The 57,369-nt window shown below is 57.1% G+C and carries 48 protein-coding genes and 2 pseudogenes (2 of these 50 only partly in view); 26 read left to right on the top strand and 24 right to left on the bottom strand.

Annotated elements, in window-relative coordinates:
* Window positions 1–8, bottom strand: partial view of an EAL domain-containing response regulator gene (locus tag P3G59_RS07525; protein WP_277761070.1) — the beginning only. 1,213 nt of this gene lie to the left of the window's left edge; only the first 8 of its 1,221 coding nucleotides appear in the window; its start codon is at window positions 6–8; its stop codon lies off the left edge, out of view.
* Window positions 9–277: 269 nt separating this feature from the next.
* Window positions 278–466, bottom strand: a pseudogene (locus tag P3G59_RS07530) (IS5/IS1182 family transposase); the annotation flags it as partial.
* Window positions 467–1,233: 767 nt separating this feature from the next.
* Between P3G59_RS07530 and P3G59_RS07535 the strand changes: the two are divergent.
* On the top strand, window positions 1,234–1,623 hold the full coding sequence (locus P3G59_RS07535) for a helix-turn-helix domain-containing protein (RefSeq protein ID WP_277761071.1): 390 nt from the start codon (window positions 1,234–1,236) through the stop codon (window positions 1,621–1,623).
* Between the two features lie 1,219 nt (window positions 1,624–2,842).
* Here P3G59_RS07535 and P3G59_RS07540 read toward each other — a convergent pair.
* The 5 genes from P3G59_RS07540 to P3G59_RS07560 form a co-directional block, all read right to left on the bottom strand.
* On the bottom strand, window positions 2,843–3,217 hold the full coding sequence (locus tag P3G59_RS07540; protein WP_277761072.1) for a hypothetical protein: 375 nt from the start codon (window positions 3,215–3,217) through the stop codon (window positions 2,843–2,845).
* Window positions 3,218–3,540: 323 nt separating this feature from the next.
* Window positions 3,541–3,921 carry a DUF4354 family protein gene (locus tag P3G59_RS07545; RefSeq protein WP_277761073.1) on the bottom strand — a complete coding sequence of 127 codons (381 nt, stop codon included), beginning with the start codon at window positions 3,919–3,921 and terminating at the stop codon, window positions 3,541–3,543.
* Window positions 3,922–4,487: 566 nt separating this feature from the next.
* Window positions 4,488–5,258, bottom strand: coding sequence for a DUF1460 domain-containing protein (locus P3G59_RS07550; protein ID WP_277761074.1), 771 nt, complete (start codon window positions 5,256–5,258; stop codon window positions 4,488–4,490).
* 202 nt (window positions 5,259–5,460) lie between these two features.
* On the bottom strand, window positions 5,461–5,988 hold the full coding sequence (locus P3G59_RS07555) for a hypothetical protein (RefSeq protein ID WP_277761075.1): 528 nt from the start codon (window positions 5,986–5,988) through the stop codon (window positions 5,461–5,463).
* Window positions 5,989–6,509: 521 nt separating this feature from the next.
* Window positions 6,510–7,109, bottom strand: coding sequence for a hypothetical protein (locus P3G59_RS07560; RefSeq protein WP_277761076.1), 600 nt, complete (start codon window positions 7,107–7,109; stop codon window positions 6,510–6,512).
* Window positions 7,110–7,877: 768 nt separating this feature from the next.
* Here P3G59_RS07560 and P3G59_RS07565 point away from each other — a divergent pair.
* The 6 genes from P3G59_RS07565 to P3G59_RS07590 all read left to right on the top strand — a co-directional run bounded on the left by P3G59_RS07565 (window position 7,878) and on the right by P3G59_RS07590 (window position 18,213).
* Window positions 7,878–12,755, top strand: coding sequence for an Ig-like domain-containing protein (locus P3G59_RS07565; protein WP_277761077.1), 4,878 nt, complete (start codon window positions 7,878–7,880; stop codon window positions 12,753–12,755).
* Window positions 12,756–13,057: 302 nt separating this feature from the next.
* Window positions 13,058–14,314: a TolC family outer membrane protein gene (locus tag P3G59_RS07570; RefSeq protein WP_277761078.1), complete on the top strand. Its 1,257-nt coding sequence runs from the start codon at window positions 13,058–13,060 to the stop codon at window positions 14,312–14,314.
* Window positions 14,311–16,476, top strand: coding sequence for a type I secretion system permease/ATPase (locus tag P3G59_RS07575; protein WP_277761079.1), 2,166 nt, complete (start codon window positions 14,311–14,313; stop codon window positions 16,474–16,476). The genes P3G59_RS07570 and P3G59_RS07575 overlap by 4 nt, the downstream gene beginning before the upstream one ends.
* A gap of 61 nt (window positions 16,477–16,537) precedes the next feature.
* Window positions 16,538–17,692, top strand: coding sequence for an HlyD family type I secretion periplasmic adaptor subunit (locus tag P3G59_RS07580; RefSeq protein WP_277762120.1), 1,155 nt, complete (start codon window positions 16,538–16,540; stop codon window positions 17,690–17,692).
* Window positions 17,693–17,858: 166 nt separating this feature from the next.
* Window positions 17,859–17,990, top strand: coding sequence for an SDR family NAD(P)-dependent oxidoreductase (locus tag P3G59_RS07585; protein WP_277761080.1), 132 nt, complete (start codon window positions 17,859–17,861; stop codon window positions 17,988–17,990).
* Window positions 17,980–18,213, top strand: a complete 234-nt coding sequence (locus P3G59_RS07590; RefSeq protein WP_277761081.1) for an SDR family oxidoreductase — start codon at window positions 17,980–17,982, stop codon at window positions 18,211–18,213. The genes P3G59_RS07585 and P3G59_RS07590 overlap by 11 nt, the downstream gene beginning before the upstream one ends.
* A 324-nt stretch (window positions 18,214–18,537) precedes the next feature.
* On the opposite strand, the gene P3G59_RS07595 is transcribed toward P3G59_RS07590, so the two are convergent.
* From P3G59_RS07595 to P3G59_RS07610, 4 genes are all read right to left on the bottom strand, one after another.
* On the bottom strand, window positions 18,538–19,197 hold the full coding sequence (locus tag P3G59_RS07595; RefSeq protein ID WP_347276970.1) for a helicase-related protein: 660 nt from the start codon (window positions 19,195–19,197) through the stop codon (window positions 18,538–18,540).
* Between the two features lie 469 nt (window positions 19,198–19,666).
* On the bottom strand, window positions 19,667–20,032 hold the full coding sequence (locus tag P3G59_RS07600) for a YajD family HNH nuclease (RefSeq protein ID WP_277761082.1): 366 nt from the start codon (window positions 20,030–20,032) through the stop codon (window positions 19,667–19,669).
* 111 nt (window positions 20,033–20,143) lie between these two features.
* Window positions 20,144–20,416 carry a YajD family HNH nuclease gene (locus tag P3G59_RS07605; protein ID WP_277761083.1) on the bottom strand — a complete coding sequence of 91 codons (273 nt, stop codon included), beginning with the start codon at window positions 20,414–20,416 and terminating at the stop codon, window positions 20,144–20,146.
* A 48-nt stretch (window positions 20,417–20,464) separates the two neighbouring features.
* Entirely contained in the window at window positions 20,465–21,151 is a 687-nt protein-coding gene (locus P3G59_RS07610; protein WP_250603557.1) for a hypothetical protein, read from the bottom strand.
* Between the two features lie 80 nt (window positions 21,152–21,231).
* Here P3G59_RS07610 and P3G59_RS07615 point away from each other — a divergent pair, with 80 nt between their 5' ends.
* A complete protein-coding gene (locus tag P3G59_RS07615; protein ID WP_277761084.1) occupies window positions 21,232–21,516 on the top strand; it encodes a hypothetical protein in 285 nt (94 codons plus the stop codon).
* On the opposite strand, the gene P3G59_RS07620 is transcribed toward P3G59_RS07615, so the two are convergent.
* Together P3G59_RS07620 and P3G59_RS07625 are read right to left on the bottom strand one after the other, a co-directional pair.
* Window positions 21,513–21,986 (bottom strand): cyclic nucleotide-binding domain-containing protein, encoded by a 474-nt coding sequence (locus P3G59_RS07620; RefSeq protein ID WP_016771227.1) that lies wholly within the window; start codon window positions 21,984–21,986, stop codon window positions 21,513–21,515. The two genes, P3G59_RS07615 and P3G59_RS07620, sit on opposite strands and share 4 nt — an antisense overlap.
* A 200-nt stretch (window positions 21,987–22,186) precedes the next feature.
* The gene (locus P3G59_RS07625) at window positions 22,187–24,241 is read right to left on the bottom strand and encodes a S9 family peptidase (RefSeq protein WP_277761085.1); all 2,055 of its coding nucleotides are present in this window, start codon (window positions 24,239–24,241) and stop codon (window positions 22,187–22,189) included.
* 226 nt (window positions 24,242–24,467) lie between these two features.
* Between P3G59_RS07625 and P3G59_RS07630 the strand changes: the two genes are divergently transcribed.
* Genes P3G59_RS07630 through P3G59_RS07640 form a run of 3 tightly spaced genes read left to right on the top strand, consistent with a single transcriptional unit; the run spans window position 24,468 to window position 26,312 of the window.
* Window positions 24,468–24,965: an MFS transporter gene (locus P3G59_RS07630; RefSeq protein WP_277761086.1), complete on the top strand. Its 498-nt coding sequence runs from the start codon at window positions 24,468–24,470 to the stop codon at window positions 24,963–24,965.
* A 15-nt stretch (window positions 24,966–24,980) separates the two neighbouring features.
* Complete coding sequence (locus tag P3G59_RS07635; RefSeq protein ID WP_007911322.1) at window positions 24,981–25,757, top strand: class II glutamine amidotransferase; 777 nt, start codon at window positions 24,981–24,983, stop codon at window positions 25,755–25,757.
* 12 nt (window positions 25,758–25,769) lie between these two features.
* The gene (locus tag P3G59_RS07640) at window positions 25,770–26,312 is read left to right on the top strand and encodes a DUF2937 family protein (RefSeq protein ID WP_277761087.1); all 543 of its coding nucleotides are present in this window, start codon (window positions 25,770–25,772) and stop codon (window positions 26,310–26,312) included.
* 123 nt (window positions 26,313–26,435) lie between these two features.
* Here the strand turns inward: P3G59_RS07640 and P3G59_RS07645 are convergent, their stop codons facing one another.
* Window positions 26,436–27,350: a LysR family transcriptional regulator gene (locus P3G59_RS07645; protein WP_277761088.1), complete on the bottom strand. Its 915-nt coding sequence runs from the start codon at window positions 27,348–27,350 to the stop codon at window positions 26,436–26,438.
* A gap of 159 nt (window positions 27,351–27,509) precedes the next feature.
* On the opposite strand from P3G59_RS07645, the gene P3G59_RS07650 reads away from it, so the two are divergent.
* The 5 genes from P3G59_RS07650 to P3G59_RS07670 all read left to right on the top strand — a co-directional run bounded on the left by P3G59_RS07650 (window position 27,510) and on the right by P3G59_RS07670 (window position 31,909).
* A complete protein-coding gene (locus P3G59_RS07650) occupies window positions 27,510–28,796 on the top strand; it encodes an MFS transporter (protein WP_277761089.1) in 1,287 nt (428 codons plus the stop codon).
* 78 nt (window positions 28,797–28,874) lie between these two features.
* Window positions 28,875–29,627, top strand: coding sequence for a 5-oxoprolinase subunit PxpA (locus P3G59_RS07655; protein ID WP_277761090.1), 753 nt, complete (start codon window positions 28,875–28,877; stop codon window positions 29,625–29,627).
* Window positions 29,624–30,328, top strand: coding sequence for a 5-oxoprolinase subunit PxpB (gene pxpB, locus P3G59_RS07660; protein ID WP_277761091.1), 705 nt, complete (start codon window positions 29,624–29,626; stop codon window positions 30,326–30,328). The genes P3G59_RS07655 and pxpB overlap by 4 nt, the downstream gene beginning before the upstream one ends.
* Entirely contained in the window at window positions 30,325–31,242 is a 918-nt protein-coding gene (locus P3G59_RS07665) for a biotin-dependent carboxyltransferase family protein (protein ID WP_277761092.1), read from the top strand. The genes pxpB and P3G59_RS07665 overlap by 4 nt, the downstream gene beginning before the upstream one ends.
* Before the next feature lie 118 nt (window positions 31,243–31,360).
* A complete protein-coding gene (locus tag P3G59_RS07670) occupies window positions 31,361–31,909 on the top strand; it encodes a hypothetical protein (RefSeq protein WP_277761093.1) in 549 nt (182 codons plus the stop codon).
* A 64-nt stretch (window positions 31,910–31,973) separates the two neighbouring features.
* Here P3G59_RS07670 and P3G59_RS07675 read toward each other — a convergent pair whose 3' ends face one another.
* A complete protein-coding gene (locus P3G59_RS07675) occupies window positions 31,974–33,152 on the bottom strand; it encodes a VWA domain-containing protein (protein WP_016771218.1) in 1,179 nt (392 codons plus the stop codon).
* 12 nt (window positions 33,153–33,164) lie between these two features.
* Window positions 33,165–34,010: a MoxR family ATPase gene (locus P3G59_RS07680; RefSeq protein WP_007911294.1), complete on the bottom strand. Its 846-nt coding sequence runs from the start codon at window positions 34,008–34,010 to the stop codon at window positions 33,165–33,167.
* A gap of 200 nt (window positions 34,011–34,210) precedes the next feature.
* On the opposite strand from P3G59_RS07680, the pseudogene P3G59_RS07685 reads away from it, so the two are divergent.
* Window positions 34,211–34,318, top strand: a pseudogene (locus P3G59_RS07685) (DUF4160 domain-containing protein); the annotation flags it as partial.
* 111 nt (window positions 34,319–34,429) lie between these two features.
* Here P3G59_RS07685 and P3G59_RS07690 read toward each other — a convergent pair.
* Entirely contained in the window at window positions 34,430–35,506 is a 1,077-nt protein-coding gene (locus P3G59_RS07690) for a DUF748 domain-containing protein (RefSeq protein WP_277761094.1), read from the bottom strand.
* A gap of 126 nt (window positions 35,507–35,632) precedes the next feature.
* Between P3G59_RS07690 and cysK the strand changes: the two genes are divergently transcribed.
* Window positions 35,633–36,607, top strand: a complete 975-nt coding sequence (gene cysK, locus P3G59_RS07695) for a cysteine synthase A (RefSeq protein ID WP_277761095.1) — start codon at window positions 35,633–35,635, stop codon at window positions 36,605–36,607.
* A 185-nt stretch (window positions 36,608–36,792) separates the two neighbouring features.
* A complete protein-coding gene (locus P3G59_RS07700) occupies window positions 36,793–37,731 on the top strand; it encodes an aspartyl/asparaginyl beta-hydroxylase domain-containing protein (RefSeq protein ID WP_277761096.1) in 939 nt (312 codons plus the stop codon).
* Window positions 37,732–37,787: 56 nt separating this feature from the next.
* Here the strand turns inward: P3G59_RS07700 and P3G59_RS07705 are convergent, their stop codons facing one another.
* Window positions 37,788–37,946, bottom strand: a complete 159-nt coding sequence (locus P3G59_RS07705; RefSeq protein WP_277761097.1) for a hypothetical protein — start codon at window positions 37,944–37,946, stop codon at window positions 37,788–37,790.
* A 604-nt stretch (window positions 37,947–38,550) separates the two neighbouring features.
* Between P3G59_RS07705 and P3G59_RS07710 the strand changes: the two genes are divergently transcribed.
* Window positions 38,551–39,414, top strand: a complete 864-nt coding sequence (locus P3G59_RS07710) for a DMT family transporter (protein WP_277761098.1) — start codon at window positions 38,551–38,553, stop codon at window positions 39,412–39,414.
* A gap of 76 nt (window positions 39,415–39,490) precedes the next feature.
* Here the strand turns inward: P3G59_RS07710 and P3G59_RS07715 are convergent, their stop codons facing one another.
* Together P3G59_RS07715 and P3G59_RS07720 are read right to left on the bottom strand one after the other, a co-directional pair.
* Entirely contained in the window at window positions 39,491–40,399 is a 909-nt protein-coding gene (locus tag P3G59_RS07715; RefSeq protein WP_277761099.1) for a DMT family transporter, read from the bottom strand.
* Window positions 40,400–40,484: 85 nt separating this feature from the next.
* Window positions 40,485–42,110: a methyl-accepting chemotaxis protein gene (locus P3G59_RS07720; protein ID WP_277761100.1), complete on the bottom strand. Its 1,626-nt coding sequence runs from the start codon at window positions 42,108–42,110 to the stop codon at window positions 40,485–40,487.
* 396 nt (window positions 42,111–42,506) lie between these two features.
* On the opposite strand from P3G59_RS07720, the gene aceK reads away from it, so the two are divergent.
* The 5 genes from aceK to P3G59_RS07745 all read left to right on the top strand — a co-directional run bounded on the left by aceK (window position 42,507) and on the right by P3G59_RS07745 (window position 50,843).
* Entirely contained in the window at window positions 42,507–44,228 is a 1,722-nt protein-coding gene (gene aceK, locus P3G59_RS07725; RefSeq protein ID WP_277761101.1) for a bifunctional isocitrate dehydrogenase kinase/phosphatase, read from the top strand.
* A 262-nt stretch (window positions 44,229–44,490) separates the two neighbouring features.
* Complete coding sequence (gene hrpA / locus P3G59_RS07730) at window positions 44,491–48,402, top strand: ATP-dependent RNA helicase HrpA (protein ID WP_277761102.1); 3,912 nt, start codon at window positions 44,491–44,493, stop codon at window positions 48,400–48,402.
* Between the two features lie 328 nt (window positions 48,403–48,730).
* Complete coding sequence (locus P3G59_RS07735; protein WP_277761103.1) at window positions 48,731–49,852, top strand: beta-ketoacyl-ACP synthase III; 1,122 nt, start codon at window positions 48,731–48,733, stop codon at window positions 49,850–49,852.
* 146 nt (window positions 49,853–49,998) lie between these two features.
* Window positions 49,999–50,610, top strand: coding sequence for an RNA polymerase sigma factor (locus tag P3G59_RS07740; protein ID WP_277761104.1), 612 nt, complete (start codon window positions 49,999–50,001; stop codon window positions 50,608–50,610).
* Window positions 50,604–50,843, top strand: a complete 240-nt coding sequence (locus tag P3G59_RS07745; protein ID WP_277761105.1) for a zf-HC2 domain-containing protein — start codon at window positions 50,604–50,606, stop codon at window positions 50,841–50,843. Before P3G59_RS07740 ends, P3G59_RS07745 begins: the two co-directional genes overlap by 7 nt.
* A 250-nt stretch (window positions 50,844–51,093) precedes the next feature.
* On the opposite strand, the gene P3G59_RS07750 is transcribed toward P3G59_RS07745, so the two are convergent.
* Window positions 51,094–52,416: a putative porin gene (locus P3G59_RS07750; RefSeq protein WP_007914428.1), complete on the bottom strand. Its 1,323-nt coding sequence runs from the start codon at window positions 52,414–52,416 to the stop codon at window positions 51,094–51,096.
* 282 nt (window positions 52,417–52,698) lie between these two features.
* Between P3G59_RS07750 and P3G59_RS07755 the strand changes: the two genes are divergently transcribed.
* A complete protein-coding gene (locus P3G59_RS07755) occupies window positions 52,699–53,823 on the top strand; it encodes a GNAT family N-acetyltransferase (protein WP_277761106.1) in 1,125 nt (374 codons plus the stop codon).
* Between the two features lie 125 nt (window positions 53,824–53,948).
* Here the strand turns inward: P3G59_RS07755 and aqpZ are convergent, their stop codons facing one another.
* From aqpZ to P3G59_RS07770, 3 genes are all read right to left on the bottom strand, one after another.
* Window positions 53,949–54,644 (bottom strand): aquaporin Z, encoded by a 696-nt coding sequence (gene aqpZ / locus P3G59_RS07760; protein ID WP_277761107.1) that lies wholly within the window; start codon window positions 54,642–54,644, stop codon window positions 53,949–53,951.
* A 309-nt stretch (window positions 54,645–54,953) separates the two neighbouring features.
* Window positions 54,954–56,786: an ABC transporter ATP-binding protein gene (locus P3G59_RS07765; RefSeq protein WP_127926239.1), complete on the bottom strand. Its 1,833-nt coding sequence runs from the start codon at window positions 56,784–56,786 to the stop codon at window positions 54,954–54,956.
* 88 nt (window positions 56,787–56,874) lie between these two features.
* Window positions 56,875–57,369, bottom strand: the 3' portion of a protein-coding gene (locus tag P3G59_RS07770; protein WP_122608913.1) for a peptidylprolyl isomerase. 69 nt of this gene lie beyond the right edge of the window; only the last 495 of its 564 coding nucleotides appear in the window; the start codon falls outside the window, past its right edge — the gene reads right to left on this strand; it ends in the stop codon at window positions 56,875–56,877.

The following is a 57,369-nucleotide window of genomic DNA, read 5'->3' on the forward strand; positions in this document are numbered from 1 at the left end:
ATAGACATGACTTTGCCTGTGAACAGAGTGAATCATATGAAGAATATTCCTGCTGTTTTGTACGAAAATTCCCACAGACCAACATAAAAACGGTGACTTTGCTCCTGGCTGTGTGCACCTTTAAAAAGCGCGTTGCCAATCCACATTGCTGCTAAGGATGCGTCGATCAACTGGCCGCATGGCGGCGGCACGTCGAGACTTTCCCACAAGCGCTGCTATTTGCCAAAAAGTTATGGGTGCATCGTGTCATGAGGGCGTTTTCGACCAGCCTCCCGTGTTACTCGCACAAATCATCCATACCCATCGGCTGTTTTTCGAGCCTTTTCCACAGGTTTGACAGGGCGGCCAGCGTGCTCAACTGGGCGCTGTTTTTCATCAACCCACGAAAGAGTACTTTCACATTATCAAGCTGGCGCTTGATCACTCGGAATGGATGCTCAGCCTTCACCCGCGTCTGCGCATTGGCTGAAGACAGGCCGCCATCGATTCCAGCAAGTACAGATCCGGGTTTGTTAAAGCGGTCGCGGCCTGCCACTAGACCACATCTGTCAGAAGGCCCATGTTGCTCAACGCTACGCTGGTTCTACCGCAGGCGCATCTGCGTATTTTGTTGTTCTCCCGGGCACTGAGCGAGCGAAACAAGGCTCGATGGCTGCGAGTTCCAGCCCCCCCCCCCCAGATTTTTCCTGAGTAAAAAAAAGGAAATTTCCTACTCTAATCACTCTCAGTCTGTGGGGATAATAAATTTTTGAACTAACCAGCAATCTATAAGAACGCCCCAATGAAAATCACAACAGCGTTTCGCTAGCCATGGTTGCACCGGAGTATGTCTCAATCATTCGGTCCGAGATGAAAGGGAAACAATGCCAAAAGTGACATCGGCCGCAAGCAAAGTAAAACCATTCATCTGCATATATATATATATAGGTCGATCAGCGCAGTGCCTAGCGGTGTCCGCGCACTGATTGTTATTAATTATCCACCCGCTCTATTCTCATTCCGATGCTGTCGACAAACCTATATTCATGGATACTCGAAAAATCAAGCTTGCGGATGCTGGATTAATAAACAAGCGACCCTGGCCGAGCACGCTAACTATTAGCGCACTGGTCGAGCCTACAACATTAATGCTTTTATCGTCTGTATGAATTAAAGCGCTTAGCAACAAGTGCCCAAATTAAATTTCTAACTCGGTTTTCAAAACCTTGCTTCAGGTGTATCAGGATCCTCCCTATGAAATTTGTGTCACCGCTTTCCGACACCGACCGTCAGATCTTGAACGATGTCTACACGCGGAGTGATAAGCCGTCATTGCGCCGTCGTGTTCATGCCATCCTGCTCAGCGACAGTGGGTACGCGATCAAGCAGATCAGCGCCATTCTTACGGTCAACCAAAAGACGGTATCAATCTGGTTTAACGTCTGGAGAGTGGGCGGATTGAGCGGCCTCTCCGACAGGCCTCATAGCGGTCGGCCTACTATCTACAATGAGAAAGACTTAGTGTTACTGAAAGTGCTGGCGGCGGAGACACCTCGCCATATTAAAGTCATCCATGCACGCTTGCTGCAGGAAACGGAGAAAACCTCCAGCACCAAGACGATTAGCAGGGCTCTAAAAAAATAGAAAGGATAGCTTTAAACGAGCCTCGCGCTTCAAAATCCGCACCTTTGAAGGAACTGCATTCACGGCAATTAATATCGTAGGTCGCTAAAAGATCGCAAAGCTGAAATCGCTCAGGAAACTCACACGTTGTGAAGTTGAATTTTTTATGCGCAACCCACTCGGTTAAGTATTGTCACTGAAGGCTAGATTACATGATCGCCCGCTAGTGCGGATAACCAATCGACTAACTACATGACTAGGGTTCCGGACTTCATTGTTCTAAATTCTGTGGGGGAGGGGCGTAGCACATGTTTATTGGTGTGTTCTAATGGAGGCTAGGTCTAACGGAGAGGTGGTTCTTGAAAAACTAAAAATAGCGACCGCTTTCATGTTACTAAAAATCCTAATAATGTTCGGGAGAAGGTAGTGGGTAAAGTAAAATCACAAGCCAGTGATATGATTTTTAAGTTGTATAGCATCTCACTGTTTGAAATTGACGAAGAGAGTTAAGTGTTTGGCTTCGAGCTTGACGCTACAATTACCTAGGTATATGCAACATAAACACCGGCCCACTGCAGATGGTTTTACATTTGTTGAAATCGAAGTAGCATTAATAAAATATTCAAAGATTCACCTCTCACAGCATAAATGGGCAATGAACGCATTTACAATGCTGCTTCGCAGTAATGAGGACTTTCTTGGTCGAGTAAGATTGCCTTTCGTCGCCCCTGGCTCTAGAGATGTGGGGCGCATGGAGGCTCAAAGGAGGCTGCCCCTGCTTGGGGGTAGGCCTCCGTACTGTTAATGCGGCGGGTCAGTTTTGCACGGTGCGCTCGGTCCGGTTGACCGCGGCCGCCACGTCCTCGGCCAACTCGTCCCCCGGCTGCAAACATAGCCTCATAAGCCTGTTGCACGGCGTCGTGCAATTGCTGCAAGGCCAAGTGTGTTATTTCGACGGTGTTGGTCTTGGTCTGCGCCGTAATGGCGTAATTCCAAGTTCTGCGCGCAGCTTGATCGGCATCACTTGCAGGTTTGAGGGTGTCACTGTCGATCATGGCAAGGCGGGGGTTTCTTTTTGTTTGTTATTGGTAGCCCAGTCTTCCACGGCAGCGTCGCATGGGCTCCAGTCTCTTGGCGCTCGACGGTGCAATGTTGGAGCGTGTCAACTCAAGCGGCACCTACGGGGATGCGCTACCAGTAAGACAAAAAAATTGGCGCGGCAAGAGTCTTTCTTAGGAGACTACTTTTCCGTTATAGCTCGGCCGTTTTGCGTATTGACCACATTTTTGTAATGCTTGGTGAGTACTCCACGGTTGTCGAACTCGAAAAAGGTAGTTTCGATATATTCCTTTTTGGTGGATTGAAATCCAGGGAAGAATTTAAACTCGTAGCTCCAGATTTCAGTGCCCGCAACCTCAGATTTTTTACTTGGTTGCCCAATAACGCCAATAACGTCGTCTTTTGTGGTTATTTTGTCAGTGAATGTAGACATTTGATCAATACTGACGTACTCACCTGTTGCGTAATCGAATGGAGGGGGAAGTTTCTTAATTATTTGTGCACAGCCAGATACAGTGATAAACAAAGCAACGATAATGAAAGTTTTCTTGAGCATGGGTAGATTCCCTTTAAGTACGGACTTAAACGGACGCCAGAACAGCATCCTTATACGTCCTCGACCTCGGTTTTTAGGCCAGGGCTTCGGCTGATCACGCCTGTCCAAGTCTAAGCCTTCAGCGCTTCCTAAGCTTGGCAAGGCGCCACTTCTCCATAGGCGTAGGCGCAACAATTCACCTGGGCCATTGTGATATCGCATTACTCACCGCAGACAAGATTCTCCGCATCGGAATTACCTTCGCCTCTCTCATTAAGTGGTGATCAAGAAAGTGAAAGGTTTAAATCTCGCTCCCTTGATTTAATCGGAGGTAGGGCGGCGTATCACTTGCAGTCAAGTAGAACCTTTACTACAGATGCGCTATAAATGCCTTCATCTTCAGATAAGAACTCATAGAAGCCCTTGACGCTCTTTCCAGGCTTTAAAAGCCCTTTAGTCATATTTTCGTCAGTGGCGTCGAGTCTATAGCTGTTGCCTTTTGCGTCATATGCCTTATAGCAGACGCTGCCCAGATCAATTTCTTTTTTGCCACCATTGAATAGTAACGCATCAAACGATTTAATGTGAGCTGTTTTCTCGCTAGTCCACACTGCTCCCATACTTTTCTGGGTTAAGAAAAGCATTACGGAGTCTAGAGGGGACTCGGCATTAGCTCCATAACTGAAAGCACATAGTAGCGATGCACAAAAAACTCTATATTTCATTTTATTGCCTCGGTAGAAATTCAAGGGGCTGAACTAGGTCCCTAAGGGGTTGAATACGCTGGTATTTTTATGGTCTGAGGGTGAAGATTTATGTAGGAATTTTCCTACCGTTGTGTGGAGTGTTGTGGTGTTCGATGCGCGAGGGCTAAATATGACTCCCTAGGGGTCATGTTCTACAGATCTTTGCCTTGAGTGTTGTCCTAGCTTCGCTGAGGGCCGGGAAGCCAGGTCAAGCAGCCGACCCATCTCCACCCCTTTGAGCTTCAACTCTTTACGCGCGGTCCTAATGAAGACGGTCTCAGGTGGACGCGCTTAGCCCTCATTCGGTTTCTGGGCGACGGGGTCAGCACCAAAGGGGGGCTAGATGTGGTCGAAAGCCCCCGTGTACAAAGCGAAAGTCCACAACCTACACATCAAGGAGGGAGGCTACCAAGATTGCCAAACACTTTAATATTGGTTGATTGAGGTCTATCGATTGCCGGATTTTGATATACCTACGTTTACACTGAACAGTGCAGCCGACCTTTATATAGGGTTACCTATGTAAACTTTAGGTTGGATTGTTTTTATTTTGTTCTGAAAATAATAATGCCTGGGGTTTTTGCGATGTATTCAATGAAAGGCGCATCTACAACTTTTTTGTTTGCAATTTGTGAGGAGGCATTCCGAAAAACAGGGCCTTTGTCGGTCATTATAAAGAAGCCTACATGGGGCACATCTAGCCCGGAAAGTTGGGTGTAGATGCCAATTGAATCGCCAGTTCGTAAGCGACTTACAATTTTCTCGTTGACCAGGTTGCTTGGGATGTAAGTGATGTTGCGTTTGACCGTTGGTAGCCCAGGAAGATAGGCTCCGTCATCGGCCTTTCTGTTTAGGTTTTTTTCGACGCTTACCGCGTCGGTGCTTATCTGAGCGGTAATGTCATCCGCCAAGCTCTGCGATTTGCTGTCAGCCCAATCAGTGAAGAGATGTTTACGACTCAAAAAGCTTATATTGCCGTCAACATAGCGAGTCTGAATCAAATGTTTCACAAACTCAGGTTGCGACGTTGATTTTCGTAAGGCTTCTATATAATCCAAATAAGTAAAACAATCCAGTCCTCTAAAGTCGATTACTAACTTCTCAGGTGTGTTTTCTGCGCCAATCAACATATTTGCTTGGTACGGTGTTCCTAAAAACTTTGCTGAGATGAAGTCGATCGTCTGACCCGTGTCAAGGTGCATATTGTTTGAGTGGTCGTTAAGCAATGATTCAAGTTTCTTGGATGTATAATAATCTAAGTTTGTTTTGGCTGGCTGCTGGGTGTTGATCTGAGTAGCGGAAGTATAAGTTTCCATGCCCCTATTCGAAGAGGTGCACCCGATTGCTAGTGCGGATGTTAAAATCAGAAGATAGCGTGTTAGCATAATATTTCCCATGTTTTTAAACTGGTGAGGCCAATATGCGTTCATTTTGAACCTTCACGCTCTGCGAGTGTGAAGGTGTCAAAAAAGTTGGCTTCAACAGTGGGGAGGTAAGTAAACAAGTGCGCGTATGGAGTTAGGCAATGGTGATGTTGTCACTGGAAATATCATTTAGCCCTACCCCTACCAGCGTTACCGAGTTATTGCCAAAAGACAGCAACGTGTCGTTGCCCGATACCGAGGCATGTGCCAGATAATCGTAGTCCTTCCCAACGCCTGTGACGCCCTGAAAAACCAGTTTGCTTTTTGCTGAATAGCCCTCGATCCTGTCATTTCCAAACGCGCCGTAAAACAGGAAGGTATCGCTGCCACCACCGGAGACCATCACGTCATCGCCGGCGCCTCCGACAAATACATCGTCTCCTTTACCGCCAATTAAATGGTCGTTGCCATCTTGGCCGAACAACCAGTCGCCGAATGGGCTGGCCTTAAGCACATTGTTACTCGCATCGCCTTTAATGGACGATGCATACTGGGTCAGACCTACACTGCTCTCCAGTCCATAGGCTGTAACCTTGTGAGTAAGGGGGCTGTTAGCCCACGACACGCTCAGCCACTTGGAGGTCGGCTCTTCACTAACGATTGAACCAATATCACGAGTCATACTGATTCCGTTATATTGATCACGGATATAAAGAGTGCCGTTACCATCGTTGGCAAAACTGTAGTTGGCCAGGCTGCCTTTCTATTGAAACGTATTATTTCCACTTCCCCCCCCCCAATATTACGTTGTAGCCACCGTCGTCTTTGAAGGTGTCGTCTCCGGCTCTACCCTCCAGGTAATCATTGTCACCCCCGCCTTTAATCAGGTCATTGCTGTCTGTGCCAATTATGAAGGTACATGCCAACATGTTTTTCAGCGAATCGATTAAGGTCTTCGACCCAGGTTTTAGCCCGTATATCGCTCGACAAGTTGGATACGATCATCGTTGAGTTTTGATTGGTAAGGTTGTAGAACTCTGAACCTGCTACGCGATTCAATCCGTCGGCATAGGCGTTCGAAGGCGTGAGCAGTCAAAGAGCCAGCGTTTAAAATACTTTGTGAGGCCAAGTAGGGAGAGATAGCAGATGTCACTGGATTGGCATGAAATTCATTAAACCAAGATACAGCTAATCCGTAACGTTCTAATGTTGGGAAGAGCTAGCTGATATTTTTTCGGGTGCTAAGGAGTAATGGTCATTAAAGTTCACGATATTGTTTGTAGCCATTACCTGCGGCTTATCGTGAACACCCAGCGTGAGGTTCTTGCTATATGAGCTGCCATCCAATGCTCTGAACACGGGATCATTTTCATAACCGATATTAACTACCTGATTTCCTAGGCTTTGAGTCGGAGAGGCTAGCGCTACGTAGTTGGAGTTTTTGTAGAATCCATCCCAGTGATCAGCGCTCAATGCTGCCAAACTATTGACCCCCGTGCCTCCTTGGCTATGCCCGGTAACCGTTACATCGCTGCCACTCAAGCCTTTAGATTGGGCGTAGAGTGCAACTTTGTGGAGTAGATCATCGAATCCATCTTTTACGTAGTTTTTGGGATAATCCTTTAGAAAGGCTGTGGCAACATTACTGAGGTGATCGCCAACGTGATCCGTGAGCGTTCCGCCAACGCCTGTCCCCCGAAACGAAATGCCGATTGAGACTAGCTTGCCCCCCCTCATACTTTCCCAGCACCACAGCGTCTGCTGTGTAAGGAAATTTGCTGCCAGTAAAAATTCCTTGCGCATCTATCGGCCCTTGATAATCCAACTGTTGCGCGTTGAGCGTAGCCCAGCCACTTGTTGCCAAAGGTTTTCCGGTGGGTGAATTGATGTATTGAATCAAGGCAATCGCATCGGTATATAGCGCTTTGGACGCTTCGCCGGTGATTTTCTTGTAGTCAAATATAGCCATGTTTTCTCTCCTGAAATCATGTGCATTTGTAGTGCTAAGGGGCCGAGCGCCCGCGACGCAACAGGTATGTGTCAACAATCAGAAAGCTAAGAGCGGATGGGCGTATTCGGTCCCTTAACAGGACTGACAACTCCGCGGGCTTGCCCGAATATGAACATCAAACTTCGCGCCACGGAAAACAATAGGAAATTTCCTACAGGTGGCTTCGGTAAGTATTTGGGGGGTAAAGCTGTGCGGTGACTGCCGGGTAACGAAATAAATGCCGTTTGCAGCGCTTTGCTTTCTGGGGGGGCGGAGGTTGGAAGGCTTCTCAGCTGATCAGTTCCGCTCGATAGTCACGTCAAAAAAACGGGCCAGCGTTGGCTGGCTCGTCATCGATCGTCATGGTTTTTCTCTCCTTTTTTCTGAAACGCCTGCTCGAGTCAGCCCTGATGCTCCTAGGAAATATCCTACATATTGGTCAGGAATTTCTCACGAATATATGCACGGTAAATGTTCGAACACGACATGTGTGACCGGACGTTATTGGTTTGGCTGCTCGGCCTTCGAAGCTTTTTGAAGGCCGCTCAGCCGGGTTTCTCATATTTGGAGCGAAAGCAGGTATGGCGCAGGTTAGTTTGATAGATATCAAATCTGGAAAATTGGTAGAGCAGGCAACGGGCAGTTCCACCACCGTTGGCAGCCCCAGTATCGTAAAGATTTCGTTGAATCCTGAAACGCTGAAGTCTGCTTCCCGGGCTGGCAACGATTTGGTCATCGTATTGAAGTCCGGTGAGCAGGTCGTGCTCAAAGGCTTTTTTATTGTGGCGGCTGACGGTCTGCACAATGAGTTGGTGCTGGAAAACGAAGGGAAGTTCTGGCACGCGACTTATGAACCAAGCCAAGCATCACTCACTTTAAAAGAAATCTCTAATGTAGATGAGCTGCTCGTGGAGGACGGGGACAACACCTTCATGTGGCTCCTTGGTGCTCTTGGGCTTGGCGGCGTAGTGGCGCTGGCAAGTGGCGGTGGCGGTGGCGGTGGCGGTCACGGTGCCGGTGGAAACGGTAGCGGCAACGGCAACGGTGGAAACGGTACCGCCAGTGCTAGCAAACCGGCTGCGCCGGTGGTCAGTTTTAATGCCCAGACCAACAAGCTTATCGTCCAGGGGCGACCTGGCGCTGTCTTTGAGGTCAAGGGGGAGGGTGGTCAGGTACTTGCCTCGGGCACGCTGGATAATGACGGACTTGCGCAGGTCGAGCTATCTGCGAGTGCCAGTCATCAAACTATCACTACGACTCAGACGGCGAATGGCCTTCAGTCTGATCCTTCCGTAGCACTCACCCTGCCGCTGATGAAGCCGACGCTGGGCACGGTAGATCCCGAGACTGGGGAATTACTGGTCACCGGCGTACCGGGGGGGACCGCGCAGGTGGTAGACCGCGACGGAAACCCAATTGGCGAGCCAGTGCGCCTTGACCCGAACGGCCAGGGCACCTTGACGGTGCCGGGCAACACCAGCGGCCAGCAGGTCGGTGTTGTGGTCACGGTAGAGGGCGAGAAGTCTCCGCCCGCCAACGTTAAGGTGCCTGTGTTGGTTCCGCAGGTGGGCGTTGTGGATCCAGTCACCGGCGAGTTGGTGGTTACCGGCCCACCGGGTGGGACCGCGCAGGTGGTCGACCGCGACGGAAACCCAATTGGCGAGCCAGTGCGTCTTGACCCGAACGGCCAGGGCACCTTGACGGTGCCGGGCAACACCAGCGGCCAGCAGGTCGGTGTTGTGGTCACGGTAGAGGGCGAGAAGTCTCCGCCCGCCAACGTTAAGGTGCCGCTGTTGGTTCCGCAGGTGGGCGTTGTGGATCCAGCCACCGGCGAGTTGGTGGTCACCGGCCCACCGGGTGGGACCGCTCAGGTGGTCGACCGCGACGGAAACCCAATTGGCGAGCCAGTGCGCCTTGACCCGAACGGCCAGGGCACTTTGACGGTGCCGGGCAACACCAGCGGCCAGCAGGTCGGTGTTGTGGTCACGGTAGAGGGCGAGAAGTCTCCGACCACCAACGTTCAAGTGCCGCTGTTGGCTCCGCAGTTGGGTCCTGTGGATCCAGTCACCGGCAATGTGGTGGTCACCGGCAAGGCAGGTGCGACCGCGCAGGTGGTAGACAAGGACGGAAACCCAATTGGCGAGCCAGTGCGCCTTGACCCGAACGGACAGGGCACCTTGACGGTGCCGGGCAACACCAGCGGCGAGAAGGTCGGTGTTGTGATCACGGACGGCGACAAGCAGTCTCCGACCACCAACGTTCAAGTGCCGCTGTTTGTGCCGGTGTTCGGCGTGGTCGATGCGGTCACCGGGCAGGTGAGCGTAGAAGGTAAGCCCAACGGTATTGTGCAAATCAACAACCCGGATGGCACAATCGTTCGTGTACCTTTGGATGCAGATGGCAAGGGCAGTGTGGTATTGCCTTCCGGCACGAGCGGTGAAAACCTCAAGGCGACGGTCAGTCTGGGCAGCCTGGAGTCGGCGCCCGTCACCCTGCAGGTGCCTGTGCTGGCGCCGCGTAACGCGGTGATCAATAACACCGGCAGCGCGGTAACGGTCGAGGGCAAGCCGGGCGAAATCATCAAGGTCACGGATGCCAATGGCAAGGAATTGGGCAGTGGCGTGGTCAGCAAGGCCGGTTCTGTCGAGATTGCCTTGAGCACCCCTCAGAAGACCGGCGCCATCTTGGGCGTGACGGCCTACAACGCGGAGAAGGCATCACCAACCGTTTCTGTCGTTGCACCGTTTATCGATGCGGACCTGCCATTGCCACCTACCGACCTGAGTATCAACCCCAGCGGCACTCGCGTGTTGGGCAAGGTCAAGCCAGATGAAACGGTCAAGATCGTCAATGTGGATACCCAACAGGAACTGGGCACGTTCACACCCGGGCCCGATGGTTTGTTTTCGGCCAATATTCCGGCGCAGACGGGCGGTGCAAAGCTAGCCATCAGTGCGGTCAAGGGTGACAAGGTCTCGGCGCCAGCGCAGTTGCTGGTACCCCTGAGCCCGGAGGACACGATTGCCAAGCCGTTCGATGTCAGTGTGGACGTCACCGGCACCAAGGTGAAGGGCAAGGGCACGCCCAATACCATCGTGCTGATCAAGGCGACGGACGATACCACCGTGATTGCCAAGGGCTTGGTCGGGCCGGACGGCAACTTCGAGGTCACTATCCCCGTGCAGCCGGGCGGGCAACTGTTGAATGTCGCGTTGCAGGCCAATGGCAAGGTGTCTGAGTCTGAATCGGTCATAACGCCGTATATTGCCTCCAATACGCCAACCGAGGTGCTGATCGACGAAGCCGGCACCCATGTGACAGGCAAGGGCGTCACGGGCGAGACCATCCGCGTCAAGGATGCCCAGGGCAAAGTGATCGGTTCTGGAGTTGTCCAGGTGGATGGCACCTTTGTGGTCAATATCCCGAAACAGCCGAGCGATAGCACTCTGGCAGTGACGGCACAAGGGCAGGGCGTGGAGTCCGCACCGGCCTATGTGAAAACTCCAGCCACCGAGGTCGAGCGACCGCCACAACCGGAAGCTCACCTGGATACAGCCGGCACCCAGATCAGCGGCAAGACCCTGCCGGGTGCGAGCATATCGGTCAAGGACGCCAGTGGCCAATTGCTGGCCGGGCCAATAGTGGCTAGCGAGGACGGTACTTTCGCCGCAACCATTGCCAAGCAGCCTGCGGGCAGCAAGATAACGGTGGTAGCTGAGCTGGGGGGCAAAGAGTCGCTGCCAACCGAACTGATTGCACCTCAGGTGCCAGGCGAGCCAATTCCGGCCCCGCTGAGCGCGATGATCAGTGCCGATGGCAAACTCGTTTCCGGCAAGGCCACACCCAATACCAAGGTGGTGGTGAAAAATGCCGCGGGCGAGACCCTGGGCGAACAACCCGTCGATGCCGATGGCAACTATGCAGTGCCTATAAAAGCACAGATGGGCGGGGCAGTGTTGCAGGTGACTTCAGCGTCCCTGGATAACCAGTCCACCTCTACAGGTTCAGTGTCGGTAACGGCGCCTTATCAATTGGTGGCGGAACACAATGAAGTCACCGTCAGCCAGTTTATTGATCCAAACATCGCCAACCTGGAGCAGAGCAAATCCGCTACTTTCGTCACAGTGGGCACCTCGTTCCTTAACTGGGGTGCCAATTTCGTTAGTAATGGCCTGTTCGGCTTTCAGATTATGCCGACATCGAACAGTTTACAGTTCGTTGTCAGTGACAATGAAAAGGTCCAGATTAATATCTTTATCTCGGCACCGTTCAACATTGATCTGGTTAACTACAACAGCATGACGCTGGAGAAACTCATCGATGGCAAATGGGTTAACGTGAGCAGCAGTACCGGAGGCGGGCTGCTCAACGTGTCGGTCTTGCCGATCATTGCGGACAAGTCGGGTATTTCCCTGACCTATGAAATGCCGGGTGAGTACAGGGTAACGGCCAATAACCTCGCCGGTGTGGGGGTCGGGGCTCAAACCGTTACCACCGAAGTTGTTCATACCTCGTTCGTTGGTGGTTTTGCCAACAGTGCGATAAAGAGTGACCTGATTCTGCCTGCAGGCGCAACGTTGTTAAAGGTCAACGGCACGACGCTGGCCAGTGAAGTGCGCACGGTGGTCAAAGGCCAGTTTGGTGACCTGACCATCAGCGCCGATGGTCAAGCGACCTACAGGCAGAACAGCAATTCCACCCCTTCGGACCAGACCGAGACGTTCACGTACGAAGCCAGGACTGCTGGGGGAGCCATCCTCAAGTCAAGCTTCCACATTGATATCAAGGCTTATTCCGTTTCGGGTGATCTGGTCAGCAGTGAAGAGGCCAGCATCGTCAGCGTCGATGGCAAATCGGTGTCTTCGATCAATCAGGAAACCATTGTCGGCAAATACGGTGATCTCAAAATCGCGGCAAACGGTGAGTACACCTACACGCCAAAGCTCAGCCTGACGGGGCTGAATGAAATCGAGACCTTCTCGTATCAGGTACGGCACACGAACGGCGAGACAGTGACCTCCACCCTTGCGGTGAAGATTGCCGACTCCAAGCTCGTCGCCGAGCTCAACGAGGTGCCGACCAGTGTGGCCCCCGCGGCTGATCTAGCGGGGCAACTCGCGCAGCCGGAAAGCCAGGTTGATAGAGACGTCGACAGCGACACTGCACTGCCGTCGTTCAACTTGGGCCAAGGGCCAAACTTGGACGTCAACAAGGTGGTCAGCCTGCAAGCCAAGGACGATCCGGCCAAGCCCGCGTTGACGGTGACCTTGAACGATATCTTGCAAGCCGATGGCACGTTGTCGAACTCGAAGTCGACGTCTGCCTCAACCTTGGACTTGCCGGATTCGTGGAAGCCCGATGGCGTCAAGGCGTCGTTGGATGGCCATGAGTATGTGCATTACATCGATGGAACCTCGAAGAAAGACCTCTGGGTTGAGAGCGGTGTTTCCGTCGTTTAAGTCGCAATGACAGAGCCCTGGGCTGTATGGCCCAGGGTTATTTTTCCTGAGTGTCAATTATGTTCCGGATATTCCATCCCCGGCGTGATATTGCCTGCCTGACGATAGCCTTATCGTTTGGTTCGGGCGGTGTGGTCGGGCAGGTCAATGCACCCTCTGTGCATGGCCAACCCCAAGTTCAGGTTGCGCCTACCGTGCAACCGATCAAGAACAGTCAAGTGCAAGAAACGCTCCCCGCGCCATCTTTGGTTTCATTGATTGAAGCCGGGCAGTTTCTTCCACCTTCCGCTCCCCAACTGAGCGTGAGTAACTTAGCCACTGCGGGCACCGCGGCGCTGGATATGCATGCGGCCGTGCGCCAGGCCTTAACCTCGTACCCGGATATCCTGCGGGCCCGGGAAGGGGTCAATGAACAAGTGCAGCGGGTAGAAGTGGCGCAGGCCGGCTATTACCCCAGGATCAGCGGCGGCGTGCGCACCGGCTACCAAAGTGGTGTGCCTGGCAGTCACAGCGCCCAGGTCTTTGACGTCAGTGCCTCGCAGATGCTGTATGACTTCGGCAAGGTGTCCAGCGCCGTCGAGGCCAGCCAGGCTGGTGTTACCGAGCGTGAGGCAGACGTGCGCCTGAGTGTCGAGCAGGTTGCCATGAATACCGCACTGGCCTTTCTTGATGGTCAGTATTACCAGCGGTTGATCGCGATTACCCAGGACCAGATCGACAGCCTGGAAAAAGTCTCCGACCTGGCGCGCCAGCGTCTCGACATGGGCGCCAGTACCCGCTCGGACTATGTGCAAGCCGTGTCGCGTATCGAAGCCGCCAAGGTCACCGGGTTCCAGCATCAAGCCAACCTGGCGCGGGCATTTGCCACGTTGTCGAACCTGACCGCGCAACCCTCGGTCGAGGGCGTTTCAGACCATTTTCCGCGAGAGCTGGAGCAGTCGTGCCAGCCGGTCGACGCCAACATGCAGGACAACCCCGAGGTACAGGCCACCCAGGCGCGGGTGGTTCGCGCCCAGGCCGAAGTGGCCTCGGCCAAGGCGGCCGCACTGCCGACGCTGTCCCTGGAGCCGACATTCAGCCATCAGTTGGATGGCAGCACTGGCACAGGCCAGGACCGCAACCGCTACAGCGTGTTTCTCAACGCAAGCATGCCGATCTATCAAGGTAACGCGATCCAGGCCGGCAAAGCGGCCAGCGAGCGAGCCCTGGCATCCTCCCAGGCCGGCCTCGATACCGCCCGTTTGCGCGCGCGTCAGGAAATGCAGCAGTCGCAAAGCCAGGTGCTGAAGTTGCATGCCAGCCTGGGTGCCCAAACCGTGCGCGAAAGCACGATCAATGAAACTCGCGTGCTCTACCGCCAGCAATACCTTGAGTTGGGCACCCGGCCCTTGCTGGACTTGCTCAATGCTGAGCAAGAGGCTTATTTGTCGCGGGTCGAGCAGCAGACCACGCTCAATAGCCTGCGCCGGTTACAGATCAATTGCCTGTATAGCGCAGGCCATCTCAGTCAGTCGTTTGGTGCTGCCAACGACGCCACCTACCGTGAGCGTTTGCCATGAGCCGCCGTGTCCAAGAGCCACTGCAAGCCAACCCGTCAGCTGTTTCCCCGCCCTGGCTGGAAATGTTGTTGCTTGTTGCTGGCCATTACAACCTGAGCTTCTCGCCTGAGGATGCTCGGCTGGCAGCCGCCTGGCAGGACAGTGTACATTCCGATGACCAACTGTATGCCATTGCCAAACATTTGGGACTGTCGGTCAAGATTGATGATGAGTTACAGGCCGAAGACCTGACTCAATGGCGTTTGCCCTTGTTGGTGCAATTGGCCGACGGCCAGTTGGCGCTGATCGAAGGCTTGCGTGCCGAGGATCTGCTGCAAGTCCGGCTCAGCGGCGACCATGGCCTGGCCACGGTGTTGTCGCGCCAGGAGCTACTGGAGCAATGCCGCCGTGTCATTCTGCTGCGCCCGGTGGGTAATCGCGCCGACGTCCGAGTGGACGACTACATCAAACCGTATGACAAAAACTGGTTCAAGGGCATCGTCCTGCAGGACTTGAAGTCCTATCGCTATGTACTGTTCGCCTCATTGGTTGCCAACCTGATGGGGTTGGCCGGCGTGCTGTTTTCCATGCAGACCTATGACCGAGTGATTCCTGCCGGCTCCATGCCGACCCTGTATGTCCTGTTTATCGGGGTCCTGCTGGCGGCCGGTATTGATTTCACTATCCGCAATGCCCGTTCCCATGTCACCGACTTGCTGGGCAAGCGTGCGGACACGCGTCTGTCGGACAAGGTCTTTGGCCATGCCATCCGGTTGCGCAACTCGGCCCGTCCGCGTTCCACCGGTACCTTCATTTCCCAGATTCGCGAGCTGGAACAGATTCGCGAACTGATCACCTCCAGCACTATTACTGCGTTGGCGGACCTGCCGTTCTTCCTGCTGTTCCTCGGCGTATTCTGGCTGCTGGTCGGCCCGCTGGTACTGGTGCCGCTGTGCGCGCTGGTGTTGATGGTTACACCGGGCCTGTTGTGCCAGGCCAAGCTGGGGCGCCTGGCCAACGAAGCGTTGCGTGAGTCGAGCCTGCGCAACGCCTTGCTGGTGGAAACCATCCAGGGCATGGAGGATGTCAAGGCGCTGCAAGCCGAGCAGAAATTCCAGCTGAGCTGGAACCATTACAACGCTACCACCGCATCGGCAAACCTGCGGCTCAAGGCATTGACCCATCGTTTGCAGTATTGGTCGCAATCGATGCAGACCCTGGTGTTTGCCGTGGTGATTTTCTTTGGCGCGCCGATGGTGATGGCGGGCGACCTGACCACCGGTTCGCTGGTGGCGGCCTCGATCCTCGGCTCGCGCATGATGGCGCCGATGGCCCAGTTGACTCAGGTGATCATTCGCTGGCAGCAGGCCAAGACCGCCCTGGAAGGCTTGGACAAACTGATGCGGTTGCCCACCGACCATCCCGAACACAGCCACAAAGTCCACCGCTCTCACCTGTACGGCGACTATGTGCTGGACCAGGCGGTGTTCGCCTATGGCGGCGACAGCCCGGTGCTGCAAGTCAGCCAACTGAAAATCCGTGCCGGCGAACGAATTGCCGTGTTGGGCCGCAACGGCGCAGGCAAGTCCACGCTACTGCAGGCGCTGGTCGGGGGCGTGGACTCACGCTCTGGCCTGGTCAGCCTGGATGGCGTGGCGTTGCAACACCTGGACCCGGCAGACGTGCGCCGGGATGTAGCCTTGTTGACCCAGGACTCGCACCTGTTCCACGGCACCATCCGCGAGAACCTGAAACTGGGCGCGCCGTTGGCCGCTGATCAGGAAGTGCTCTCGGCACTGGCCCTGACCGGCGCCGCTGCGTTTATCAAAAAGCTGCCGACGGGCCTGGATCATTTGATTCTGGAAGGGGGGCTTGGGCTCTCCGGTGGCCAGAAACAATCGCTGTTGCTGGCTCGCCTGTTGTTGCGCCAACCCAACGTGCTGTTGCTGGACGAGCCGACCTCTTCACTGGATGAAGGGGCAGAGCGCCTGTTTCTGGAAAATCTCGACCAATGGGCGCAGGGCAAGACCTTGCTGATTGCCACCCATCGCCCTGCGTTGTTAGAGCTGGTCGAGCGAATCATCGTCGTCGATGACGGCAAAATCGTGCTGGATGAACCCAAGGAGGAAGCGATCCGCCGACTCAGCGCCACTCATTCTAATGGAGCATCTCAGCATGGCTGATGTTCACGAAAAACTGGCGCGGTTGCGTGCCTATATACGCAATAAAAAAACGCTGGAGGCCATGGACCCGGCCGATGACGCGGCGCTGCATCATTCGACGCGGACCATCGGCAGCCTGGTGTTGATCGTGCTGATCCTGGGCACCTGGGCGTGGCTGGGCCGGCTCGACGAAGTGTCCAAGGGTGACGGGAAGGTGATCCCCAGCTCTCATGAGCAAGTCATTCAATCGCTGGAAGGCGGCATCCTGGCGGCGCTCAAAGTTGCTGAAGGCGACCTGGTGGAGCAGGGGCAAGTGTTAGCCCAGCTTGACCCGACGAAGTCCGAATCGAATGTCGAGGAGAGCGCTGCGCGCTATCGGGCTGTCCTGGCCAGTGCCACACGGTTGCAGGCGGAGGTGGACGGTAAACCACTGAGCTTTCCTGACGAATTGCAGGGCTACCCCGAGCTGATCAAGCGCGAAACCAGGCTGTATCAGGAGCGTATCAGCCGGCTCAAGGAATCCCTGGCCGGGGTGAACGATTCGCTCAGGTTGGTCGACCGAGAGCTGACAATCACCCAATCACTGGCCAAGACCGGCGCTGCCAGCAACGTCGAAGTGATCCGCCTGCAGCGTCAGCGTAGCGAGCTGCAACTCAAGACTACCGAACTGCGCTCTTCCTATCAGGTGCAGGCGGGAGAAGAGCTGGCCAAGGCGCGTTCCGAGGTCAGCTCGTTGAGTTCGGTGATTCGTGGGCGGGAAGATTCATTGACGCGCCTGACCGTACTGTCGCCTGTTCGAGGCATCGTCAAGGGCATCGAGGTGACGACCATCGGCGGTGTCATTTCGCCTAACGGCAAGTTGATGCAGATTGTGCCGCTGGATGATCAACTGCTCATGGAGACGCGCATTTCACCCAGGGATATCGCCTTCATCCATCCAGACCAGACGGCCAAGGTGAAACTCACCGCGTATGACTATTCGATCTATGGCGGGCTGGACGGCAAGGTGGTGACGATTTCTCCAGACACCATCCAGGATAAGGTCAAGCCGGAGAACTACTACTACCGAGTGTTCATCCAAACAGACTCCAACGTGCTCACCAACAAAGCCGGTCAGCGCTTTGCCATTGTGCCGGGGATGATCGCAACGGTGGACATCAAGACCGGCTCCAAGACCGTGCTGGACTATCTGGTCAAACCGTTCAACAAAGCCCAGGAGGCCATGCGGGAACGCTGAGTTGATATTCAGTAACCGCCCGGCCAGTACCCTCTCCTGACAGCCCTCCAAATTAGCCAAGATAGTCGACACCATTTTTTAGTGGACACTATCTTGGATATCCGAAGTGCTGGAATATCCCTGGTGGGTTTTTCTGGCGTTCTTACATTTAAAGCGAGGAGCAGATATGAGTACAAATCCTTTCGAATATGCAGGCAAAACTGTGTTGATCACCGGTGCCGCGACCGGTATCGGTCGAGCCACTGCGCTTGCCTTTGCGAGCAACGGCGCCAACGTGGTCGTAGGCGATGTCGATTAACGCGCCATTGACACTTGTCAAATTGATTGAAGAACAAGGAGGGGGCGCTATGTTCATTGAAACCGACGTCTCCAAAGCCGCTTCCGTCGAAGCCTTGGTGATGTCCGACGTAAAGCGTTTCGGCAAGATTGATGCGGCGTTCAACAATACCGGGGTTTTGCCGCCCACCGCACCCTTGGCCGAACAAAGTGAAACTGACTTTGATAGGTGCATAAGGATCTGAGAGGGTTTGCTAGAAGGATTTTGTTGCTTGAAGTACCATGATTTTCGGGGATACGGACTCAAGGCAATACTGGTCGGACATGCCACTAGAATGAGCATCGCTCAGTTCCAATGCAGTTCTGCCCATTATATATTTTTGCAAAAAAGGCTCCTGATGATTTCTGACTCACTAATGCCTTACGCGCCTAATGTCGGTCAGTATTCTGAATACACCTCGTGATTAACCTTATCTATTATTTGTGAGGTTGATTTTTTAAGCTTGCCGACAGTTAGTTTGATACACGTTTTATTGGTCTAAATCGCGTTAATTTCTAATCTTCGTGCGTTAAAAACAAGCGAGCACTTGCTGTCTATAATGTTGGGAAAAGCTTAGATGATAGTTTGCTACGGTTGCGTCCCCTCCTAGAGAAATGATGTTCGCGGAGTCAGCTCCAATAAGCTGCCTATCGTCCCTTTTAATACCGTCATTTCGACCGTCATCATTGCATGCAATACCATTTATACCTAGTCTTGAGCCATAAGTAGAAGCTGAAGATTGCACTTCATCCAACACCGCTAGGTCATCGGGTAGATCTTCTGCAATCCGCTCCGCAAAGCCTTGCAACGTCGATTCCGCTAGCATAAACAGCCACGCTTGATCATCAGATTCACCCGTTCGCCGAAGTACTCGTCCCAGCACTTGCCGGTAATGCAACTCGGTTCGAATACGGCTGAGGTAGCAGCACACTTGCAGGCGTGGAATGTCGGTTCCCTCACTTATCATCCCGACAGCAACAATCCAGCGGCAATTGCTCTGCCTAAATGCGTTGATCACGAGCTGAGCGTCCGGAGTTCTGTTTGTCACGATGCGGCAATCCTCCCCTTTGGTATCCAGGGCCTTAGCAATTTGATGGGCGTGCTCAATGTCGGTAGCTACCACCAAGCCTGCAGCATCCGGCTTTTTTTGGCGAAGCCCATTTAGCTTGCTGCGGCCAAGATTGAGCAATTGATTGATTACTCAAATAGCCTAGGAAAATCAACTGCTCATAAGTTTAAGATGAACTTACATAGAATCGCTATCTGGGCTCGCTTCGTCATGGGACTCAACTGAGCTGGCCTGCGGAAACCCACTAAGATGTTGCCAGATGTAGTGAGTTTAGTAGATCCCGACGTCCAATGTGACGGGTAAATCAGTAACCAATATATTGTCAGACTTAGTGGAAGGTAAGGGAGCAAACCTCCCCCTGGCCCAGCGCTAACGGGAGTACTTAGTCATTCTGCTGCAGGCTAATCGTGGCCTGGAGTTCTCTTGTCAGGGTGAGGTAGTCGTTTTGCTATATCTTCTGTAAGTTGTTGTTTTAGCTTTTGGGTTTGGTGTGGGGAGGCAGTAATTGCTCATGCTGTCATAAATAAATTTAACCGTAATGATTGGGTGCGCATACAGTATTAGGGCTTCGATCATCAATGAGTATGTGTTAGTTCTTGTTTTTGATCAGCTCTGCAAGTGCGGCGAATGGATTGTGCGTTGCGGTGGAGATTTTCGGGGAACTAGTAGAGGAATCAGAAAAATATTGTTGGTCTGTGTAGCGAGAGTGCTCATTGTCATGGCAGAAAAGGCAAAGTAGTTCCCAGTTTGATCCATCCTGAGGGTTATTGTCATGGTTATGGTCGCGATGGTGAACCGTTAGCTCGCTTAGGCGTTTTCCCGAAAACTCTCGAGCACATCTGCCACACACATGCGGGTACATTTTTAGGGCCTTATCGCGATAGCCCATTTCCTTGTCGCGTTTAGCGTCAGCGAGAATGCGGTCGAGTTTCGACGTGTCCTTGGTCTGGTTCATTTTGTCTTCACGTTTTAGAGAAAAGGCTCCGACGACGGAGGGCGATTAATGTACGTGATTCGCGTTATCGTGCCAAATACGGCCAATCGCCGGTATGTGACGAGCAAACGCTTAACTTAGAGCTTTGGCATACCATTTTTCTCGCAGATACACGCACAACAGCTCCCAGTTCGAACCGTCCTGCGGGTTGTTGTCGTGGTTGTGGTCGCGGTGATGCACGGTCAGTTCGCTCAGGCGCTTGCCGGAAAATTCACGGGTGCAGCGACCACAGACGTGCGGGTACATCTTCAGGGCCTTATCGCGGTAGCCCATTTCCTTGTCGCGCTGGTTGTCGGCGAGGATGCGATCCAGCTTCGACGTATTGGTTGGGGTGGACGAACTCATGGGTTCACCTTTGTAAAAGACTAATGACGGTTATGGGCAGAGTTTAGCTCAGCCCTTGAGCTTCTCGGCAATCCAGATCGTGTGGCGGGTGCCCTTGTTGCCGTGGGCGAAGACCTGGACTTCTTCTGCCTTGAAACCGGCCTTCTTCAATTTGTCGGAAAACTGCCGGTCGGCGCTGGCTGACCACACGGCGAGCACGCCTTTGGGGCGCAAGGCTTTGGCGCAGGCATTCAGACCCGCGGCGGAGTACAGCCAACTGTTGGCCTTCTGCGTCAGGCCTTCGGGGCCGTTGTCGACGTCGAGCATGATCGCGTCGAAACCATTCGGCTCGCTTTGCAGCACCTTGGCTACGTCTTCCTGACGGATCACCGTTCGCGGATCAAGCAGCGGACGACCGGACTTTTCGCCGAGCGGGCCACGGTTCCACTCGACCACACCGGGAACCAGTTCCGCCACGACCACTTCGGCAGTTTTACCCAGATGCTTGAGCGCGGAGGCGAGCGTGAAACCCATGCCCAATCCACCGATCAGCACCCGCGAGTCCGGCCGCCCGGCGACTTTGCGGCAAGGAATCTCGGCCAGGGCATCTTCGGAGCCGTGCATGCGCGTGTTCATCAATTGCCCGCCGTCGCCGCCCTGGATCTTGATGACGAAATCCTCGCCATACTCGAACAGGCACAGGGCACCGCCGCTTTCAGGGATCGGGGTGGTGTCGAGCAGAACGAAACGTTTCATGGAAATCTCTACAAGGGGGAAGGCAAGCAGGCCCGTTGGGAGTAGCCTGAGCGCAGACTAGAGGCCAAACGGAGCCCTTGATGAAGCGCACCATTCTAACGGTCATTGCCCTGGCCGTGCTCTCGATTACTGCAGTGCAGGCGCAACAGACCATTCCGGTCAGCCCGGCGCCGCAACCCGGCTCGCCCGGCACCGCGACACCGACGCCGTATCCGCAGATCACGCCGATCAACATCCCCAAGTCGGGCGCCGGCAGTGGCAGCCCGCCGCTGGTGCCGATCGAAATGCCCAGCCCACCGAGCAAGGATCAACCAGTGCCCGGCATTGAACCGACCGGCACCAAAGCGAAATCCCCCGGCGGTTAAACCTGTTGCGCCGCCAGTTGGCCGTCGGCCATGCGCAGGCGTTTCGACAGCGAGACGGCGAGGGCGCGGATGATCTTTGCGGCGATTTTCGGCGCATCGTTGAGCATTTTTTCCAGCGAGTCCTTGCCGAGGTTCAGCAGTTGGCAGTTGCTCGCGGCAATGCAGGTGGCCGAACGGCGCTCACCATCGAGCACAGCCATTTCACCGAAGGCGCGACCGCTGCGCAGGGTGGCCATGGTGATGACTTGACCATCAGCGCCGGTTTTCTGCACGGCCACCTGGCCGGTGTGAATGATGCACATGAAACTGCCGGCGTCGCCCTCGCGGAAAATCGCTTCGCCCTCAGCCACGGTGCTGATGCTGAAATAGCCGGAAGCGGCCGCGAAGTCGGCCAGTTGCAATTGATCGAACAGGCCACAGTCCATCAGCCAGTCGCGGATTTCGTTGTTCAGGAAGGTCGGTTCTGACATGTCGTCACGGTCTTTGTGTTTTCACTGTTTCAGGCTTCACACCCTCCCTTGTAGGAGCTGCGGAAGGCTGCGATCTTTTGATTTTGATTTTCTGAAAGGCAAGATCAAAAGATCGCAGCCTTCGGCAGCGCCTACCGGGGATCTGTGGAGTATCGGCCTCTTGGGTCTGGAATTAAGACCCAAGTGACCGACGGAGTTCCTCAGGCCAGGCCCAAAACCTTGAAAACAAATGCATATTCGAGCGCTACGTCACGTAATCCCTGATAACGCCCGCTCATCCCGCCGTGCCCGGCGCCCAGTTCAGTCTTGAGCAACAGCACATTGTCGTCGGTCTTGGTCGCGCGCAGTTTCGCCACCCACTTGGCCGCTTCCCAATATTGCACACGGCTGTCGTTATAGCCGGCGATCACCAGCGTCGCCGGATAATGCTGCGCACTGACGTTTTCGTACGGCGCGTAAGCCTTGATCCGCTCGTAAACCTCCGGCTCCTCGGGGTTGCCCCACTCGTCGTATTCGGTGACGGTCAGCGGCAGTTCCGGGTCGAGCATGGTGTTGAGCACGTCGACGAAGGGCACTTCAGCAATCGCCACGGCGAACAGGTCAGGACGCTGGTTAAGCACCGCACCGATCAGCAGGCCACCGGCGCTGCCACCACTGATTGCCAATGTGTCCGCAGTGGTAATGCCGTTACGGATCAGAAACTCGGCGCAGGCAATGAAGTCGCTGAAGGTGTTGTGTTTGTGTTCCTGCTTGCCGGCGCGATACCAGGCCTCGCCCAACTCGCCGCCGCCACGCACATGGGCGATGGCGAAGGCCATGCCACGATCCAAAAGGCTCAGGCGCGCGTGGGAGAACCACGGATCAAGGCTCGAACCGTAAGCGCCATAACCGTAGAGATACAGCGGCACCGCTTTGCCGACCATTTCGCGTTTCATCACCAGACTGATCGGCACTTGCGTACCGTCCGGCGCCGTCGCCCACAGCCGTTGGCTGACGTAGGCATCGGCGTCGAACGGGCCGAGCACCGGGGTTTCTTTCAACACCGTTTGTTCGCCGCTGGCGAGGATCAACTGGCGAACTTGCGCCGGACGGTTCAACGCCTCGTAGCGCAGGCGAATGCGGTCGCTTTCAAATTCCAGGCTGTTTTGCACATAGAGGCTGTAGGCCGCGTCCGGCAATTGCACGCGATACGGCGCCAGACCGTGTGGGTGAACTTCGATAATCGGCAGTCCGCCTTCGCGCAAGCTCAGGGTCATCGCCTCGCTGTTGAGGCTGACGCCATCGAGCATCACCGTGTCGTTGTGCGGGATCAGGTTCTGCCAGTCGGCTTCGGTCGGCACGGTGCCGGTGTCCGGCGCCTGATACAAGGCGTAGTTGATGCCGTCACGGTTGGTGCGGATAAACCACGTCCACACACCATCGAGCAGGCCGTGATCGACGTCATATTCGTGATCTTCGACGCGCGGCGCCAGGCAGGTGAACGGTAGATGCGGTTGGTTGGCGTCCAGTGCCCAGACTTCGCTGGTGGTCTTGCTGCCCAGCGACAGCAGCAATTGCTGCTCGGAGCTTGCACGGTAGCAATGCAGGAAGAAACGCCCGTCCGGCTCATGGAACACCTCTTCGGCAGCTGTGCCATCGAGGCGATAACGAAACAATTTGTGCGGTCGGTGGGTGTCGTCGAGCACGCCGAAAAACAGGGTCAGGCTGTCGTTGGCCCAGGTCATGCTGCCGTCGCAGTCTTCGAATTCCAGTTCGCTGACTTTGTCGTTGGCCAGTTCCTTGACAAACAACGTGTAGATTTCATCGCCCGAGGCGTCGACGCTGTAGGCCAGACGCTGGTGATCCGGGCTGATGCTGAACGCGCCAAGCGAGAAGAACCCGCCGTTGGCCAGCACATTCGGATCGAGCAGCAGCTGTTCGCGGCTTTCGTCGAGTGTCAGGCTGTCGTCCGCCGGACGCGGGCAACGGTAGTGCCGGGCGTATTCGTCACCGGCGGTGGTGCGCGTGTAATACAGGTAGGGCCCCCACGGCGAAGGCAGCGACAAGTCGGTTTCGAGGATTCGACCCTTGATCTCTTCGAATAGCGTTTCGCGCAACTCGGCCTGATCGGCGGTTTGCGCCTCTTGGTAGGCGTTTTCGGCCTTGAGGTAATCGAGCACCGCGTCGGTGTCGCGCTCCTGCAGCCAGGCATACGGGTCGGCGCCGGCGGCCTTGTGGGCGATCGGAGCACTGCTGACGTTGGCGGATTGGGGCATGGAAGGCTCTCGGACAATGTTCGGAATAAAGGTTTTCGCAGTTCGTGAAACTGTCGCATTCCCCTGTGGGAGCGAGCCTGCTCGCGAATGCGGTGGGTCAGACAACAAAGTTTCAACTGACAGTCCGTATTCGCGAGCAGGCTCGCTCCCACAGGTCGCATGTCTATTGGGACAAGCCGGACGGGCGAAAAGTCGTTACTATAAGCGCCTCTTTGCCTGCCTTGCCATGGACACCATGACCGAGAACGACTATCTGATCGCCTGGGGCCTCTACGCCTTTGCAGCTGTGGGCTGCCTGTTGGTATGGATGCGCCTGACCACCTGGATGTGGCGCTGGTTGCGCGAACCGCTGCGCGTGCTGATGGCGGTGTTGCTGTTCAGCCCGACCATCATTGACCCGGTGAAAGCCAAGGTTGCGCCGTCCATTGCCATCACCGCGCTGGACCTGGCCTTCAAGGTCGGCAACAACGCCTGGCGGGCGATCTCCGATCTGTTCATGTACGGCATGATCGCGTTTGGCATCTATCTGATTTTCGTGCTGATCCGCTTCCCGATCGAACGGGCTTCGAAGGCTCGCCGGGAACAGGCGGAAGCTGCAAAGGCCGCCGCTCGTGCCGATGACCGCGATGACGATCAACCGTTTGGCGGCGCCGGTGATGACCGCTATGGCCGTCCACCCCTGCCGAATAACCCGCAGCGCATGCGGGTCGAGCCGCGCCTGTAACCCGAGAGTCCGCACATGTGTGAATTACTGGGCATGAGTGCCAACGTGCCGACCGATATCGTGTTCAGCTTCACCGGCCTGATGCAGCGCGGCGGCCGCACCGGCCCGCACCGCGACGGCTGGGGCATAGCCTTCTATGAGGGCCGTGGCTTGCGTCTGTTTCAGGACCCGGCGGCGAGTTGCGAGTCGGAAGTCGCCAATCTGGTGCAGCGCTATCCAATCAAGAGCGAAGTGGTCATCGGCCACATCCGCCAGGCCAACGTCGGCAAGGTCTGTCTGTCCAACACCCACCCGTTCGTCCGCGAACTGTGGGGGCGCAACTGGTGCTTCGCGCACAATGGCCAGTTGGCCGATTTCACCCCGATCAAAAGCTTCTACCGCCCGGTCGGCGATACTGACAGCGAAGCCGCGTTCTGCGATTTGCTCAACCGCGTGCGTGCAGCATTCCCGGAGCCGGTCGATATAGAGGAACTGTTGCCGGATCTGGTCGCCGCGTGCGCCGAATACCGCAGCAAAGGCGTGTTCAACTGTCTGCTCAGCGACGGCGACTGGCTGTTCTGCTATTGCTCGACCAAACTCGCACAGATTACCCGTCGCGCCCCGTTCGGCCCGGCGCGCCTGAAGGATGTCGATGTCATCGTCGATTTTCAGGCAGAGACCACGCCCAACGACGTGGTCACGGTGATCGCCACCGAGCCGTTGACCGAAAACGAAACCTGGACCCGCTACGAACCGGGCCAATGGAGCCTGTGGCGACGCGGCGAATGCGTCAGTCAGGGCAAGACCGAATAAGGATTGCACCCCATGTTGCTCAGTTATGTACGGCTGGTGTTGTTTGCGGCGGGCCTGTTGATAGGTGTCCAGGTGCCTGGCTTCATCAACGATTACGCGAAACGTGTCGAGGCGCACCTGATTGAAGCGCAGACCGGTCTGCGCGGTTTTCAGGGCACGGCCGAGCAGTTTTTCAAGGGTGATATGCAGGCGTTGGTCGCGCATTATCGCGCCAGTGAAGACCCGGTATTTCGCAGCGATGCCGACAGCCTGAGCACCTTGCTCAACCGCCAGCTCGCGCTGGACAAGCAGTTCCAGGCGATGCAAGGCCCGTGGTACATCCGCTTCCTGCAAGTGGTGCTGGCGGCTGATCCGGATATTCGCAAGGAAACCTGGAACGGTTACAGCTACCAGATCCTGCTGACCCCGGAAGCAATGATCTGGGGCATGAGCGGCGCGTTGCTGCTGTCGTTCGGCATTGAATGCCTGTTCCGCTTGATCGACTGGGTCGTACTCGGTGGCCGGCGTCTGCGCCAGAGCCGGCCGATCGAAGACCGCGACGTGCGCGGCCTCTGAGATCAGCGCAGTAAGGATCATTCCCACGCTCTGCGTGGGAATGCCTCAACGGACGCTCCGCGTTCGGCTTTCGAGGGACGCGGAGCGTCCCGGGCTGCATTCCCACGCGGAGCGTGGGAACGATCACGGTGTGAGGGCGATGTAGTCAGTGCCCACCTTGTGCGCATACCCCGCCAGCACCTGCTGACACAACGTCACGATCTCCTCGACCCACTCGACGCCCACCCGCCACGACACCACCACCTGCAAGTTCGGCGGCCGTTGATCAATGGCCAACAACGTCAATTCCCCCCGCGCCAATTCCTCAGCCACCAACACCGGCGGCAGTACGCCAATACCAAATCCATCGCGTAACAAGCGGGTAATTGCCGACACCGAATTCACGCAATTCAAGCGTGGCGCGGGTACGCCGTTGGCCTGCATCAACGTCAGCAGGTCCTGATGCGGTCGGGAGTTTTTCGAGTAGGTGATGATCCGTTCCTGCGCCAGTTCGGCGAGGTCGGCGTAGTCGCGGTTGTAGATCGAATTGCTCGCGACGATCCAGCCCAGCGGATGGCTGGCCAGCTCCAGACTGCGCACGCTTTCATGGCGGATCAGATCGGTTTGCAGAACGATGTCGAGGAAGCCTTTTTGCAGCTGATCGCAGAGGTTCAACGAGGTATCCGCCACCAGCTCGATTTCCACCCGTGGATACAGATCGGTCATCTGCGCCACCAACGGGCTAAGCCAGGTGTGAATCACCGTGTCCATCACGCCAATGCGCACGCGGCCGACCTTGCTTGAGCGAGTCTCGATCGATTGCTTGAGCGCTGACATGGTGTCGAGCATCTGCTCGGCATATTCCAGCACTTTCAACCCTTCGGGCGTCAGGCTGACGCCGCGTGAATCGCGCAAAAACAGCTTCACGCCAAGTTCGCCTTCCAGCACCGCAATGCGACTGGAAATCGATGCCTGAGTGGTGAACAGCTTGTCGGCGGTCAGGCGAAAACTCTTCAGTCGGGCGACCCAGACAAAGGTCTCGAGAAACTTCAGGTTCATGGGCAAGGCTCGAGTGACAAATTTTTCTTATGGCTAAGGCGGGGTTTTATTCGTTGGACGCAGCAGGGCCGCGCGACGAAAAATCGACGCATCCGGTCCTCACGATAGGCGTCGTCGGGGCTACGAACAAGACCAATAAAAAACCTGCGGAGATAAGCCATGAGTGCTCCCGAGACCCTGCAAGCATCCACGACAACGGCGCGTCCCGGGCCGTTCGACTGGTATCGCAACATCAACCAGCAGGAGCGTCGCACGTTCTGGAGCTGCAAGATCGGCTACGGTCTGGACGGCATGGACACGCAGATGCTCAGCTTTGTCGTGCCGACGCTGATTGCGATGTGGGGCATTACCACTGGCGAGGCGGGGCTGATTCACACCAGCACCTTGATCGCCTCGGCGATTGGCGGCTGGGTTGCCGGAATTCTCTCTGACCGCATCGGTCGTGTGCGCACCTTGCAACTCACCGTGTTGTGGTTCGCCTTCTTCACCTTCCTCTGCGGCTTCGCGCAAAACTATGAACAACTGTTGATCGCTCGCACTTTGATGGGCTTTGGTTTCGGCGGCGAATGGACGGCTGGCGCGGTACTGATCGGCGAAGTGATCCGCGCCAAAGACCGTGGCAAAGCGGTGGGCATGGTGCAATCCGGTTGGGCGCTGGGCTGGGGGCTGACGGCGATTCTGTATGCGCTGCTGTTCTCGCTGTTACCGCCGGAAGACGCCTGGCGTGCGCTGTTCATCCTTGGCATCGTGCCGGCGATTTTCGTGATTTTCGTCCGTCGACTGGTGAAAGATCCGGAGATCTATCGCGAGGCTAAAGCCCGACAAACGCCGGAGAATCAATCGAAGTTCTACGAGATCTTTGCGCCGGGCATGCTCTTCACCACGTTCCGCGCTTCACTGCTGACCACTGGCGCCCTCGGTGGTTACTACGCGATCACTTCCTGGCTGCCGACCTTTCTGAAAAACGAACGCGGTTTGAGCGTACTCGGCACCGGCGGTTATCTGGCGATGGTGATTGTCGGCTCTTATGTCGGTTACGTGATCAGCGCTTATTTGACTGACCTGCTCGGGCGCAAGAAGAACTTCATCCTCTTCGCCGTCGGCTCGTTCACCATCGTTCTGCTTTACACGCAACTGCCGGTCAGCAACGGCGTGATGCTGTGGCTGGGCTTCCCGCTGGGCTTCTTTGCCTCGGGGATTTTCAGCGGCATGGGCGCGTTTCTGACGGAGTTGTTTCCGACGCGAATTCGCGGTTCGGGGCAGGGCTTTTGCTACAACATCGGTCGGGCGCTGGCGGCTTTGTTTCCGCTGCTGATCGGTCTGCTCAGCCAGAAAGTGCCGTTGAGCGTCGGCATTGGCGCGTTTGCGGCGGTGTCTTACGGCGTGGTGATTATTGCGGCGTTGAGCCTGCCGGAAACCCGTGGCAAGCAACTCGATGCGCAGTAACTGGTAACCTGCGGGGGCAATGCCCAACGGGCATTTGTCCTACGGATAGAAAGACAAGAACCTACAGGAGTGTTCACCGTGAGCCGCCTGCTATTGAATTGCGACATTGGCGAGAGTTTCGGCAGCTGGACCATGGGTCTGGATGCGCAGGTCATGCCCTTCATCGATTGCGCCAACGTGGCCTGTGGTTTCCACGCCGGCGACCCGAGCATCATGCGCAAGACCGTCAGCCTGGCACTGAGCCACGGCGTGCAGATCGGTGCGCACCCGGCCTATCAGGATCTGGTCGGTTTCGGCCGTCGTTCCATGGCGTATTCGGCGCAAGAGCTGCAAGACATCCTGCATTACCAGATCGGCGCGCTCGACGGCATTTGCAAAGCCCAGGGCGGGCGGGTCAGTTACGTCAAACCCCACGGCGCGATGTACAACGACATGATGGCCAATCCGGCGCAACTGCGTGCGGTGATCCAGGCGGTGGCCGCCTACGACGGTAGCCTGCCGTTGATGCTGATGGCCACTCGTGACGACTCGGCGGCGCAGCAGATCGGCGATGAATATGGCGTCACCCTTTGGTTTGAAGCCTTCGCCGATCGCGCCTACGACAGCGCCGGCAAACTGCTTTCACGACAATTGCCGGGCGCGGTGCATCACGATGCCGAAACCATCATCGAACAAGCCCTGACCATCGCCCGTGGCGACACTCTCGTCGCCAGCGATGGCAGCGCCTTGCGCTTGCACGCCAACACCCTCTGCGTACACGGCGACAACGCCAGCTCGGTGGCTGCCGTGCAGCGCATTCGCGAGGCCCTGAATCAGCAGAGTGCCTTATGAACCCAAGGATTGAAGTGGTGGCACTGGATTGCCTGATGCTGCGTCTGTTCGATGAAATCGCCGAAGCCAACATGCCGTGGATGCTGGCTGCCAGTGAGCGTTTGCGGGTGATTTTCGGCGCGCAGCTGGTCGATCTGGTGCCCTCGTATACGACGTTGATGGTGCATTACGATCTGACGGTTTTGAACCCGAATCAGGCGCGGGAATTGATTGCTGAGGCGTTGATCGACCTGTCACCGAATGCGCGAGCCAGCGGCCAGTGCCATGTGTTGCCGGTCTGGTATGACTTGAGTGTGGGCCCTGAGTTGAGCTTGCTGGCCGAGCGCAGCGGTCTGGCGGTGGATGAAGTGATCCGTCGCCACAGCGGACGTGAATATCAGGTGTTCGCCCTTGGTTTTGCTCCGGGGTTTGCCTTCATGGGCCTGGTCGAAGAGATTCTGGCGGCGCCGCGTTTGAACACGCCACGCAAGAAAGTCGCGGCCGGCAGTGTCGGTATTGCCGAGCGGCAAACCGCTGCCTATCCCGTGGTATCCCCCGGTGGCTGGAACCTGATCGGCCGTACTCCGGCCAAGTTGTTCGATCGCAATCGCGACGGCTACAGCCTGATGCAACCGGGCGACACCGTGCGATTCGAAGCGGTCAGTCATGCCGAGTTCATCAATCTGGGCGGTGATGACACGCCACTGGAGGCATTGGCATGAGCCGACTGATGATTGAGGCGAGTACGCCGTTGTGCCTGTTGCAGGACGCAGGGCGTTTCGGCGTGCGGCATCTGGGCGTGACTCAGGGTGGTGCGGCGGATTGGTGTTCGATGAGCTGGGCCAACTGGTTGCTCGGCAATCAGCTGGATGCAACGGTGATCGAAATCACCCTCGGCGGCTTTGCCGTGGTGGCTGAGGAGGCGTGTTGGCTGGCCTTGGCCGGTGCGGATCTTGGCGCGCAGATCGACGGTCAGCCGCTGGCGCCGTGGCGCAGTTTCAGATTGGATAAAGGGCAGACGTTGCGACTCACTCAGCCGTTGCTCGGTGCCCGGGCTTATCTGGCAGCGCCCGGCGGTTTTGATGCACCGCAGGTGTTGGGCAGCAGCGCCACGGTTGTACGTGAAGAACTCGGTGGTCTGGATGGCATGGGCTTACCTTTGGCCAAGGGGGCGGCGCTGAGTTATCGCGGTGAATCGCTGTTGCAGCGCGAAGTGCCATTGGCCTCACAGCCGGATTTAAAATCGACTGCACCGCTGGATCTCGTGCTCGGCGCGCAGATCGGCCAGTTCAGCGGACAGAGTCTGTTTGATGTGTTCAACACGCCTTGGGCATTGGACAGTCGCGCCGATCGCATGGGCATTCGATTGTTGGGCAGCGCCTTGCACTATCAGGGGCAGCCGATGATTTCCGAAGGCATTCCGCTCGGTGCGGTGCAGGTGCCGCCGGATGGGCAGCCGATCGTGCTGCTCAATGATCGCCAGACCATTGGTGGTTATCCACGGTTGGGGGCGTTGACGCCGTTGGCGCTGGCGAGGCTGGCGCAGTGTCTGCCGGGCGACAGGGTTCGGTTCGCCCCGGTCATGCAAGAGCGTGCATGGCAAGCCCATATCAACTACCTGAAGTCCTACTTGTAATTGTCCGTACTTCGGACGGAAGACCGAGATTTTTCCTGACGCTTTAGTAAGTCGCCCTACATCGCTTGTCGAGAGTGTGTGGAACTATCGGTCTTCATCTTTTACAAGGAAGTTACAGATGCGTTTTATGACAGTAATGGCCCAGTCAAAGGGCGAATGTGCCAACAGTGTCGATGGGCACATTGTCGGTTTTTATGAGGGTGTGGACAGCGTGCCGGTTTATCGGGCGAGCATCGATCGTTTCTACAATGTGCAACGACTGGACGCCGACCCGGCCGATCATCAGGACACTGTTGCGCGTATCGAGACCTTCATGTCCACCGCAACCGTCGACATGATGCGTATGTTTCACTGGAGTCACCCCAAAGAGGCGAGTGGTAACGCCATGGAGTTGATTGCCGTGGAGACCAACGCGGGTGCAGAGGTGAAAAGCGTAAGGTTTCGCTTTCTGAGGCCAGAGGGCGAAATTAAGAGTGAAGTGACCCTGAGTCCTGAAACGGACATTGAAAAAAGTCGCAGGGTAGAGCTGGAAAATGGCGGGGCGAACGTTGTCGCCAAAGGAAAGAAAAACCGCCGCGGGAAAAAAACGACTGCGGTCGGTCCCGCGATTCTGGACACCTCTTTCATGTTCCGTCTCTGCAGGTCTTATCTCGCGACAGGTTGGTAAACCCGCGAGTCTGAAAGGCAGCCGCTTTCATACGGTTTGCCTTTCAGTATTTACCTTCGCAATCTTACTTGGACAGAAACCGCATTCCTTCCTCAAGCCCGCGCAACGTCAACGGATACATCTGATCCTCGATCAGATCCCGCACGATGTTGGTCGATGAGGTATAGCCCCACGTGTCTTTCGGGTAAGGGTTGATCCAGATGAGCTTCTTGTACTTCTCCATGAAACGCTGCATCCACACATAACCCGGCTCTTCGTTCCAATGCTCGACGCTGCCGCCGGCCTGGGTAATTTCGTAAGGTGCCATCGCCGCGTCGCCAATGAAAATCACTTTGTAGTCGGCGCCGTACTTGTGCAGCAGGTCCTGTGTTGAAGTGCGCTCGGACGTGCGGCGCATGTTGTTCTTCCACACCGATTCATAAATGAAGTTGTGGAAGTAGAAGTACTCCAGGTGCTTGAACTCGGTTTTGCAAGCCGAAAACAGTTCCTCGCAGATCTTCACGTGCGCGTCCATCGAGCCGCCAATGTCGAACAGCAACAACAGCTTCACCGTGTTGCGCCGTTCCGGGCGCATCTGGATATTCAGCAGGCCGGCGTCTTTGGCGGTGTGGTCGATGGTGCCGTCGATATCGAGCTCTTCTGCCGCACCCTGACGAGCGAATTTGCGCAGTCGGCGTAAGGCAACCTTGATGTTGCGCGTGCCCAGTTCGACGGAATCGTCGAGGTTCTTGTACTCGCGCTGATCCCAGACTTTTACCGCTTTGCCTTGGCGCTTGCCCGCATCGCCGACGCGGATACCTTCCGGATTGAAGCCACCGGAACCGAACGGACTGGTGCCGCCGGTACCGATCCACTTGTTGCCGCCGGCATGGCGTTCCTTCTGCTCTTCCAGACGCTTCTTGAACTCCTCGATCAACTTGTCCAGGCCACCGAGGGACTGGATCTGTGCGCGTTCTTCGTCGCTCAGCGAGCGTTCGAATTCCTTGCGCAGCCAGTCCTCGGGAATCAGTGCCTGCAAATGATCGTCGAGCTTTTCCAGACCATTGAAGTAGGCCCCGAACGCGCGGTCGAACTTGTCGAAATGGCGTTCGTCCTTCACCAGAATCGCCCGCGACAAGTAATAAAACTCGTCCATGTCGGCGAAGGTCACGCGCTGTTTCAGCGCGTTGATCAGGTCGAGCAACTCACGCACCGACACCGGCACCTTGGCTGCACGCATTTCATTGAACAGGTTGAGCAACATGGCATCAGCCTCTTAGCGGGTGCCGCGACGGCTCATGAACGCCAGGCGCTCAAGCAGTTGCACGTCCTGCTCATTCTTCACCAAGGCACCGGCCAGCGGCGGAATGGCTTTGGTCGGATCGCGTTCGCGCAGCACCGCTTCGCCGATGTTGTCGGCCATCAACAGCTTCAGCCAGTCGACCAATTCGGACGTCGACGGCTTCTTCTTCAGGCCCGGCACCTTGCGCACGTCGAAGAACACGTCCAGCGCTTCGCTGACCAGATCCTTTTTGATGTCCGGGTAATGCACGTCGACGATTTTTTGCAGGGTGGTGCGGTCGGGGAAGGCGATGTAGTGGAAGAAGCAGCGGCGCAGGAAGGCGTCCGGCAGCTCTTTTTCATTGTTGGAGGTAATGATAATGATCGGGCGCTTCTTCGCTTTGATGGTCTCGTCGATCTCGTAAACGTAGAACTCCATCTTGTCGAGTTCTTGCAACAAGTCGTTAGGGAATTCGATGTCAGCCTTGTCGATTTCATCGATCAACAGGATGACCCGCTCTTCGGACTCGAAAGCCTCCCAGAGCTTGCCCTTCTTCAGGTAGTTGCGCACATCGTGGACTTTCTCATTGCCCAGTTGCGAGTCGCGCAGACGGCTGACCGCATCGTATTCGTACAGACCCTGATGGGCCTTGGTGGTGGACTTGATGTGCCAGGTGATCAACTTGGCGCCGAACGATTCGGCCAGTTGCTCGGCGAGCATGGTCTTGCCGGTGCCCGGCTCGCCCTTGACCAGCAGCGGCCGCTCCAGGGTGATGGCGGCGTTGACCGCCAGCTTCAGGTCATCGGTGGCGACGTAGGCCTGGGTGCCTTCGAACTTCATCTGCTAATCCTCGAACGGTAACGCCGACCTGACGGGCAGGGCGGGGGCGAAATAATCGGATGCCCGACTATAACGCGCAGCCCGGTCGACTGTGAACGCAGACGGCTTATTCAGTCCCTGAATGGGGCGTCACATGTTGACTCGGTCTCTGCCGATGGCCAGTCTTCAGGTATCGCCGATTTGGCGATAGCCTCTCGGGCATGACGACTAAATACCGATTTCGCGACAGATACCGCATTCAGTTGCGCGCGAAGGATCACCCTCCGCTTCATGTTCACCTCATCGGTGGCGGCGTGGAACTGATGCTGAGAGCCAGTGCCACGTTCGCTGGCGCTGGCTTGTCTGGGCTGGGATTCACTGCAACAAAGCTCAACACTGGCCGCAGAGGAGTCTGGTCGCTATATCGTCAACCGCAAAAACTAACCCGCATCCGGCTTCGGCCGCTCATAGCGGGCATTGAATGCCTGTATGAAGCCATTGCGCAAAATCTGCAAAAACGCTTCGAACGCGTTGATATTTTGCTGATGCACGTTGCCACTGAGTTCGACCTTGGTGGCGAACTGGTTTTTGGCCTGGTTCTTCAGCACGGTTTCCGAGCCGCCGACGATGGCCTCCCAGACTGAGCGGAAGATGCTCTTGTTCTTGTTTTCCACGTCCTGCTGCCAGTTGAACACTTCGACGTCGCGCAGCAGCGGTTTGATGTAGCCGCTGACCTGGGCTTTTTTGGCTTGGGCTTCGATCACTACATCACCGTGGCCGGCGTTGAAGTCGAACTTGCCGTAGGCCGAGGCGAAGTCGTTCATGCTCTTGAGTTCGATGTCTTTGGCGCGCAGGCGGAATTCGAAGTCTTCGAAATTGCTCAGCGGGTCGAACGTTGCTGTTGTTTCCAGCGGTGCGTGGCCGAGCAGTTTGGCTTTGCCTTCGAAACGGGCATCGCGTTTTCCCTCTTTGTCGACCACGTTGGTCAGGTTATAGATGCTCGCGTCGACATTGGTCGCGTTCATGTTCACTGGCGGTTTTGAATTGAAGTTGCGGAAACTGATCTTCCCGTCGTGAATCTGTACTTCGTCGAGGGTGATTGGCAGTAGCTTGCCCAGTTGCGCGCGCCAGTCTGTGCCTTGACCGGTTTGAGAGTTCTGCTTGTTGCCCCCGCCGTCGACGAAGTTGACCTCAGGTTTGACGAAGTTAACCTGCGCTACGACGGCATGGTCATACCACAGCGAATGCCAACTGACCGCCAGATCGATCAGCGGTGCATTGACGAATGGCACCGGCACCTTGCCGTCGACCTTGACGATCTTTAGCCCATTGATCTTGTAGGCGCCGCGCCATAGGGCCAGATCGACATCAGTGATCTGGCCCCGATAGTCACCCATGTCCGCCAGTTTGCCGTTCAGATAGTCGCGCACCATGTAGGGCAGGGCGATGTGCAGCGCGATCAGCAACACAACGACAACGGCGAAAATCCCTAATGGCCAACTATAGCGACGCTTCATGACGGCAATTTCCTGAAGATGTAAGCGATTGACTGTTACGCCGCGCAGTCGTTCGACCCGACTGGACTGCGCCAGGCAACAGGCATACCTTGGGCGCTGAATTCAATGCTGCATAAGGACCCAGCCATGAGCCGTATTTTCGCTGACAACGCCCATTCCATCGGCAACACGCCGCTGGTGCAGATCAACCGCATCGCGCCGCGTGGCGTGACCATTCTGGCCAAGATCGAAGGGCGCAACCCCGGTTACTCGGTCAAGTGCCGGATTGGCGCCAACATGATCTGGGACGCCGAAAGCAGCGGCAAACTCAAGCCGGGCATGACCATTGTCGAGCCGACCTCGGGGAATACCGGCATCGGTCTGGCCTTTGTGGCTGCCGCTCGCGGTTACAAATTGATGCTGACCATGCCGGCCTCGATGAGCATCGAGCGCCGTAAGGTCCTCAAGGCCTTGGGCGCCGAACTGGTGTTGACCGAGCCGGCCAAGGGCATGAAAGGGGCTATCGAAAAGGCTGCCGAAATCGTCGCCAGCGATGCCGACAAATATTTCATGCCGGCGCAGTTCGATAACCCGGCCAACCCGGCCATCCACGAAAAGACCACCGGTCCGGAAATCTGGAACGACACTGACGGTGCCGTCGATGTACTCGTGGCAGGCGTCGGCACTGGCGGAACCATCACGGGCGTTTCGCGGTATATCAAGCATACCCAGGGCAAACCGATAATTTCGGTGGCGGTGGAGCCGATGTCGTCGCCGGTGATCACCCAGGCGTTGGCGGGTGAAGAGATCAAACCGAGCCCGCACAAGATTCAGGGGATCGGTGCCGGCTTTGTGCCGAAGAACCTGGATCTGTCGATGGTCGACCGGGTCGAGCAGGTCTCCGACGAGGAGTCCAAGGCCATGGCCCTGCGGTTGATGCAGGAAGAAGGGATTTTGTGCGGCATCTCCTGCGGTGCGGCGATGGCGGTGGCGGTGCGTCTGGCCGAGACGCCGGAGATGCAGGGCAAGACCATCGTCGTGATTCTGCCTGACTCCGGCGAGCGTTATCTGTCGAGCATGTTGTTCAGCGATTTATTCACTGAGCAGGAGACTCAACAGTAATCCGGTTGATTCAGGTCAGCCAGGGTTCAGGATCGTTATGCTAATAAATGCTTTGTTGCGCAATTCTTAACACTGAATCTTGTGTAAGGCGGGTTTTGCCCGGCGCCGGTAGTGTTTATCATGGCCGGCTGCCATGCCGGGTAAAGTGGCATTGCGCAGCGTTGTCTTTATTCAAGGAGTCGTTGATGAGCTTTTCGTTAGCCGCCAAGGTGTCGGTGCTGCTGCTGTTTGTGGGCAGCATCCTCTATGTGCATTTGCGCGGCAAAGCGCGTTTGCCGGTACTGCGCCAGTTCGTCAACCACTCGGCGCTGTTCGCCCCGTACAACGCCCTGATGTACCTGTTCTCCGGCGTGCCGTCCAAGCCGTACCTGGATCGCAGCAAATTTCCGGAGCTGGACGTGCTGCGCGATAATTGGGAAACCATTCGCGACGAAGCCATGCATCTGTTCGATGAAGGCTATATTCGCGCGGCGGAAAAGAACAACGACGCCGGTTTCGGTTCGTTCTTCAAGAAGGGCTGGAAGCGTTTCTACCTCAAGTGGTACGACAAACCGCTGCCGTCGGCCGAAACACTGTGCCCGAAAACCGTGGCGCTGGTCAGTGCTATTCCCAACGTCAAAGGCGCGATGTTTGCGTTGTTGCCGGGTGGCAGCCACCTGAACCCGCATCGTGACCCGTTCGCCGGCTCCCTGCGTTATCACCTCGGCTTGTCGACGCCGAACTCCGATGATTGCCGGATCTTCGTTGATGGTCAGGTTTACGCCTGGCGTGACGGTGAAGACGTGATGTTCGACGAGACCTATGTGCACTGGGTCAAGAATGAAACCGACCAAACCCGCGTGATTCTGTTCTGCGACGTTGAACGTCCGCTGAGCAACCGCCTCATGACCCGCATCAACCGCTCGATCAGCGCCTGGCTCGGCCGTGCTACCGCACCGCAGAACCTTGATGATGAACGCGTTGGCGGGATCAACCAGGCTTACGCCTGGAGCAAGAACTTCAGCGACAGGTTCAGTGGCATAGTCAAACAGTGGAAACGCCGTCATCCGAAGGCCTATCGCGTGATGCGTCCGGTGCTGGCGGTGGTTGTGTTGACGTTGTTGGGGTATTGGCTGTTTGGTTGAGACTGGACGAGACAATAAAAAACCGCTCCTTGTGAGCGGTTTTTATTGCCTGCGAATCAGCGCCGTCCAGCGAGAACGTTGGGTTCGTCCTCGATGCCAGTAATCAGTAGCTGAAGAAAGCGCTGCTGATTGGCTGATAGCTCGGAGGAGATAAGCTTTTCTTCCGTTTTGATTGATCTTTTCTTACTGGGGGATTTTTTTACGGATTTACGCATGCTCCCGCCCTCGGTGTGGCATCGATAGGTTCAAAGCGTACTTTCGACAAGTCTTGTCCCGCTGGTAGCTGCAATGGAGCAGTGGCGATGCTTGCCTGCTTCCTGGCCAGCGACCGATACAACTGATAGCGCAGATAACCCCGTTCCCTTGGCATATGATTTCGAGCATTCCTGTCTCCCCATCGATAGGAGTAGCCGTTGCTCAACAGCCTATTCAGCGCTGATGCATCCGTCGCTACTGGCCCTTTGTCCAAATCATTGCAATCCATGTCCCGCGCTGGTTATAGTCGGCGCTCGTGAGCCGTACGGCTCACGCTCCATCCCTTCAAAAAAGATCTGCCCAAATGCCTGCATCCCTCATCAACGCGGTAGTCGATTCAGCGGTCAACGCTGGCGTCGTGCCGTGCGGGAATCAGCAGCCCAAGCAGATCAGTCATTACCCCCCACCTGTTAGTAGCACGCCGGTGTGCGCAGTCGTATCACCGCCGGGCGTTGGCGTTTCGGGCTGATCGGCAGTTTCTGCTGAACCCTGCGCCCGCCAGAAAAACCTACTGAATTTCAGCTTCGGCTGAGTTGGCTATTGGCCTGACTACAGGTGGTATTCATGTTTGTCCTGTCGAAAAAATCCGCGCTCGCGGCCGCGTCCACGAGCCTGTTCGTTCTGCTGTGGAGCAGCGGCGCGATCTTCTCCAAATGGGGGCTGGCCCATGCCTCACCGTTTGCCTTTCTGCTGATTCGCTTTGTGATTGCCTTGTGCGGCCTCGTGTTGCTGGCGCCGCTGCTCAAGCTGAAGCTGCCCAAGGGCGGCAAACCGATGCTGTTTGCGATCGCCACGGGTGTGGTGTTGTTGGGGGCGTATCAGATTTTTTATCTGCTGGCGCTCAACACCAAAGTCACCCCGGGCGTGATGGCGACCATCATGGGCGTGCAGCCGATTCTCACCGTAGTATTGATGGAGCGGCAGCGCTCGGCGAGCCGGATGTTTGGTCTGGCCTTGGGGCTGGCGGGGCTGATCATGGTGGTTTACCAAGGCATCGGTCTGGCCGGGATGTCTTGGGCGGGAATGTTGTTTGGCTTGCTGGCGCTGGTGAGCATGACGCTGGGCTCGATCATGCAGAAACGCATCACGGAAAATCCTCTCGGCACACTGCCGGTGCAATATCTGGCCGGGCTGTTGTTGTGCGGGATCTTCGTGCCGTTTCAGCCGTTCCACTTTGAACACAGCACAGGCTTTATCGTGCCGGTGTTGTGGATGGGGCTTGTGGTGTCGGTGCTGGCGACGCTGTTGCTGTATCGACTGATCGCGCGAGGCAATCTGGTGAACGTCACCAGCCTGTTTTACCTGGTGCCGGCGGTGACGGCATTGATGGACTATCTGATTTTCGGCAATCGTCTGGCAGCATTGAGCGTGCTTGGGATGCTGTTGATCATTGTCGGTCTGGCATTCGTATTCCGTAAACCGCAGTAACGCTAACCCCTGTAGGAGCTGCCGCAGGCTGCGATCTTTAAAGACAAGATCAAAAGATCGCAGCCTGCGGCAACTCCTACCGGGCTTTCATCTCAACAGGTTTCACCGCAGCAGGCTTCAACACCAGCCATAACGCCAGCGCAATCAGCACGCCACCGTAAATATGCGCCATCGACAACGGCTCATCCAGCAACAACGCCCCCCACAGCACACCGAACGGAGGGATCATGAAGGTCACGGTCATCGACTTCACCGGACCGATCGAGCTGAGCAGGCGGAAGTAAATGATGTAGGCAAACGCCGTGCAGCCCAAACCCAGGCCCAACAGCGACAGCCAGACATTCCAGCCGCCCCAACTGACGGGAGGTGAGGTGATCACGCTATACCCGAACAACGGCAACAGGAACAAGGTCGCACCGAGCATGCTGCCCAGCGCCGACAGCCGGCTGTCCAGTCCACCGGCCTGATCCAGCCAGCGCCGCGCGAGGAAACCGGCGAAGCCATAGCAAGTGGTCGCGAGCAGGCAGGCGACAGCGCCCATCAACAACTGCAAGTCGAACGCCACGGGGCCGGCGCGGGTCAGCACGCCAACACCGAACAGGCCGAGGAAAACCCCACCCAACTTGGCAGCAGTGAGTTTTTCACTGAAGAACAACCCGCCAATCAGCACGCCCATCAACGGCGTGGTGGCATTGAAAATCGCCGAGTAGCCGGCTGGCAGTACCTGCGCGGCAACCGAATACAGCGTGGCAGGTATTCCCGAGTTGATGACGCCCAGCAGCATCACGGTTTTCAGTTTGCCTTTGAAATCCCAGCGCACGCGCATCAGCCCGAGGATCACCAACAGGCCAACGGCCGCAATCGACACGCGAAAAAAACCGGTCGGGATCGTGCCGATCACCGGCGCAATAATGCGCATGAACAGAAAACTCGCGCCCCAGATGGCCGCCAGCGACAACATACGGAAAATATCGACAGGGCTCACGACGGGTCTCCTTCCTTGATCGGGACGAGAGTGTTGCCGAGCGCCCTGACGAAGGCAACCGCTATTCGGGCATTCAAATTTGCGCTCAGATCACAAAGCGTGTCACCAGGCCGTTGAGATCGACGGCCAGACGCGACAGTTCCTGGCTTGCGGCCGAGGTCTGGGTGGCGCCGGCGGCGGTCTGGGTCGAGAGGTCGCGGATGGTCACCAGATTCTGATCGACTTCACGCGCGACCAAGGCCTGCTGCTCGGCCGCGCTGGCGATCACCAGGTTGCGTTGGTTGATCTGCGAGATCGACGCGGTGATTTTTTCCAGTGCCTGACCCGCGCTGTTGGCTCGGCGCAATGTCTGACCGGCCTGTTCGGCACTGCTCTGCAACGCGCCCACGGTCGACCCCGTGCCTTGCTGAATACTGCTGATCATCAACTCGATTTCTTCGGTGGAATTCTGCGTGCGTCGGGCCAGTGAACGCACCTCATCGGCCACCACAGCAAAGCCGCGCCCGGCCTCACCGGCGCGCGCCGCTTCGATCGCCGCATTGAGCGCCAACAGGTTGGTTTGCCCGGCGATCCCACGAATCACCTCCAACACTTTGCTGATGTCCTGGGCCTGGGTGGCCAGGCCCTCGGCTTGCGCGGAAGCGCCGAGTACCGCGTCGACCAGTTGCTGAATCGAACTGATGGTTTCGCTGACCTGTACATGGCCGTGCTTGCTGTCTTCATTGGAGGCGGCAGACGCTTCGGCGCTGGACACGGCGTTGGCCGCGACTTCATCCACCGCAGTGCTCATCTCGGTGACCGCTGTGGCCGCCTGTTCGATCTGATCGTTCTGCTGCTGCAGGCCGCGAGTGCTTTGCTCCATCACCGAACTCATTTCCTCGGCAGCGGAAGCCAATTGCTGTGCCGATTCGCTGATTCCTCGAATGGTCGAGCGCAAATTGCCCTGCATCTCGGCCAAGGCGTCGAGCAGCTGCGCAGCCTCATCTTTACCGGTGCTGACAATCTGGCCGCTGAGATCACCGGCAGCAATGCGCCGCGCCACCTTCAGGGCCTGATTGATCGGGGTGGTGATGCTGCGCGTCAATTGCCAGGCCAGCAGCAGCGTGGCAATCAGGGCAACCACGATGATCGTCGCGACAATCCACAATGCCCGTTGGTACATCGCCGCCGCAGCCTTGGCGGCGGCGTCGGCACCTTGTTGGTTGAGGCTGATCATCTGCTCCAGCGTCTTGTCGAGCACAGTTCCCTGCGGTGCCAGCTCATTGCTTAAACGGGCGGCGGCCTGCTCGTTCTGACCGGCTTCAATCTGGCTGATGATCTGATCGAGAATGCTGAGGTACTTGCCCGTGGCCACGTTCAGGCCGTCGAGCATTGCCTGTTCCTGATCACTGGCAATCAAGGTTTTGTGATCGTTGAGGCGCTTGAGCAACTCCTCACGCTGCGCCTTGAGGATGCCTTTGCTTCTGTCGCGCACGGCGGGTTGGCTGTTGGTGATCAGCCGCAGGGATTCGAGACGGATGCTGGCGATATTCGCCGCTGCGTCATGAATGCTCTCGATGCTGGGCATCCATGACTCTTCGATCACCGCTGCACTTTCACGCAGGTTTTTCATCTGGCCCAGCCCGAACAGGCCGACCACCACCAGCAGACTGGCCAAAACGGCAAAGCTCAAACTGGCGCGCAAACCTATGCGCAGATTCCGGATAGACATCAGTGTGCTCCTTGATCTTTGAGGGAGAGGTCGTCCTCGTCAGCGAGGATCTTGTTATGAGGCGGGTAATGGCTGGCTGTATATCAAAGTGCCACTATTTTGGTAAGACCAATCTGGCGTCGTCGCTGACGACCCGCGCAGTTGCAGCAAAGCCACGGGCTAGACGCGTCTGTGCTGTATTGGATCCGAAGCCTAGAGAATTCGCGGGCTGGCGCAGGGCGGTCAGGAGGACCTTCAAGGTGATTAACTGACCGAACGGTCGATTAAAAAACTTTGCAAAAAACTGTGTCGCTGTACAAGCCTGACGCGGATTTGGCAGAAATTGCACTTCACCTGCGCCCGTTTCCGTGGCTAAGCTCAGGCACAGATTTCCCCACGCACGCCGAGGTCTTATCTATGCCGCAGCAATGGCCAGCCACCGATATCGCCCGCATGATCCTCGATGGCTTTGACGATTACCGCGAGCATTTCCGGCGCATCACCGACGGTGCCCGGGAGCGTTTCGAGCAGGCGCGCTGGCAGGAGACGCAAACGGCGTCGGCAGCACGGATCAACCTCTACGAAGACAAAGTCGGCGAAACCATCGCCCGCCTGCGCGAATATTTCGACGACGAAACGCTGATGAATGTCAGCTGCTGGCCGTTGGTGAAAAGTGCCTATATCAGTGTCATCGACCTGCGCTTCGACGATGAGCTGTCCGAGACCTGGTACAACTCGATTTTCTGCGGGCTGTTCAGCCACGACCTGATCAGCGACGGCTGCATGTTCATCCACACCACGCGCCCGAGCCTGCGCCGTGCCCGCGCCGCGCAAACCCGCACCTACAAGCCCCAAGGCCAGTTGTCGGGGACGCTCGCGAGCATTTTTGCCGACTACCGTTTCAGCGAGGATTACGCCGATCTGCCCGGCGACCTGCGCCGCCTCGAAGCGCAACTGCGCGAGAATCTGCCGGACTGGGTGTGCAAGGACCCGGAACTCAGCGTCGAGCTGTTTTCCTCGGTGCTCTATCGCAACAAGGGCGCGTATCTGGTCGGACGCCTCTTCACCCGCGACGAGCAGTGGCCGCTGGTGATTCCGCTGCTGCACCGTGAAGGGCGCGGGATCCAGATCGATGCGTTGATCACCGACGAAGCCGATGTGTCGATCATCTTCTCGTTCACCCGTTCGTACTTCATGGTCGACGTGCCGGTGCCGGCGGAATTCATCGGCTTTCTGCGGCGCATTTTGCCGGGTAAGCACATTGCCGAGCTGTACACCTCCATCGGCTTCTACAAGCACGGCAAATCCGAGTTTTACCGCGCGCTGATCAATCATCTGGCCAATACCGATGATCAATTCATCATGGCTCCCGGCGTGCGCGGAATGGTCATGAGCGTGTTCACCCTGCCGGGTTTCAACACCGTATTCAAAATCATCAAGGACCGTTTCTCGCCGTCGAAAAACGTCGACCGTGCGACTGTGATCGAGAAGTATCGGTTGGTGAAAAGCGTCGACCGGGTAGGGCGCATGGCCGACACCCAGGAATTCGCCGACTTCCGTTTTCCACTGAGCAAATTCGATCCGGCGTGCCTTGAAGAGTTGCTGGAAGTGGCGCCTTCGACGGTCTCGGTCGAGGGCGAAACGGTGCTGATTCGTCACTGCTGGACCGAGCGGCGGATGACCCCGCTCAATCTGTATCTGGAAAACGCCAACGAGGCGCAAGTGCGTGAGGCGCTGGAGGATTACGGCCTGGCGATCAAGCAACTGGCGGCGGCGAATATCTTTCCCGGCGACATGCTGCTGAAAAACTTCGGCGTCACCCGGCATGGGCGGGTGGTGTTTTATGACTATGACGAGATCTGCTTTCTGACGGAGGCCAACTTCCGCCACATTCCTGCGCCGCGCACGCCCGAAGATGAGATGGCCTCCGAGCCGTGGTATTCAATCGGGCCGCTGGACGTGTTTCCCGAGGAATTTCCACCGTTTTTGTTTGCCGATTCGGGGCAGCGCAAGTTGTTCGATCAGTTGCATGGGGAGTTGTACAACGCTGATTACTGGAAGGGGTTGCAGGAGGCGATTCGGGCGGGGAAGGTCATTGATGTGTTTCCATATCGGCGTAAGGGCCTCGACAACGAGTAGCTCTTTTAAAAGCCCCTCACCCCAGCCCTCTCCCAGAGGGAGAGGGGGCCGACCGAGGTGTCTTGCGCCAAACATTGACCTGAAAGATTTTGGCGATTGTGGATTCGGTAAAGTAATTTCAGGTCGATGTACCTTTGATGCGTCCCCCAATCGGTCCCCTCTCCCTCCGGGAGAGGGCGGCAATCCCCCTGACACGCCACAAATCCGCCAAATCTGCGACAATCCGCCCCCTGCATAAATAGACGACCGAATTGCCTACCCGATGACCGACGAATCGCCCTCCATCGACAAACTGCTGAAAAACCTCGACCACGCCATGCTCGCCGACCGTCACCGGCTGCGGCGGCAGTTGCTTGAGCTGCGCAAGAAACCCGATGAGGCCAAACTGGCTCAGTGGGTGACGCGCATGCAGGCGTCCTGTGATCAGGTGCTGGCGCGCAAGGCCAGCCTGCCGGTGATTCGTTACGACGACAGTTTGCCGATCGCGGCCAAGCGCGACGAGATCAAAAAGGCGCTGGAAAAACACCAGGTGCTGATCATCGCCGGTGAAACCGGTTCGGGTAAAACCACCCAGTTGCCGAAAATCTGTCTGGAAATCGGTCGCGGCCAGCACGGTCTGATCGGTCACACCCAGCCGCGCCGAATCGCTGCACGCAGCGTCGCCAGCCGGGTCGCCGAAGAGCTTGGCACGCCGCTCGGTTCGCTGGTCGGCTATCAGGTGCGTTTCGAAGATCAGAGCGATGCCAGCACCCTGATCAAGTTGATGACCGACGGTATTTTGCTGGCGGAAACCCAGAACGACCGCTACCTCGAACGCTATGACACGATCATCGTCGACGAAGCCCACGAACGAAGCCTCAACATCGACTTCCTGCTCGGTTACCTGAAAACCCTGCTGCCGCGTCGCCCGGATCTGAAAGTGATCATCACCTCGGCAACCATCGATCTGGAGCGCTTTTCCAAGCATTTCGACGACGCGCCGATTGTTGAAGTCTCCGGCCGTACCTTCCCGGTGGACACCTGGTATCGCCCGCTGACACTGGAGCAGGATGAGGAGGGCAACCGCGTCGAGGATGACTTGACCGTCGATCAGGCGATCCTCGCCACCCTCGACGAAATCGCCGCTTACGAGCGCAGCGAACGCCGCAGTCCCGGCGATGTGTTGGTGTTTCTGCCCGGCGAGCGTGAGATTCGCGACGCTGCCGACATGCTGCGCAAGGCCCAAATCAAACACACGGAAATCCTGCCGCTGTACGCACGCCTGTCGCCGGCGGAGCAGCAGCGGATTTTCCAGTCGCACCCGGGCCGTCGTGTGGTGCTCGCGACCAACGTCGCCGAAACTTCGCTAACCGTGCCGGGCATCCGTTACGTGATCGACAGCGGCACTGCGCGCATCAGCCGCTACAGCTATCGCGCCAAGGTGCAGCGCTTGCCGATCGAGGCGATTTCCCAGGCCAGCGCCAATCAGCGTAAAGGTCGCTGCGGCCGGGTTGAGCCGGGGATCTGCATTCGTTTGTACAGCGAAGAAGATTTCCTCGGTCGCCCGGAATTCACCGATCCGGAAATTCTGCGCACCAACCTCGCGGCGGTTATTTTGCAGATGCTCCATCTGCGTCTCGGCGAGATCACCGCGTTCCCGTTTATCGAGCCGCCGGATGGCAAGGCGATCAGCGACGGTTTCAACCTGCTGCAAGAACTCTCGGCAGTCGATCGCAACAGTCAGTTGACGCCGCTCGGTCGCCAGTTGGCGCGCTTGCCGGTGGACCCGCGCATGGGCCGCATGCTGCTTGAAGCGGCGAAACTCGGCAGCCTGCAGGAAGTGCTGATCGTCGCCAGTGCCATGTCGATTCAGGATCCGCGCGAGCGTCCGCCAGAGCGCCAGCAAGCCGCCGACCAGGCCCACGCGCAATGGAAAGACACCGATTCCGACTTCGCCGGTCTGGTGAATCTGTGGCGTGGTTTTGAAGAGCAACGCCAGGCGCTGACGGCCAGCCCGCTGCGCAACTGGTGCCGCAAGAACTTCCTCAACTACCTGCGTCTGCGCGAGTGGCGTGACTCTCACCGCCAGTTGAGCCTGATCTGCCGCGACATGCAGTTGAGCCTGAACAAAGAGCCGGCGGATTATCCGAAACTGCACAAAGCGGTGTTGGTCGGGTTGCTCAGCCAGATCGGCCAGAAAACCGAGGACGGCGATTACCTCGGCGCGCGTCAGCGACGTTTCTGGATTCACCCATCGTCGGGCATCGGCAAAAAGCGCCCGCAATGGCTGATGACTGCCGAACTGGTGGAAACCACCAAGCTCTACGCGCGCATGGTCGCCAAGATCGACGCCGACTGGATCGAGCCGCTGGCCGGGCATCTGATCAAGAAAAACCATTTCGAACCGCACTGGGAGAAGAAGCGCGGTCAGGTCGTGGCGTTCGAGCAGATCACCCTGTTCGGGCTGATTGTGGTCGGCCGCCGTCCGGTGCATTACGGTCCGGTGGATCCGCTGGTTTCGCGGGAGCTGTTTATCCGCGAAGGCCTGGTGCGTGGCGAAATTCAATCGAAAGCCAAGTGCCTGACGGCCAACCAGCAACTGCTGGAACAGCTCGATGAACTGGAAGCCAAGGCCCGTCGCCGCGACATTCTCGCCGACGAAGAAACCTTGTACGCGTTCTACGATGCGCGGCTGCCGGCGGAGATTCACCAGACCGCGACCTTCGACAGTTGGTACCGCATCAACAGCCAGAAGAACCCGCAGCTGTTGATCATGCGCGAAGAAGACGTGCTGGCCCGCGAGGCCAGTGAAGTCACCGCGCGCGATTACCCGGATACGCTGCACATCGGCGATCTGGAACTGGCACTGACCTATCACTTCGAACCCAATCACCCGCGCGACGGCGTGACCCTGCGCGTACCGGCACCGCTGTTGCCGATGCTGCCGCCGGAGCGCCTGGAATGGCTGGTGCCGGGGATGATCGAAGCCAAGTGCATCGCCCTCGTGCGCAACCTGCCCAAAGCTTTGCGCAAGAACTTCGTGCCGGTGCCGGACTTCATCAAGGCTGCCTTGCAGCGCATGACCTTTGCTGAAGGTTCGTTGCCGCAAGCACTGGGCCGCGAATTGCTGCGCATGACCGGCGCGCGGGTCAGCGATGAGGCGTGGGCAGAAGCTGAGCAAGGCGTCGAAGGGCATCTGCGGATGAACCTGGAAATCGTCGATGGCCAGGGCAAATTCCTCGGAGAAGGTCGCGATCTGGCCGAGCTGACTGCGCGGTTTGCCGAAGCCAGTCAGGCTGCATTGGCCGTGCCGCAGAGCGCGAAAAGCCAGCAACCGGTGGAGGCGAAAGTCTTCGCGCCGGTGGCGGAAAAGACTCAGCAGAAGATCGCCGGGCTGTCGATGACGGTGTATCCGGCGCTGGTCGAAGAGGGCGGTACGGTCAAGGAAGGGCGCTTCTCGACCCCGGCCGAGGCCGAGTTCCAGCATCGCCGCGCGTTGCAGCGGTTGTTGATGCAGCAACTGGCGGAGCCGGCCAAGTTCCTGCGCGGCAAGTTGCCGGGGCAGACCGAACTGGGCTTGCTCTATCGCGAGCTGGGCCGCGTTGATGCGCTGGTTGAAGACATCCTGCTGGCCAGCCTCGACAGCTGCATTCTTGAAGGCGAAGACCCGTTGCCCCGTGATGGTGCCGGATTGGCGGCACTGGCCGAACGCAAACGCGGCAGTTGGACCGAGCACGCCGAGCGCGTGGCCCGGTTGACGCTGGAGATTCTCAAGCTCTGGCACGGTCTGCAAAAACGCTTCAAGGGCAAGATCGACCTGGCACAAGCCGTGGCGCTGAATGACATCAAGCAGCAGATCAATAATCTGGTGTATCCGGGCTTTGTCCGCGAGATGCCGATGCAGTGGCTCAAAGAGTTGCCGCGTTATCTGAAAGCGGTCGAGCAGCGTTTTGAAAAACTCGGCGCGCAGGTGCAGAAGGATCGCGTCTGGAGCGGCGAACTCGCCGGGCTCTGGGCGCAATACCAGACCCGTGCCGCCAAACATGCGCAGGAAGGCAAACGCGACCCGCAGCTTGAGCTGTATCGCTGGTGGCTGGAGGAATACCGGGTGTCGCTGTTTGCCCAACAGTTGGGGACCAAAGTGCCGATTTCCGACAAACGTCTGAACAAACAGTGGACTCAGGTCGAACCGTGATCTAGAGGCATGCGCAATACCCTGTGGGAGCGAGCCTGCTCGCGAAAGCAGAGTGTCAGTTAACGCAATAGCGACTGATACGACGCAATCGCGAGCAGGCTCGCTCCCACATTGGGATTTGGGTTGTGCTTGAGAAAGGCGCCAAAAGCCTGCGTTTATGGCAAACTTCGCGACCATAAACGCCGGTTTCGCGACCCAGAGCCTTCGGCCGTGGTGCGAGACGGAATAAAGCGATGCCAGGTTTGCGTCCCCCGGATGGGAATAGACCCTTTGTGTGTTGGTACGACGGTTCCAGCACTTTCTGCCTGAACAGATTAGAGAAACGACCATGCATAACGTCGTCATCAGCGGCACCGGCCTGTACACCCCGGCCAACAGCATCTCCAACGAAGAGCTGGTGCAGTCTTTCAATGCCTACGTCGCCCAGTTCAACGCCGACAACGCCGAGGCCATTGCCAGCGGCGAAGTCCAGGCCCTGACCGAATCCAGCGCCGCGTTCATCGAAAAAGCCTCGGGCATCAAGAGCCGCTTTGTCATGGACAAGGACGGTATCCTCGATCCACAACGCATGGCCCCACGCCTGCCGGAGCGTTCCAACGACGAATGGTCGGTGCTCTGCCAGATGGCCATTGGCGCTGCCGAACAGGCCCTGCAACGCGCCGGCAAAACCGCCGCTGACATCGACGGTGTGATCGTTGCCTGTTCCAACCTGCAACGCGCTTACCCGGCCATCGCCATCGAAGTCCAGGAAGCCCTGGGCATTCAAGGCTTCGGTTTCGACATGAACGTCGCCTGCTCGTCGGCCACCTTCGGTATCCAGCAAGCCGCCAACACCGTGCAACTGGGTCAGGCCCGGGCAATTCTGATGGTCAACCCGGAAGTCTGCACCGGGCACCTGAACTTCCGCGACCGCGACAGCCACTTCATCTTCGGCGACGCCGCGACTGCGGTGATCATCGAACGCGCCGACACCGCGACCTCCAAACACCAGTTCGACGTGGTCAGCACCAAGCTGCTGACCAAGTTCTCCAACAACATCCGCAACAACTTCGGCTTCCTCAACCGCGCAGCGGAAGAGGGTATCGGTACCCGCGACAAGCTGTTCGTGCAGGAAGGCCGCAAGGTGTTCAAGGATGTCTGCCCGATGGTTGCCGAACTGATCGGCGAGCATCTGCAAGAGAACCAGCTGAACGTCGGCGACGTGAAGCGCTTCTGGCTGCACCAGGCCAACCTGAGCATGAACCACCTGATCGTGCGCAAGCTGCTGGGCCGTGAAGCCACCGAAGAAGAAGCGCCGGTGATTCTCGACACCTACGCCAACACCAGTTCCGCAGGTTCGGTCATCGCGTTCCACAAATATCAGGACGATCTGGCCGCCGGTTCGCTGGCCGTGTTGAGTTCGTTTGGTGCCGGCTACTCGATCGGCAGCGTGATTCTGCGTAAACGTTGAAAAGCGGTTTAATTTCCGCTTAATCGCGCTGATCTTTCCTACATCCGAATCGGCTGCAACGCTGTAGTTTCGGAAATCGCGGCAGGAGACGCTTTCGGCGAATCCTGCCGCAGTCATTTTCGATGTCGGAACAAGGAGATTGATGGATGGCGGCTGACGACACCCAACTGCTCGCACGTTTGCTGGCAGGCGAGCAAAAGGCTTTCAAGGAACTGGTCACGACGTATCAGAGCGCGATGCGCGCCGTCGCGTATGCGATTGTCGGCCAGCGTCACGTCGAAGAAGTAGTCCAGGACGCCTGGCTGTCAGTGGTGCGCCATCTCGGCAGCTTCGAAGGCCGCTCCAGTCTCAAGACATGGTTGCTGACCATCACCGCCAACTCAGCCAAAAGCCGTTACAAACTCAATCGCCGCGAAGTGTTGATGGATGATCTGCCGTCGCCCCACGGCACCATTGATGACGACCGTTTCTCGCCCGGCGACGGCCATTGGCTGGTCGCACCATTTGCCTGGCACCAGGACACCCCCGAAGCGCTGCTGACCGAAGGCGAACTGCGCGAATGTCTGGAGCACACGCTGTTGAGCCTGTCGGAACTGCAAAGCAGTGTGCTGCTGCTGCGCGAACGTCAGGGTCTGGAGCTGGAAGAAATCTGTAATCTTCTGGAGATCTCGCTCTCCAATGTCCGCGTGCTGCTGCATCGGGCACGTTTGAAGGTCTTTGCGACCGTGGAGCATTTTGAGGAGACAGGAGAATGTTGACCTGCAAGGAGCAAGTGGCGCGTTCCAGCGATTATCTCGATGGCGAACTGAGTTTTCGCGAAAACCTGATGGTGCGCCATCACCTGATGTTTTGCCCGAACTGTCGGCGTTTCATTCGTCAGATGCGTTTGATGCAAGCGACCTTGAAGGCGATGCCGGAGGAGCCTGTAGAAGATGTTGATGCGCTGGCCGAACGTCTGGCCGAGCAACGCCGAAAAGATAGCTCAATGTAGGAGCTGCCGAAGGCTGCGATCTTTTGATCTTGATCTTTAAAAACAAGATCAAAAGATCGCAGCCTTCGGCAGCTCCTACAGGGGTTTTTTGCATCCTGCAGAAATAGCCCGGCGCGAGCGAAACGAACGGATGATGGGGATCGTACCGCCCGCACCAGGCTATAAGAGAATCAGCTGCAAGCGCCAAGTCTCAAGCTGCAAGTAATGCTTTGACTTGCAGCTTGAAGCTCGAGGCTTGCAACTGCTGTTTTTAGAACTTGGCTTCCGCATCCAGCTGCAAGGTGTTGGCGTCAGCGTCACGCTGGGTGCGGCTGGCGAAGTCGGCCTTGGTCAGGAAGTACGTAGCGCCAATGGCGAAGTTCTTGTCGATGTCGTAACCGACCTTGAACTTGTGGCCACGGGAACCGGTGGTGCCGTTGGCGAAGTCGGAGTCGGTGAACGCGCCGACCACGGCGTTGCGCTGCACGTCACGATAGTTGTAATCGAGGTTCAGGCCGAAGACTTTCGACTTGGCACCCAACAGCCACGCGGTGTCCTGATCGGTCACCGCATCGTTGTTCTTCACGTACTGACCGTAGAACGACAGGGGCATTGGCAGACCGCCGATGTCGACCTGGCTGAACCCCTCATACAGACGGAATTCGTTGTTCGCCGAGTTGCCGTTGACGGCCAGCGCGCACGGTGTAGAAGTGCCGGTGCAGCGGCTGTCTTCGTCGTTCTGATAGGCGTAGACGCTACCGCCCAGAGTCACTTTCAGGTTGTCGGTGATGTTGAAGCGGCTGCCCAACTGGCCGGCGGTCAGACGCAGGTCGTGACGGAATTGCACGCCATCGCCATCGACGTTGTCCTTGAGGTTGTAGTTACCCAGGCTGCCGAACAGTTCGGCGCTGCTGCCCAACGGGTATTTGTAGGTAACGGCCAGACCTTCCGGGTTGATGTCGCTGTCCCAGATCACGTCGCCCATGCTGACCCACGGCTGGAGCATCTTGCCGCCGATGATATGCAGGTTCTTGATCTGATCCGGGTGGTAATCGATGTAACCCAGGTCGAGCCAGATCTGCTTCTTGTCGAAGTAGTTGTCCTGGTCCTGGTTGGTCGAACGGGCATCGTCGCCGCCGCCGGTGGCGATACGGATGCCGGTGTCGACCTGCGGGTTGATCTCGGTGTAGGCACCCAGGCGGGCACGGATACGCTGACGATCCTTGTCGCGGCCACCGTTGTTCGGCTCGCCGTCGATCTTGATGGTTTCCTGACGGATACGCACATCGCCCTTGAACTGGGTCTTCGCGGCCCAGGCCAGTTTCTGGTCGAAGACGCTTTGTTCGTTGGTTTTCTTCGCAACGGCGGCGACTTGTTCGTTGGTCTCTTGCTGCGCCTGCTGCGCGATTTGCTGAGCCTTCTGATCCTTGGCCAGTTCAGTTTGCAGCTCGATGTACTGCGCCTGGGAAATGGAACCGTTAGCCTTGAGCATGTCGAGCAGTTTGGCGTCGACTGCAGCACTGGCCGGAACACTCATGGCCAGCAACAAGCCACCGCACAGGGCCGCCGCAGTTTTCGTGGAAGCAAGACGCATAGCAATCTCCGAAGATGAGAGGGATGGCTGAACCATCCCGGGCACAACCGACGATTTGAACGTCGGAAAACAGTGTCCGGGTAGAACCCGGCGCTCTAAAAACAGGCGCCAGTATCGCGATGGTTTATGACAGAGCAGTGGCACAGTGATGGCAGGTTGATGACGATATCGATTGGTCCTGAACTATTGATCTAGAGCGCTGTCGGCCGATTGCGGGTGTGCAATGCCGCGCAATCGGCGATACTCGCCGGGCGCTGAAGTCCTGTTGTGGAGAGCTTGTTGATGCCGTTGCAATGCCTGCAAAACCTGTCGCAAATCGCGCCGGCCACCTGGGATGCGCTGGTGCCTGAGAGCCAGCCGTTTTTGCGCCATGCCTTTCTCAGTGCATTGGAAGACAGCGGCAGCGTGGGCCCCCACAGCGGCTGGCAGCCGGAGCATTTGCTGCACATCGAAGATGATCGCCTGATCGCCGCGTTACCCAGTTATCGCAAGTGGCATTCCTACGGCGAGTACGTGTTCGATCACGGCTGGGCCGACGCCTGCGCCCGCGCCGGCATCGATTACTACCCCAAGCTTTTGACGGCTGTGCCGTTCAGTCCAGTAAGCGGTCCGCGTTTGTTGGCGGCCAATGTCGAAGACGGTTTCGAACTGCTCAAGAGCCTGCCGGGTTACCTGGAGATCGAAGGGCTTTCCAGCGCGCACATCAATTTCACCGACGCTTTTACTGACGCCGCGATGGCCGAACAACCGGGCTGGCTGCAACGCATCGGCTGTCAGTATCACTGGCAGAATCGCGGCTACCGCGACTTTCAGGACTTCCTCGACGTGCTCAGCTCGCGCAAGCGCAAGCAGATGCGCAAGGAGCGCGAGCAAGTGGCGGGGCAGGGCTTTGAATTTGAGTGGCTGGAAGGGCGGGAGCTGGACGAGGCGCAGTGGGATTTTGTCTACGCCTGTTACGCCAATACCTATGCGGTGCGGCGTCAGGCGCCATACCTGACGCGCGAGTTTTTCAGTCTGCTGGCCGAGCGCATGCCCGAAGCGATCCGTGTGGTACTGGCCAAACAAGGCTCACGGCCGGTGGCGATGGCCTTCAGCCTGGTGGGGGGCGAAAGTTTCTACGGGCGCTATTGGGGATGCCTGGCCGAGTTCGATCGCCTGCACTTTGAAACCTGTTTTTATCAGGGGATGGATTACGCGATTGCCAACGGATTTCAGCGTTTCGACGCCGGTGCTCAGGGCGAGCACAAGTTGATTCGCGGCTTTGAACCGGTGATCACCCATTCATGGCATTACCTGCGCCACCCGGGCCTGAAGGCAGCGGTAAAAGATTTCCTGCAACAGGAACGCGCCGGCATCCTCGCCTATGCCGAAGAAGCGAAAACCGCCTTGCCCTACCGCCAAACCTGAATCCCCTGTAGGAGCTGCCGAAGGCTCGGGCCGCGATCGGACGATCTTTTGATCTTGTTTTTTGAACATCAAGATCAAACGATCGCAGCCTTCGGCAGCTCCTACAAGGGAATCTCAGGCACCCCTCAGATTTCCTCTTTGCCCAACCAGCGATAGATCCCGCCACCGACCACCGCGCCAATCAACGGCGCGACCCAGAACATCCACAACTGCGCGATCGCCCAGCCGCCGACCATCAGTGCCGGTCCCGTGCTACGGGCCGGGTTCACCGAGGTGTTGGTCACCGGAATCGAGATCAGGTGAATCAGCGTCAGGCCCAGGCCGATGGCGATCGGGGCCAGCCCGGGAGGCGCGCGCTTATCGGTGGCACCGAGGATGATGATCACAAACATTCCGGTCATCACCACTTCACAGACAAAACCCGCAGCCATCGAATACTTGCCCGGCGAATGCTCGCCATAACCATTGGAAGCAAGGCCTGCGGCGATGTCGAAGCCTTCCTTGCCGCTGGCGATGTGGGCGATCAGCGCCGCCGCGAGAATCGCGCCGAGCACTTGGGCAATGATGTAAGCGGGTAACTCTTTGGCCGGAAACCGACCGCCGACGAACAGGCCGACCGATACGGCCGGGTTGAGATGACATCCGCTGATGTGGCCAATGGCGAACGCCATGGTCAGCACCGTCAGACCAAACGCCAGGGCCACCCCCAGCACCCCGATTCCCAACGGTGAAGACGCGGCGATCACCGCGCTGCCGCAACCACCCAATACCAACCAGAACGTACCCAACAACTCAGTGACTGAACGTTTGAACAGAGACATGAGAGGCGTCCTTGATAGCCCTGCTATCGAGACTGCATCGAGTTGTGCGTCCTTGCAGACTTACGACAGGTTCCGTGCCGGAACCTTGGCTGAGTACAGCAGGCTTTTGGTGGATTTCCACCAAGCACAAAAAAACCGCCAGCGCCCGTGGTTAAAGGGCTGTGGCGGTTTTATCCAGTCGGGACTGCGCACATCCCCTGTGGGAGCGAGCCTGCTCGCGAAAGCGGTGTATCCGTCAACATCAATGGGACTGACAGACCGCTTTCGCGAGCAGGCTCGCTCCCACAGGTTTCGCGTTGGGCAGAACTGTCAGTCGATGCCGACAAACCCCCCGGTCTGATGTGCCCACAATCGTGCATACAACCCACGGTGAGCGAGCAATTCAGCATGGGTGCCGCTCTCGGCAATCTTGCCGTTCTCCAGCACCACCAAGCGATCCATCCGCGCAATGGTCGAGAGGCGGTGGGCAATCGCGATCACGGTTTTGCCCTGCATCAGGGTTTCCAGGCTTTCCTGAATCGCCGCTTCGACCTCCGAGTCCAGCGCCGAAGTCGCTTCGTCCATGATCAGGATCGGCGCGTCCTTGAGCAACACCCGCGCAATCGCAATGCGCTGGCGCTGGCCGCCGGACAGTTTCACCCCGCGCTCACCGACATGCGCGTCAAACCCGGTACGGCCTTCAGCGTCCGACAGCAGCGGAATGAACTCATCGGCGCGCGCCTTGTGCACCGCGTCCCACAACTCTGCATCAGTGGCGTCAGGCTTGCCATACAACAAGTTGTCGCGGATCGAACGGTGCAGCAGCGAGGTGTCCTGGGTGATCATGCCGATCCGGGCACGCAGGCTTTCCTGGCCGACCTCGGCAATGTTCTGCCCGTCGATCAGAATCCGTCCGCCCTCAACGTCGTAGAGGCGCAGGAGCAGGTTGACCAACGTCGATTTGCCCGCGCCGGACGGCCCGATCAAACCGATTTTCTCGCCCGGTTTGATGTTCAGGTTGAGGTCGCCAATGATCCCGCGCTTCTTGCCGTAGTGAAAATCCACATGCTCGAAACGCACTTCGCCACGGGCCACGTCCAGCGGTTTGGCCTGCTCGTGATCGGTGACGCTGACCGGTTGCGAGATGGTGCGCAGACCGTCCTGGACCATGCCGATGTTTTCGAAAATGCCGGTGACCACCCACATGATCCAGCCGGACATGTTGACGATGCGAATCACCAGACCCGTGGCCAGCGCGATCGCGCCGACGGTGATCAGTGACTGCGTCCACAACCACAGGGCCAACGCCGTGGTGCCGACGATCAGCAAGCCGTTCATGGCGGTAATGACCACGTCCATGCTGGTGACGACGCGACCGGCCATTCGCGCTTTGACGGTCTGTTCTTCGATGGCTTCCTTGGCGTAGTGCTGTTCGAAATTGGTGTGGGCAAACAGCTTCAGCGTGGCGATGTTGGTGTAGCCGTCGACGATGCGGCCCATCAGTTTCGAGCGTGCGTCGGAAGCTTCCACCGAGCGATCTTTCACGCGCGGAACGAAGTAATACAGCGCGCCAATATAAGCGACGATCCACGTCAGCAGCGGAATCATCAGGCGCCAGTCGGCCTCGGCGAACAACACCAGCGAGCTGATCGCATAGATCACCACATGCCATAGCGCATCCACCGCTTGCACCGCTGAGTCACGCAGCGAGTTGCCGGTCTGCATGATGCGTTGCGCGATACGGCCGGCGAAGTCGTTCTGGAAGAAATTCAGGCTCTGCTTGAGCACGTAACTGTGGTTCTGCCAGCGGATCATGCTGGTCATGCCGGGGCTTAACGTCTGATGCACCAGCAGATCATGCAGGCCGAAGAAGATCGGTCGCAGCACCAGGGCAACCACCAGCATCCACGTCAGTTCGAGGGCGTGGTCGCTGAAGAAATTCGGGTTTGGTGTGCCTTGTGCCAGGTCGATGATGCGGCTCAGGTAACTGAACAGCGCCACTTCGATCAGCGCGGCGAACAGGCCAACGACGAGCAGGGCGGCAAAACTTGGCCAGACCTGCTTGAGGTAATAGGTATAGAAGGGGAGAACGCGGTCCGGCGGAGACGCCGTCGGGGCTTCACGGAATATGTCGATCAGTTGTTCGAAACGGCGATAGAGCATCAGATAACCGCCCGGAGTACGGGCTCTCCTTTTATCGGTGTGAGCGGCGCGGGATCAGGCCAGCGCCGCTCGATACGCCCTGTACAGCTTAGTCGATGACTTTGGCCGACTTGATGATCACAGGGTCGACAGGCACGTTTTGCATGCCGCTTTTAGTGGTGGTTTGCGAGTTGACGATAATGTCGACCACGTCCATACCCTTGACCACTTTGGCGAACACCGCATAACCGGCGTCACGGCCCGGATCGAGGAACGCGTTGTCAGCCACGTTGATGAAGAACTGGCTGGTGGCCGAGTCAGGGTTGGAGGTGCGCGCCATCGACAGGGTGCCACGAACGTTGTGCAGACCATTGCTGGCTTCGTTCTTGATTGGCGCCTTGGTGTCTTTCTGTTGCATCTGCTGAGTGAACCCACCGCCCTGAGCCATGAATCCCGGGATTACACGGTGGAAAATGGTGTTGGTATAGAAACCGCTGTTGACGTAATCGAGAAAGTTCTTGGTACTGATCGGCGCCTTGACCGGATCCAGTTCGATTTCGATCTGGCCGTTGGTGGTGTCCAGCAGCACGTGCGGTGCCTTGGC

Origin of the sequence: Pseudomonas sp. A34-9 (assembly GCF_029543085.1) — a bacterium.
Lineage (GTDB): Bacteria > Pseudomonadota > Gammaproteobacteria > Pseudomonadales > Pseudomonadaceae > Aquipseudomonas.

What these genes read in the sequence shown, in the direction of transcription:
- P3G59_RS07535 (WP_277761071.1), top strand. Translation starts at nt 1,234, where the DNA reads ATGAAATTTGTGTCACCGCTTTCCGACACCGACCGTCAGATCTTGAAC.
- P3G59_RS07540 (WP_277761072.1), bottom strand. Translation starts at nt 3,217, where the DNA reads ATGCTCAAGAAAACTTTCATTATCGTTGCTTTGTTTATCACTGTATCT.
- P3G59_RS07545 (WP_277761073.1), bottom strand. Translation starts at nt 3,921, where the DNA reads ATGAAATATAGAGTTTTTTGTGCATCGCTACTATGTGCTTTCAGTTAT.
- P3G59_RS07550 (WP_277761074.1), bottom strand. Translation starts at nt 5,258, where the DNA reads ATGGAAACTTATACTTCCGCTACTCAGATCAACACCCAGCAGCCAGCC.
- P3G59_RS07555 (WP_277761075.1), bottom strand. Translation starts at nt 5,988, where the DNA reads ATGACTCGTGATATTGGTTCAATCGTTAGTGAAGAGCCGACCTCCAAG.
- P3G59_RS07560 (WP_277761076.1), bottom strand. Translation starts at nt 7,109, where the DNA reads ATGCGCAAGGAATTTTTACTGGCAGCAAATTTCCTTACACAGCAGACG.
- P3G59_RS07565 (WP_277761077.1), top strand. Translation starts at nt 7,878, where the DNA reads ATGGCGCAGGTTAGTTTGATAGATATCAAATCTGGAAAATTGGTAGAG.
- P3G59_RS07575 (WP_277761079.1), top strand. Translation starts at nt 14,311, where the DNA reads ATGAGCCGCCGTGTCCAAGAGCCACTGCAAGCCAACCCGTCAGCTGTT.
- P3G59_RS07580 (WP_277762120.1), top strand. Translation starts at nt 16,538, where the DNA reads ATGGACCCGGCCGATGACGCGGCGCTGCATCATTCGACGCGGACCATC.
- P3G59_RS07585 (WP_277761080.1), top strand. Translation starts at nt 17,859, where the DNA reads ATGAGTACAAATCCTTTCGAATATGCAGGCAAAACTGTGTTGATCACC.
- P3G59_RS07590 (WP_277761081.1), top strand. Translation starts at nt 17,980, where the DNA reads ATGTCGATTAACGCGCCATTGACACTTGTCAAATTGATTGAAGAACAA.
- P3G59_RS07600 (WP_277761082.1), bottom strand. Translation starts at nt 20,032, where the DNA reads ATGAACCAGACCAAGGACACGTCGAAACTCGACCGCATTCTCGCTGAC.
- P3G59_RS07605 (WP_277761083.1), bottom strand. Translation starts at nt 20,416, where the DNA reads ATGAGTTCGTCCACCCCAACCAATACGTCGAAGCTGGATCGCATCCTC.
- P3G59_RS07610 (WP_250603557.1), bottom strand. Translation starts at nt 21,151, where the DNA reads ATGAAACGTTTCGTTCTGCTCGACACCACCCCGATCCCTGAAAGCGGC.
- P3G59_RS07615 (WP_277761084.1), top strand. Translation starts at nt 21,232, where the DNA reads ATGAAGCGCACCATTCTAACGGTCATTGCCCTGGCCGTGCTCTCGATT.
- P3G59_RS07620 (WP_016771227.1), bottom strand. Translation starts at nt 21,986, where the DNA reads ATGTCAGAACCGACCTTCCTGAACAACGAAATCCGCGACTGGCTGATG.
- P3G59_RS07625 (WP_277761085.1), bottom strand. Translation starts at nt 24,241, where the DNA reads ATGCCCCAATCCGCCAACGTCAGCAGTGCTCCGATCGCCCACAAGGCC.
- P3G59_RS07630 (WP_277761086.1), top strand. Translation starts at nt 24,468, where the DNA reads ATGGACACCATGACCGAGAACGACTATCTGATCGCCTGGGGCCTCTAC.
- P3G59_RS07635 (WP_007911322.1), top strand. Translation starts at nt 24,981, where the DNA reads ATGTGTGAATTACTGGGCATGAGTGCCAACGTGCCGACCGATATCGTG.
- P3G59_RS07640 (WP_277761087.1), top strand. Translation starts at nt 25,770, where the DNA reads ATGTTGCTCAGTTATGTACGGCTGGTGTTGTTTGCGGCGGGCCTGTTG.
- P3G59_RS07645 (WP_277761088.1), bottom strand. Translation starts at nt 27,350, where the DNA reads ATGAACCTGAAGTTTCTCGAGACCTTTGTCTGGGTCGCCCGACTGAAG.
- P3G59_RS07650 (WP_277761089.1), top strand. Translation starts at nt 27,510, where the DNA reads ATGAGTGCTCCCGAGACCCTGCAAGCATCCACGACAACGGCGCGTCCC.
- pxpB (WP_277761091.1), top strand. Translation starts at nt 29,624, where the DNA reads ATGAACCCAAGGATTGAAGTGGTGGCACTGGATTGCCTGATGCTGCGT.
- P3G59_RS07665 (WP_277761092.1), top strand. Translation starts at nt 30,325, where the DNA reads ATGAGCCGACTGATGATTGAGGCGAGTACGCCGTTGTGCCTGTTGCAG.
- P3G59_RS07670 (WP_277761093.1), top strand. Translation starts at nt 31,361, where the DNA reads ATGCGTTTTATGACAGTAATGGCCCAGTCAAAGGGCGAATGTGCCAAC.
- P3G59_RS07675 (WP_016771218.1), bottom strand. Translation starts at nt 33,152, where the DNA reads ATGTTGCTCAACCTGTTCAATGAAATGCGTGCAGCCAAGGTGCCGGTG.
- P3G59_RS07680 (WP_007911294.1), bottom strand. Translation starts at nt 34,010, where the DNA reads ATGAAGTTCGAAGGCACCCAGGCCTACGTCGCCACCGATGACCTGAAG.
- P3G59_RS07690 (WP_277761094.1), bottom strand. Translation starts at nt 35,506, where the DNA reads ATGAAGCGTCGCTATAGTTGGCCATTAGGGATTTTCGCCGTTGTCGTT.
- cysK (WP_277761095.1), top strand. Translation starts at nt 35,633, where the DNA reads ATGAGCCGTATTTTCGCTGACAACGCCCATTCCATCGGCAACACGCCG.
- P3G59_RS07700 (WP_277761096.1), top strand. Translation starts at nt 36,793, where the DNA reads ATGAGCTTTTCGTTAGCCGCCAAGGTGTCGGTGCTGCTGCTGTTTGTG.
- P3G59_RS07705 (WP_277761097.1), bottom strand. Translation starts at nt 37,946, where the DNA reads ATGCGTAAATCCGTAAAAAAATCCCCCAGTAAGAAAAGATCAATCAAA.
- P3G59_RS07710 (WP_277761098.1), top strand. Translation starts at nt 38,551, where the DNA reads ATGTTTGTCCTGTCGAAAAAATCCGCGCTCGCGGCCGCGTCCACGAGC.
- P3G59_RS07720 (WP_277761100.1), bottom strand. Translation starts at nt 42,110, where the DNA reads ATGTCTATCCGGAATCTGCGCATAGGTTTGCGCGCCAGTTTGAGCTTT.
- aceK (WP_277761101.1), top strand. Translation starts at nt 42,507, where the DNA reads ATGCCGCAGCAATGGCCAGCCACCGATATCGCCCGCATGATCCTCGAT.
- hrpA (WP_277761102.1), top strand. Translation starts at nt 44,491, where the DNA reads ATGACCGACGAATCGCCCTCCATCGACAAACTGCTGAAAAACCTCGAC.
- P3G59_RS07735 (WP_277761103.1), top strand. Translation starts at nt 48,731, where the DNA reads ATGCATAACGTCGTCATCAGCGGCACCGGCCTGTACACCCCGGCCAAC.
- P3G59_RS07740 (WP_277761104.1), top strand. Translation starts at nt 49,999, where the DNA reads ATGGCGGCTGACGACACCCAACTGCTCGCACGTTTGCTGGCAGGCGAG.
- P3G59_RS07745 (WP_277761105.1), top strand. Translation starts at nt 50,604, where the DNA reads ATGTTGACCTGCAAGGAGCAAGTGGCGCGTTCCAGCGATTATCTCGAT.
- P3G59_RS07750 (WP_007914428.1), bottom strand. Translation starts at nt 52,416, where the DNA reads ATGCGTCTTGCTTCCACGAAAACTGCGGCGGCCCTGTGCGGTGGCTTG.
- P3G59_RS07755 (WP_277761106.1), top strand. Translation starts at nt 52,699, where the DNA reads ATGCCGTTGCAATGCCTGCAAAACCTGTCGCAAATCGCGCCGGCCACC.
- aqpZ (WP_277761107.1), bottom strand. Translation starts at nt 54,644, where the DNA reads ATGTCTCTGTTCAAACGTTCAGTCACTGAGTTGTTGGGTACGTTCTGG.
- P3G59_RS07765 (WP_127926239.1), bottom strand. Translation starts at nt 56,786, where the DNA reads ATGCTCTATCGCCGTTTCGAACAACTGATCGACATATTCCGTGAAGCC.